Annotated in this window: 65 protein-coding genes; 14 read left to right on the forward strand and 51 right to left on the reverse strand. The window is 42.5% G+C overall.

Features of this window, described 5'->3' with window-relative positions; genetic code table 11:
* The first annotated feature begins 35 nt into the window (after window positions 1-35).
* The 3 genes from OH460_RS24200 to OH460_RS24210 all read left to right on the forward strand — a co-directional run bounded on the left by OH460_RS24200 (window position 36) and on the right by OH460_RS24210 (window position 2,419).
* Window positions 36-251 carry a hypothetical protein gene (locus OH460_RS24200; RefSeq protein ID WP_081231368.1) on the forward strand — a complete coding sequence of 72 codons (216 nt, stop codon included), beginning with the start codon at window positions 36-38 and terminating at the stop codon, window positions 249-251.
* A gap of 520 nt (window positions 252-771) precedes the next feature.
* Window positions 772-1,689, forward strand: a complete 918-nt coding sequence (locus OH460_RS24205) for a hypothetical protein (RefSeq protein WP_269999812.1) — start codon at window positions 772-774, stop codon at window positions 1,687-1,689.
* Between the two features lie 493 nt (window positions 1,690-2,182).
* The gene (locus tag OH460_RS24210; protein WP_102423505.1) at window positions 2,183-2,419 is read left to right on the forward strand and encodes a hypothetical protein; all 237 of its coding nucleotides are present in this window, start codon (window positions 2,183-2,185) and stop codon (window positions 2,417-2,419) included.
* Window positions 2,420-2,492: 73 nt separating this feature from the next.
* On the opposite strand, the gene OH460_RS24215 is transcribed toward OH460_RS24210, so the two are convergent.
* From OH460_RS24215 to OH460_RS24230, 4 genes are all read right to left on the reverse strand, one after another.
* Window positions 2,493-2,666 (reverse strand): hypothetical protein, encoded by a 174-nt coding sequence (locus OH460_RS24215; RefSeq protein WP_269999813.1) that lies wholly within the window; start codon window positions 2,664-2,666, stop codon window positions 2,493-2,495.
* 204 nt (window positions 2,667-2,870) lie between these two features.
* Window positions 2,871-3,896, reverse strand: a complete 1,026-nt coding sequence (locus tag OH460_RS24220) for an EAL domain-containing protein (protein ID WP_269999814.1) — start codon at window positions 3,894-3,896, stop codon at window positions 2,871-2,873.
* Window positions 3,897-4,315: 419 nt separating this feature from the next.
* Window positions 4,316-4,660: a hypothetical protein gene (locus OH460_RS24225; RefSeq protein WP_102423503.1), complete on the reverse strand. Its 345-nt coding sequence runs from the start codon at window positions 4,658-4,660 to the stop codon at window positions 4,316-4,318.
* 76 nt (window positions 4,661-4,736) lie between these two features.
* A complete protein-coding gene (locus OH460_RS24230; protein WP_269999815.1) occupies window positions 4,737-5,948 on the reverse strand; it encodes a hypothetical protein in 1,212 nt (403 codons plus the stop codon).
* 252 nt (window positions 5,949-6,200) lie between these two features.
* Here OH460_RS24230 and OH460_RS24235 point away from each other — a divergent pair, with 252 nt between their 5' ends.
* Window positions 6,201-7,325, forward strand: a complete 1,125-nt coding sequence (locus OH460_RS24235; RefSeq protein WP_102561098.1) for a tyrosine-type recombinase/integrase — start codon at window positions 6,201-6,203, stop codon at window positions 7,323-7,325.
* A 131-nt stretch (window positions 7,326-7,456) separates the two neighbouring features.
* Here OH460_RS24235 and OH460_RS24240 read toward each other — a convergent pair whose 3' ends face one another.
* The 11 genes from OH460_RS24240 to OH460_RS24290 all read right to left on the reverse strand — a co-directional run bounded on the left by OH460_RS24240 (window position 7,457) and on the right by OH460_RS24290 (window position 12,724).
* Window positions 7,457-7,750 (reverse strand): hypothetical protein, encoded by a 294-nt coding sequence (locus OH460_RS24240; RefSeq protein WP_269999816.1) that lies wholly within the window; start codon window positions 7,748-7,750, stop codon window positions 7,457-7,459.
* A 98-nt stretch (window positions 7,751-7,848) separates the two neighbouring features.
* The gene (locus OH460_RS24245; protein WP_269999817.1) at window positions 7,849-8,076 is read right to left on the reverse strand and encodes a hypothetical protein; all 228 of its coding nucleotides are present in this window, start codon (window positions 8,074-8,076) and stop codon (window positions 7,849-7,851) included.
* Between the two features lie 68 nt (window positions 8,077-8,144).
* Window positions 8,145-8,312, reverse strand: a complete 168-nt coding sequence (locus OH460_RS24250) for a hypothetical protein (RefSeq protein ID WP_269999818.1) — start codon at window positions 8,310-8,312, stop codon at window positions 8,145-8,147.
* A 107-nt stretch (window positions 8,313-8,419) separates the two neighbouring features.
* Window positions 8,420-8,635 carry a hypothetical protein gene (locus OH460_RS24255; protein ID WP_102305829.1) on the reverse strand — a complete coding sequence of 72 codons (216 nt, stop codon included), beginning with the start codon at window positions 8,633-8,635 and terminating at the stop codon, window positions 8,420-8,422.
* Window positions 8,613-9,032, reverse strand: coding sequence for a hypothetical protein (locus OH460_RS24260; RefSeq protein ID WP_269999819.1), 420 nt, complete (start codon window positions 9,030-9,032; stop codon window positions 8,613-8,615). The genes OH460_RS24255 and OH460_RS24260 overlap by 23 nt, the downstream gene beginning before the upstream one ends.
* Window positions 9,033-9,042: 10 nt before the next feature.
* A complete protein-coding gene (locus OH460_RS24265) occupies window positions 9,043-9,234 on the reverse strand; it encodes a hypothetical protein (protein WP_269999820.1) in 192 nt (63 codons plus the stop codon).
* A 122-nt stretch (window positions 9,235-9,356) separates the two neighbouring features.
* Window positions 9,357-10,616 (reverse strand): Y-family DNA polymerase, encoded by a 1,260-nt coding sequence (locus OH460_RS24270; protein WP_269999821.1) that lies wholly within the window; start codon window positions 10,614-10,616, stop codon window positions 9,357-9,359.
* Between the two features lie 2 nt (window positions 10,617-10,618).
* Entirely contained in the window at window positions 10,619-11,023 is a 405-nt protein-coding gene (locus OH460_RS24275) for a LexA family protein (RefSeq protein ID WP_086715489.1), read from the reverse strand.
* Window positions 11,024-11,442: 419 nt separating this feature from the next.
* Window positions 11,443-12,186, reverse strand: coding sequence for an excalibur calcium-binding domain-containing protein (locus OH460_RS24280; protein WP_269999822.1), 744 nt, complete (start codon window positions 12,184-12,186; stop codon window positions 11,443-11,445).
* Between the two features lie 32 nt (window positions 12,187-12,218).
* Window positions 12,219-12,500, reverse strand: coding sequence for a hypothetical protein (locus tag OH460_RS24285; RefSeq protein WP_133152255.1), 282 nt, complete (start codon window positions 12,498-12,500; stop codon window positions 12,219-12,221).
* Between the two features lie 5 nt (window positions 12,501-12,505).
* On the reverse strand, window positions 12,506-12,724 hold the full coding sequence (locus OH460_RS24290) for a hypothetical protein (RefSeq protein ID WP_136987130.1): 219 nt from the start codon (window positions 12,722-12,724) through the stop codon (window positions 12,506-12,508).
* A gap of 174 nt (window positions 12,725-12,898) precedes the next feature.
* On the opposite strand from OH460_RS24290, the gene OH460_RS24295 reads away from it, so the two are divergent.
* Window positions 12,899-13,264, forward strand: coding sequence for a hypothetical protein (locus tag OH460_RS24295; protein ID WP_081231404.1), 366 nt, complete (start codon window positions 12,899-12,901; stop codon window positions 13,262-13,264).
* A gap of 31 nt (window positions 13,265-13,295) precedes the next feature.
* Here the strand turns inward: OH460_RS24295 and OH460_RS24300 are convergent, their stop codons facing one another.
* Window positions 13,296-14,231, reverse strand: a complete 936-nt coding sequence (locus OH460_RS24300; protein WP_269999823.1) for a hypothetical protein — start codon at window positions 14,229-14,231, stop codon at window positions 13,296-13,298.
* A 144-nt stretch (window positions 14,232-14,375) separates the two neighbouring features.
* On the opposite strand from OH460_RS24300, the gene OH460_RS24305 reads away from it, so the two are divergent.
* On the forward strand, window positions 14,376-14,612 hold the full coding sequence (locus tag OH460_RS24305) for a hypothetical protein (RefSeq protein WP_081231402.1): 237 nt from the start codon (window positions 14,376-14,378) through the stop codon (window positions 14,610-14,612).
* A 186-nt stretch (window positions 14,613-14,798) separates the two neighbouring features.
* Here OH460_RS24305 and OH460_RS24310 read toward each other — a convergent pair whose 3' ends face one another.
* Together OH460_RS24310 and OH460_RS24315 are read right to left on the reverse strand one after the other, a co-directional pair.
* Window positions 14,799-14,993, reverse strand: a complete 195-nt coding sequence (locus OH460_RS24310) for a hypothetical protein (protein ID WP_081231401.1) — start codon at window positions 14,991-14,993, stop codon at window positions 14,799-14,801.
* A 14-nt stretch (window positions 14,994-15,007) separates the two neighbouring features.
* Window positions 15,008-15,184, reverse strand: a complete 177-nt coding sequence (locus OH460_RS24315) for a hypothetical protein (RefSeq protein ID WP_157936600.1) — start codon at window positions 15,182-15,184, stop codon at window positions 15,008-15,010.
* Window positions 15,185-15,255: 71 nt separating this feature from the next.
* Here OH460_RS24315 and OH460_RS24320 point away from each other — a divergent pair, with 71 nt between their 5' ends.
* The gene (locus tag OH460_RS24320) at window positions 15,256-16,038 is read left to right on the forward strand and encodes a hypothetical protein (protein WP_269999826.1); all 783 of its coding nucleotides are present in this window, start codon (window positions 15,256-15,258) and stop codon (window positions 16,036-16,038) included.
* A gap of 30 nt (window positions 16,039-16,068) precedes the next feature.
* Here OH460_RS24320 and OH460_RS24325 read toward each other — a convergent pair whose 3' ends face one another.
* Window positions 16,069-16,359: a hypothetical protein gene (locus OH460_RS24325; RefSeq protein WP_086715503.1), complete on the reverse strand. Its 291-nt coding sequence runs from the start codon at window positions 16,357-16,359 to the stop codon at window positions 16,069-16,071.
* A 354-nt stretch (window positions 16,360-16,713) separates the two neighbouring features.
* Here OH460_RS24325 and OH460_RS24330 point away from each other — a divergent pair, with 354 nt between their 5' ends.
* The gene (locus OH460_RS24330) at window positions 16,714-16,965 is read left to right on the forward strand and encodes a hypothetical protein (protein WP_081231398.1); all 252 of its coding nucleotides are present in this window, start codon (window positions 16,714-16,716) and stop codon (window positions 16,963-16,965) included.
* A 15-nt stretch (window positions 16,966-16,980) separates the two neighbouring features.
* Window positions 16,981-18,942, forward strand: a complete 1,962-nt coding sequence (locus OH460_RS24335; RefSeq protein WP_269999829.1) for an Ig-like domain-containing protein — start codon at window positions 16,981-16,983, stop codon at window positions 18,940-18,942.
* A gap of 51 nt (window positions 18,943-18,993) precedes the next feature.
* On the opposite strand, the gene OH460_RS24340 is transcribed toward OH460_RS24335, so the two are convergent.
* The 24 genes from OH460_RS24340 to OH460_RS24455 form a co-directional block, all read right to left on the reverse strand.
* Window positions 18,994-19,653: a hypothetical protein gene (locus tag OH460_RS24340; RefSeq protein ID WP_269999830.1), complete on the reverse strand. Its 660-nt coding sequence runs from the start codon at window positions 19,651-19,653 to the stop codon at window positions 18,994-18,996.
* Window positions 19,643-20,080 (reverse strand): hypothetical protein, encoded by a 438-nt coding sequence (locus tag OH460_RS24345; RefSeq protein ID WP_269999831.1) that lies wholly within the window; start codon window positions 20,078-20,080, stop codon window positions 19,643-19,645. Before OH460_RS24345 ends, OH460_RS24340 begins: the two co-directional genes overlap by 11 nt.
* A 56-nt stretch (window positions 20,081-20,136) precedes the next feature.
* Complete coding sequence (locus OH460_RS24350; protein ID WP_102423482.1) at window positions 20,137-20,319, reverse strand: hypothetical protein; 183 nt, start codon at window positions 20,317-20,319, stop codon at window positions 20,137-20,139.
* Between the two features lie 2 nt (window positions 20,320-20,321).
* Window positions 20,322-20,504 (reverse strand): hypothetical protein, encoded by a 183-nt coding sequence (locus OH460_RS24355; protein ID WP_081231393.1) that lies wholly within the window; start codon window positions 20,502-20,504, stop codon window positions 20,322-20,324.
* A gap of 147 nt (window positions 20,505-20,651) precedes the next feature.
* Window positions 20,652-20,891 (reverse strand): hypothetical protein, encoded by a 240-nt coding sequence (locus tag OH460_RS24360; protein ID WP_081231392.1) that lies wholly within the window; start codon window positions 20,889-20,891, stop codon window positions 20,652-20,654.
* A gap of 45 nt (window positions 20,892-20,936) precedes the next feature.
* Complete coding sequence (locus OH460_RS24365) at window positions 20,937-21,254, reverse strand: hypothetical protein (RefSeq protein WP_081231391.1); 318 nt, start codon at window positions 21,252-21,254, stop codon at window positions 20,937-20,939.
* Between the two features lie 479 nt (window positions 21,255-21,733).
* A complete protein-coding gene (locus OH460_RS24370; RefSeq protein ID WP_154723916.1) occupies window positions 21,734-22,417 on the reverse strand; it encodes a hypothetical protein in 684 nt (227 codons plus the stop codon).
* Window positions 22,418-22,612: 195 nt separating this feature from the next.
* Window positions 22,613-23,026, reverse strand: a complete 414-nt coding sequence (locus OH460_RS24375) for a hypothetical protein (protein ID WP_081231386.1) — start codon at window positions 23,024-23,026, stop codon at window positions 22,613-22,615.
* Window positions 23,027-23,110: 84 nt separating this feature from the next.
* Entirely contained in the window at window positions 23,111-23,659 is a 549-nt protein-coding gene (locus OH460_RS24380) for a hypothetical protein (protein ID WP_154724110.1), read from the reverse strand.
* A gap of 101 nt (window positions 23,660-23,760) precedes the next feature.
* A complete protein-coding gene (locus OH460_RS24385) occupies window positions 23,761-24,207 on the reverse strand; it encodes a hypothetical protein (RefSeq protein WP_269999832.1) in 447 nt (148 codons plus the stop codon).
* Between the two features lie 55 nt (window positions 24,208-24,262).
* Window positions 24,263-24,751 carry a hypothetical protein gene (locus OH460_RS24390; protein WP_081231383.1) on the reverse strand — a complete coding sequence of 163 codons (489 nt, stop codon included), beginning with the start codon at window positions 24,749-24,751 and terminating at the stop codon, window positions 24,263-24,265.
* Entirely contained in the window at window positions 24,751-25,275 is a 525-nt protein-coding gene (locus OH460_RS24395; RefSeq protein WP_269999833.1) for a hypothetical protein, read from the reverse strand. The genes OH460_RS24390 and OH460_RS24395 overlap by 1 nt, the downstream gene beginning before the upstream one ends.
* Window positions 25,276-25,361: 86 nt before the next feature.
* On the reverse strand, window positions 25,362-26,054 hold the full coding sequence (locus OH460_RS24400; protein ID WP_136987179.1) for a hypothetical protein: 693 nt from the start codon (window positions 26,052-26,054) through the stop codon (window positions 25,362-25,364).
* Between the two features lie 78 nt (window positions 26,055-26,132).
* The gene (locus OH460_RS24405) at window positions 26,133-26,366 is read right to left on the reverse strand and encodes a 2Fe-2S iron-sulfur cluster-binding protein (RefSeq protein ID WP_081231380.1); all 234 of its coding nucleotides are present in this window, start codon (window positions 26,364-26,366) and stop codon (window positions 26,133-26,135) included.
* Window positions 26,356-26,826 carry a DUF4314 domain-containing protein gene (locus OH460_RS24410; RefSeq protein ID WP_269999834.1) on the reverse strand — a complete coding sequence of 157 codons (471 nt, stop codon included), beginning with the start codon at window positions 26,824-26,826 and terminating at the stop codon, window positions 26,356-26,358. Before OH460_RS24410 ends, OH460_RS24405 begins: the two co-directional genes overlap by 11 nt.
* A gap of 283 nt (window positions 26,827-27,109) precedes the next feature.
* Entirely contained in the window at window positions 27,110-27,343 is a 234-nt protein-coding gene (locus tag OH460_RS24415) for a hypothetical protein (RefSeq protein ID WP_081231379.1), read from the reverse strand.
* A gap of 132 nt (window positions 27,344-27,475) precedes the next feature.
* Window positions 27,476-28,666 (reverse strand): DUF7146 domain-containing protein, encoded by a 1,191-nt coding sequence (locus OH460_RS24420; RefSeq protein WP_269999835.1) that lies wholly within the window; start codon window positions 28,664-28,666, stop codon window positions 27,476-27,478.
* 45 nt (window positions 28,667-28,711) lie between these two features.
* Window positions 28,712-30,775, reverse strand: a complete 2,064-nt coding sequence (locus tag OH460_RS24425) for a hypothetical protein (RefSeq protein WP_269999837.1) — start codon at window positions 30,773-30,775, stop codon at window positions 28,712-28,714.
* A gap of 66 nt (window positions 30,776-30,841) precedes the next feature.
* Window positions 30,842-31,876, reverse strand: coding sequence for a DUF3150 domain-containing protein (locus tag OH460_RS24430; protein WP_269999838.1), 1,035 nt, complete (start codon window positions 31,874-31,876; stop codon window positions 30,842-30,844).
* Between the two features lie 78 nt (window positions 31,877-31,954).
* Complete coding sequence (locus OH460_RS24435) at window positions 31,955-32,248, reverse strand: hypothetical protein (protein WP_269999840.1); 294 nt, start codon at window positions 32,246-32,248, stop codon at window positions 31,955-31,957.
* A gap of 32 nt (window positions 32,249-32,280) precedes the next feature.
* Window positions 32,281-33,366, reverse strand: coding sequence for an AAA family ATPase (locus tag OH460_RS24440; RefSeq protein WP_081230315.1), 1,086 nt, complete (start codon window positions 33,364-33,366; stop codon window positions 32,281-32,283).
* A 60-nt stretch (window positions 33,367-33,426) separates the two neighbouring features.
* Entirely contained in the window at window positions 33,427-33,585 is a 159-nt protein-coding gene (locus OH460_RS24445; RefSeq protein ID WP_154723760.1) for a hypothetical protein, read from the reverse strand.
* A 16-nt stretch (window positions 33,586-33,601) separates the two neighbouring features.
* Complete coding sequence (locus tag OH460_RS24450) at window positions 33,602-34,549, reverse strand: single-stranded DNA-binding protein (RefSeq protein WP_081230314.1); 948 nt, start codon at window positions 34,547-34,549, stop codon at window positions 33,602-33,604.
* Window positions 34,550-34,832: 283 nt separating this feature from the next.
* Window positions 34,833-36,680 (reverse strand): ATP-dependent helicase, encoded by a 1,848-nt coding sequence (locus OH460_RS24455; protein ID WP_269999841.1) that lies wholly within the window; start codon window positions 36,678-36,680, stop codon window positions 34,833-34,835.
* A gap of 265 nt (window positions 36,681-36,945) precedes the next feature.
* Here OH460_RS24455 and OH460_RS24460 point away from each other — a divergent pair, with 265 nt between their 5' ends.
* Entirely contained in the window at window positions 36,946-37,950 is a 1,005-nt protein-coding gene (locus OH460_RS24460; protein ID WP_269999842.1) for a hypothetical protein, read from the forward strand.
* Window positions 37,951-37,961: 11 nt separating this feature from the next.
* Window positions 37,962-38,129: a hypothetical protein gene (locus tag OH460_RS24465; RefSeq protein WP_154723762.1), complete on the forward strand. Its 168-nt coding sequence runs from the start codon at window positions 37,962-37,964 to the stop codon at window positions 38,127-38,129.
* A 60-nt stretch (window positions 38,130-38,189) separates the two neighbouring features.
* Here the strand turns inward: OH460_RS24465 and OH460_RS24470 are convergent, their stop codons facing one another.
* The 6 genes from OH460_RS24470 to OH460_RS24495 all read right to left on the reverse strand — a co-directional run bounded on the left by OH460_RS24470 (window position 38,190) and on the right by OH460_RS24495 (window position 44,997).
* Window positions 38,190-38,459 (reverse strand): hypothetical protein, encoded by a 270-nt coding sequence (locus OH460_RS24470; protein ID WP_086714931.1) that lies wholly within the window; start codon window positions 38,457-38,459, stop codon window positions 38,190-38,192.
* A gap of 24 nt (window positions 38,460-38,483) precedes the next feature.
* On the reverse strand, window positions 38,484-41,465 hold the full coding sequence (gene traN, locus OH460_RS24475) for a conjugal transfer protein TraN (protein WP_269999843.1): 2,982 nt from the start codon (window positions 41,463-41,465) through the stop codon (window positions 38,484-38,486).
* Between the two features lie 131 nt (window positions 41,466-41,596).
* Window positions 41,597-42,664 carry a TraU family protein gene (locus tag OH460_RS24480; RefSeq protein WP_081230309.1) on the reverse strand — a complete coding sequence of 356 codons (1,068 nt, stop codon included), beginning with the start codon at window positions 42,662-42,664 and terminating at the stop codon, window positions 41,597-41,599.
* Between the two features lie 12 nt (window positions 42,665-42,676).
* The gene (locus tag OH460_RS24485; protein ID WP_269999845.1) at window positions 42,677-42,904 is read right to left on the reverse strand and encodes a hypothetical protein; all 228 of its coding nucleotides are present in this window, start codon (window positions 42,902-42,904) and stop codon (window positions 42,677-42,679) included.
* A 16-nt stretch (window positions 42,905-42,920) separates the two neighbouring features.
* Window positions 42,921-44,501, reverse strand: coding sequence for a TrbC family F-type conjugative pilus assembly protein (locus OH460_RS24490; RefSeq protein WP_269999846.1), 1,581 nt, complete (start codon window positions 44,499-44,501; stop codon window positions 42,921-42,923).
* The gene (locus OH460_RS24495) at window positions 44,488-44,997 is read right to left on the reverse strand and encodes a S26 family signal peptidase (RefSeq protein ID WP_086714935.1); all 510 of its coding nucleotides are present in this window, start codon (window positions 44,995-44,997) and stop codon (window positions 44,488-44,490) included. Before OH460_RS24495 ends, OH460_RS24490 begins: the two co-directional genes overlap by 14 nt.
* Before the next feature lie 198 nt (window positions 44,998-45,195).
* Here OH460_RS24495 and OH460_RS24500 point away from each other — a divergent pair, with 198 nt between their 5' ends.
* Both OH460_RS24500 and OH460_RS24505 read left to right on the forward strand, forming a co-directional pair.
* Window positions 45,196-45,546 carry a hypothetical protein gene (locus OH460_RS24500; protein ID WP_269999847.1) on the forward strand — a complete coding sequence of 117 codons (351 nt, stop codon included), beginning with the start codon at window positions 45,196-45,198 and terminating at the stop codon, window positions 45,544-45,546.
* 49 nt (window positions 45,547-45,595) lie between these two features.
* Window positions 45,596-46,384, forward strand: a complete 789-nt coding sequence (locus OH460_RS24505) for a hypothetical protein (protein ID WP_269999848.1) — start codon at window positions 45,596-45,598, stop codon at window positions 46,382-46,384.
* 77 nt (window positions 46,385-46,461) lie between these two features.
* Here the strand turns inward: OH460_RS24505 and OH460_RS24510 are convergent, their stop codons facing one another.
* Complete coding sequence (locus OH460_RS24510) at window positions 46,462-47,268, reverse strand: hypothetical protein (protein WP_269999849.1); 807 nt, start codon at window positions 47,266-47,268, stop codon at window positions 46,462-46,464.
* 422 nt (window positions 47,269-47,690) lie between these two features.
* Between OH460_RS24510 and OH460_RS24515 the strand changes: the two genes are divergently transcribed.
* Window positions 47,691-50,177 carry an Ig-like domain-containing protein gene (locus OH460_RS24515; RefSeq protein WP_269999850.1) on the forward strand — a complete coding sequence of 829 codons (2,487 nt, stop codon included), beginning with the start codon at window positions 47,691-47,693 and terminating at the stop codon, window positions 50,175-50,177.
* 64 nt (window positions 50,178-50,241) lie between these two features.
* On the opposite strand, the gene OH460_RS24520 is transcribed toward OH460_RS24515, so the two are convergent.
* Window positions 50,242-51,060, reverse strand: coding sequence for a PP2C family protein-serine/threonine phosphatase (locus tag OH460_RS24520; RefSeq protein ID WP_269999851.1), 819 nt, complete (start codon window positions 51,058-51,060; stop codon window positions 50,242-50,244).
* Window positions 51,061-51,104 lie beyond the last annotated feature (44 nt).

Genomic DNA, 51,104 nt, shown 5'->3' on the forward strand with positions numbered 1-51,104 from the left:
TATAACTAAAATATGGAACAAAAGGAGATTACATTATGTCACGTAGAACTGAGCAACAAAGTCACGATGATTTTTGCAATAGAATGCAGAACAACCGACGCAAAAATTCTGGAGTAAGGAGACGAGGCGTATCTCATCGTCATTCATCCCCTGAAAGAGAAGAAGACAAACTGTTTGGAGGTCTTCCATATGTTCATTGGCTTTCTAATGAAATGGATCGAGACAAAGCCTTTGAAGGTGACGATGATTAATGACTGCTGCGCTACCTAATTATCTTACTAGTCTACAACAAGGGAAAGTACAATGAAAAAAACGATGGTAGATGAGTCACACAGAGTTCCAAGTCGTCTGCAATATACGGTGTCTTTTGATTGTGGCTGTTCTTATACAAACGCATCTTGGGCAGGCAAGGAGCAATGTATTGCTATATGTCCAGAACACGATCAGTCCAAAGGTATCGTTCACATTCATTTGACAAGTGGCGTTCGACCTGAACATGCAGAGACATTGAAATCGAATGTCAAAGTTAACTAGAGCGCACTTAAAAATCCGCTATCAGAGTAAGCAAGCGCTATAGTAACTGATGAATTTGAAAGGTAAGGAATCGATTCTTTACGGTCCACTACGACATATCATCCCTTCTCTACAGCTATACTAATTTTACACACCTCCTAAACACTCAAATCTCTTTCATTAATTAACCAATTTAACGCGGTATTGCTCCATTCTTCCTTTATACCTTCGGTGTAAATGAATGAAACGGAGATGCGTATGAATTCCGATCTAGTCAATGGATATTTGAAAGAGCATCTATTTCCAAAGATGACCAAAGAAACAATCGATCAAGCGTTTGGTCACCTGGTCCCAAGATTAGGTGCTGGTGAAATGGTCGAGTTGTTATGCCCTTCCTGTGGAAACAAGGGGACCCACTTTTTAGGCACTGGTAGTTTCAACTGTGAGTCTTGTGGACCTACTTCGATTATCGACGCCTATTCAAACGACCACTCAGTAACAGCACATCGCGCCATTATAGAATTATGTCGCCTAGCCGGTTTGAATATACCTGCTGACATTTACCGTGAACTCACACCTGAAGATATCAAATTCACGGATATCGTTATGGACATCGCGAGAATGAGAGTCTTGCCAAAAGAAGTGGAAGAGTGGGGGCTTTCAGTGGATGAACGCAATGTGCCTGACCATCTATCCTGTATTCCAGACGCTGAACAATTTATCGAATATGTGAACGCTGTTAACGGTTGGATTCCCAATGCCGTTATTGATGCCATCACTGAGTTTCAAGGCGAACCCATCTTATTGTTCGTTAACAAAGGTCGCTTAGTGTTCATTAAACTCAATGGATACAGCTCCGCGAGATCACCATTCATCCGGTCTTACACAAAAGGCACTAATAAAACCAAGCGAGTGTTTGTCTCAGATGATCCACTGTTTATAGATATGTGTTGGTCTAAGGGCCTATCTGCATATTTTATCAATCCAAATTTTATGACCCCGAGAGCGATTGAGTTTCTGAGTGATGAATTCAAATCGAAATCGGTGGTTGCCGTGTGGACCAAAACCAAAAGCCAAGATTACGTATTTAGCCGAGATCAAAAAGTACATCGTTACGATTGGTTTAGTCGTAAGGTTCCAGGTTCTTATCAACGTATTGCGGAGTTAATTCAATGACTATTTTTAATGCAAAATATCAAGCGACGGTGCCTGTGTTAAATTTCGTAAGAGGCTGGGTCATTGTCCTTATTGGGTTTATGTTTTACACCTCACTGGTCAGCTCATCCCATAGCTACCACCCACCGGTGCAAGAAGTGATATCTCTTTGCCTACTTGCCGTCTGCCTGTCTTGGACTGAATTTGTAGAAATCAAAGAGGACACAGTTGAAACTTACTATCGCCATTCGCTACTCACCTTCATAAAAACACCAAGGTTCGTATATGAGATCCAAAGCGATTGGTCTTTAGAAGCTAGACCCAGTTCATTTGGGTATACAATATGGACAGCCAAGAGCGATAACGCTTTAATTCAGATATTTCATACTGGCCATGTGTCTAACTGCTATAGCAAGAACTAAACTGTTCGTAAATTGTTGTATATAGCAAGTATGTTTGACCATTAGAGATTAAATGTATGAATTCGAAATTTGCTTTTTTTTTGGTAGTCTCAATGTCTTTCACTGTCTCTGTGTCAGTTGTCGCGTCTGAATCAGTGCAAGAAGGCGAGGGCAGTTTGAACCAACAATCCCTAAGCCAATTGGTAGAACAGCACGGGGACAAGACTATCGGTGGTTATGAACGGATGAATGAAGATGGCAACATTGAACAGTCTATTTATTCGGTGTCTGTACTCTTGGTCGATGGGGCGGTGAAGGCTGATCTTCATGATAGTGAGCCGGTTAACTAAACGTTTGTAAAAGCACCCACCAGCTCGGCCATAGTTACTTTTGGCATTTCTTGCCTTAGTGGTGGGTTGCAGTTTAGTCAGTGTACCAAAGTCGTAGGCAAGTAAATCTACTGTCGCCAGTGTTAATTTTAGTCTCATAAATAGATTCAATATTGACAATTGAAACTGCGTGTTCAACTAACCAGTTATTTAATCGCTCATGTGCGACATCAATAAGAAGTTCGTTAGCTGTCGTTCTCGTGTTCATACCACATCCTAGAACATTAAATTCGATACGCTTTATCATCATTTTCCCTCTACGTTAGCTGTACCAAGACGCGTTGGTAATCAAGGTAGTCATTTGTTCTACTTCATTAGCGGATAGCGTTAATCTTGCGTCACCATAAGCCAATACAAAAAGACCACTGACATTGACCAATCCACCTTTGGAACTTCCATTAGGCATCGTGTGTTAATGGTTGAAATTAATATAATGTTGCTCGAAGTCATTGGAAGACAAGGGCTTTGAAAATAAAAAGCCCTGAAAACTCTCTATACCTGACGAGGAGTACAAGTGACGTGCTTCCTCCGTTTCTATCCCTTCTAGAGTGGTGTTCAACCCCAACTTTTTAGATAAGCCGACAAAACTTTCCAACACTTTGATGCTTACTTCTTGTGAACGGACATCATGGGACTTAAAGGTGATGAGGCTTCTATCGAATTTGATGGTGTCAAATTTTATGGTCGTCAACATAGTCATGCTATTGTGACCTGCTGTGAAATCGTCAAGCGCCAAAGCTGCTCCTGATTCTTTCAGAATCTCAATGTGTCTGAGCATCAATTGGTTAGTGTCTACCTTGCTTTGTTCAGTAATCTCTATTTCAACCGCAACTTTATGACTCACTACACTGCTTAAAGCATTTGCTATCTTCTCTATTGAATCTGGACACTGTAGGGTGTCGGCGGCAACATTAAACGAAAGCGTAAAGTTGTCTTCAATAGTATGCTCATGCACCCACACTTCCAATTGGTGTATGGCTTGGACTGCAATTTCGGTGTCTATGCTTGAAATTAAACCTTCTTCTATAGAGAAAGGGATGAACTCTGCAGGTGGTATCACGCCATGTTGAGATTCCCACCTGGCCAAAGCTTCACAGCCATTAATTTTACCGCTTTTTTCAGATACCCTACTTTGGAAATAGGGTTTGATCTCGCCGTTTAACAGTGCTTTTCGTATCCTAACGGCGCGTTGACTGCGTTCTCGGATCGCGATGACTTTTTCCATTTGTGTCAACACAAGTCGGTTGCCAAAAATGATACCAATGATAAAACCGCTGCACGCCAAAATCACACTGACTTCGTGAAAGATTGATAGCTCAACTTTACCCTTACCAATCAATATTCCTGCAAGGCAAGCTGCGGCCACCAAAGGTACAAACAGAGATATCGCGAGCACGTTTCTCTCTTTCTGATATTCATTTTGTATTGCGTCCGTCATAGTCACATCTCTTTGCTAAATCCATTACAGTCCGTTCAATTGAACAGCAATCTTAATGACAAGTGTGCAAATAGAGGGCTCAATTTCATGCATAGATTGTACAAATATCGGTTTGAAGCCTCTGAGCTCAATAGGGTGGTGAGATATCCACAAAATTTGTTAGTGGCTGGTGGATAAATACACAAAGTTGATTTGAGTGAATGGTTTAAAGCCTGCAGGGTTCAAGTATCGGATGTATAGAGTCTTTTGAACGACTCAATAGAGTAGAGCAACTTACTGTAGAAATGAAAAAGTCGCGGTTAGGCGACTTTCACTCTGCCATATTTGCATATGGATTCGTCAATACGTTGTCATGGCGCATTATATTGCCACAAACCCATCTTAGGTTGGGCGAGCTATTGTGTTGTCAATTAAACACTCTATTTTCGATGCTTAGGCGATCCTTGACCATAAACATCTGATCCTAATTGCTTATACAATGCCGGATTGACGGTTAGTTTCAGATCATTCGCAGACAAATCAACGGACTCAGCCCATTTTAGAATTTGTATTCTGTCAAATTTCAATCTCGTGAGTAGCATGCTATTTGGCGTTTCAATGGCAATGCAACCTCCACTGATGTTCGCCACACGCAGCTGATTGCCGTAGTGTGGAAACTCTTCATGAAACAGTTTATTGATTTCCGCAAGATCCTTGAGTTTATCTTTGACCGCTGAAAATTTCGTGTCCTGGAACACATCACACAAGCTTGTTGTCGCTCTCATAATTTTCTCCAGTTAGATGAGTACACATAAGGTTGTACACCATTTAATGGAAAACTGAGTGTCTAATAACTTGGGCTTACTTATTGTCTAACTGAGTGTTTTTGGCCTCAAGTTCTTTGATGATCGCCTGTTTCGTCGATAGTTCCTTTTCCTGTGTTTCGTTTTGCTCAGTAAGACGCTTAATATCTTGTTCTAGGCGAGTGTTGAAGGCACCTTGTCTTTCAATGGTGCTTAGGTTCTGACTGTTAGACATTCGTAGCTCAGTCAACTGGTCTGAGAGTGAGGTAAGTCGTTCGGATGCATTACCAAACCTAATCATGGCTTGTTCCAACTCACTGCTTAGGCGAGCATTCTCAGATTTCGATGTGATATATTCGGTTTCAAGTTCCGATAGGTCGGTACTGAATTTGTTTCGACTCTCGCGTAATTCCTGAAGGAGTTGAGCGTCACCTTGAGCCTGTGTTTCAAATCTGATGATCTCACCGGACTTTTGCGTCACAGTGTCACTTAGTTCGGAAATTTGCTTGCGGCAATCTGTAAGCTGATTTTCTAGATTCTTAATCACAGTGACTTGGTTTTCTAGCTTCACCTCGGCTTTAGCTAGTAAACTTTGATGCTTGTCCAATTCGACCTTTAGATTATTCGCATTGTCCTGTAACACACTAATCTCATCACTTAGGCGCGTTTCAATACCTTCACAGTTCTTCTGGCTTTGCTCAAGCTCGGTTTTTAGTTTAGTTATTTCTTTGTCTTTCAATGAAATGGTAGTGTTCGCTTCTTGCAACTGAACACCAGCTAACTCAAGGTCACCCTCAGTTTTCAAAAGGAGTTCGTTGGCCAGATCTGCTTCATCTTTATACATGAGTACTTCGGCATTGTGCTCTGCGTCTTTGGCCGCACTTAACCGAGTAATTTCAGTAGAGAACAATTCAACGAACTCATCACTAAAACCACGCTCGCGGAATAAGTCCATTCGTTTGTTCTTAGCTTGAGTATTCCATTCACGGACATCCACATTGATTGTGCTGGTAGATTTTACATCTGGCATCATCGATAGCACATTTCGCACACTGGTTTTTTCGCCTTTAACGAAGAGCGAATCACAAATCTCGAAAACACGTTGGCGTCGTTGTAACTGTTCTGCGGTAAGGTCTTTCTGTGTGCTGATGTCGCTCATTGGATGGTACTCAAGTTCAGATTTGGATTTCATACATTTTAATCGAACATACACCGAACGTCCACAACGAACGAACACCTGTTCGATGTTCGATTGTGCTATGTGAGACATTGCACCTGATAGGAATCTTATTTTATCTGGTTGCGCACCAACTACGACATTACAACTGCCCTACTCTGTCTAATTAAGTGACACTGTAATGCTTTTAACTAATAACTATGCAGCGGTGATTGTTCATGAGATTGAAAGCTCAAATTTCTCAATTTTCTAGATCTCAGATAATTACAATTATATGTGATCTAGAAAAAATGCGTGGAATTGGTTAGACTGTAACGAACTACGAAAGCATAAGTTGGAAATGATATGGTCGGCACTGAAATCTCACTTCATACGGATTTTTCCCGTTTAAGGCCAGAACATGTTCACCAAGCGATCATGCTCGCACGAAAGCACGGTACATCGAACGAACAGTACCAAAAAATTCAAGATGCTATTCACCATCTTTTGCGAGAGTTCAATAAACGTGAAGAGCGTTATGCTAAGAACTCACTTTCTCAGCTTTATAGCAACTGGTCACGATTTGAGAAATGGTGTCACGAGCATGAACATCACCCATTGCCAGCAGCCGCAGAAACTATCGAATTATTCTTTGAAGATAAGGTCGACGACTTACACCGTAACTCAAATCGATCTTATGCGTGGGCCATTTCAAAAATTCATCGTATCTCGGGTTGTCCGGATCCATTTCTTGATGAAATCGTGCGTGACAAGATGGCCGGTATCTTTCGAAGAAAAGTTGAGGCGGGTGAACGTATTGTACAGGCTTCAGCGTTTCGAGAGAAACACTTAGATAAGATAACCGAATTATGGCGTCATTCCCCTAGCCTACGGTATCGTCGTGATCTGGCTTTGCTGACTGTTGCTTATGAAACCCTACTTCGTGCGTCGGAAATCGCAAACATCCGTTTTGGTCACTTAGAGTACCCAGGTGACGGAACGGCTTTGCTGACTATCCCTATCACGAAATCTAATCATAGTGGCGAACCAGATACAGTGGTGTTTAGTCCAGAAGCTGTTGATATTATTCATGAATACGTAGAATTGGCAGGGCTTGATGACACTGATGAACAAGCTTTCTTGTTCGTCGGTGTGAGCCGACACAACACGCCATATAGACCAAAGTTAATCGACCCAGCCCACCCTGAAAGCGGCAAAAAACATAAGAAAATGACGTCATGGACTATCGAGCAGATCTTCAATAAAGCATGGGAAGCGCTTAATTTGGGCAAGGTTGGTATTGCCACTTTTACTGGCCACAGTGCAAGAGTTGGCGCGTGTCAGGATTTATTGACAGATGGATACACCATCTTGCAAGTACAGCAAGCTGGACGTTGGTCCACACCGGCTATGGTGATGAGGTACGGTCGCGGAATATTGGCAAAAGATGGTGCAATGGCACAGAAACGCGCATCTAGAGGACGAAAATAACCAGTCAGTTGAAGCTCTATTGCTGACAGCTGCAGGGGGGTTATTACCAGCCAAAGCATCTTGCACTTCAATGTCTTAGGTTTTATTTAGCTCAGGATGGAAGCTATTGAAAATCACCTACGTCCGTTTAGTTACCGTTCGGGTATTGTTGAAATTTTACTTAACTCTTCTCCTTGCCACATTAACTCGCATTGTTGTGTTGTTAGATGAATCACAGCTGGATTGGCGAGTACCTTTTTGTTGGCTAGGAGATCGATACGGCAAGCAATACTAATGAGCGGAATGACCAGAACCATAGCTACTAAGCTTTTTAGGTTGTCATACAGCTCTGGTTGGTCAGTCATGAAATGCAGGTAATGTATCTCCAGAAATAAGAAAATACATACTATAGACATCGCATCATTTATCGTTCTTTTTTTTAGCATCCTGCTTTCTCCATTGATCTGACAATCGATATCCATCGGTGGGGATAAATTACACCGAGGTGTTCTATAGTGGTGAGGAACAGGTTCCTAACTGATTTCTAAGACTCATGCTCATAAGTGTATGAATACTCGATGGCAATCAGTTTGGCTGGTGACGTTAACCAAACAAATGCTGAAGTTAAATAAGGTATAACGATCAGCCAAGCCTGTTCGACAATCAATAAAGAGTCGTTGAAACTAAGGAATACAGTCCAAGCTATCAGTGACACGATACAAACTGTTTTCAACCAATTGATTTCAATCTCTCTGTGTACATTTCTTTTCATATACTCGTTTCCTTACAAGATTTAAATGTTATTGATATGGAGTATTGGACTGCGGTCATCACCGCTGATTATCTATGTTCGATATCGGCTTCAGAGTGGACTTTGTATGGCTTATGGCAATCGTCACATTCAAATTCACCACCTGCTGGGTTGACACAAAAACCACCTTGTTCTTCTCCGCAGTGAGGGCAATATAGAGCCACATTCATCGTGTGTAATTCTGTCACTGTCTTCATATTCTCTCCCTGAGATTAACTGTGAGTTTGTTATACATCCTAAGTCTCCCAATTTAACTTCGTATCGGGTTTCAATATTTAGACGATGCTATGGAAGAAGGAAGAACTCAAAGTTGCTCTGCTCGCAGCTTTCTTTTCTGTTTGTAGGCAATGGTTGCCACTACCAAAACGAAGCAACAGGTAATCAGTGTTTCAACGAAACCGAAGAGTTCGCCATTGAAGCTAGTCACTAACATGACATGCGACCCGATACTTAGGATGCTTAACCTGAGTAACGCTTTATCAACAGGCCCCATATAGTCAGTGAGATCGAGTTTGAGCATTATTAGCCACCCTCCTTAACTGTTCTCGGATATAGCCTTCTTGCCACTCGATATGGCATTCAGGGTCAAACTTCTCCCCTTTTCTGCTCGCAATAACTCCTGCTTTGAATTCGGTCGTATAATTCGAGTTAACGGTAAGTGTTGGTTCGCACATCTCACATGCTACTGCCGACAACAAATGAGTAAACATACCTGAGTCATGTCGCTTCTCAGTGATCTCTAAGATTCTGACCAGGGCATGTAACTCGTTACAATTGAATTTGGCCATCGTTAATCGTATGACAGGGGACCATTTCTCATATTTTTCAATGAACCCCTGCTCTCCTGAAAGAAATATTTGTTGTTCACGACATTGGTAAAGCCGTTGAGCTGTAGAAACGATTTTTATTGAAGTCATATCTTTGCCTTTAACGGGAAGGTTTGAACTGCAATTCTGTTTCGTTTGACTGGTGCTTAGGTACTGTGACCTTAGATTGGAAATACTTGCCTCGCGGCAGCTGATTACCCACAGGAACGTGCGCAATCCAGTCATCGAATGCTGGTTTAGAATTCGAGGGGAGTCGTTGCCTTATAAACGGGTCTTTTAGCGTGTCTGCCATTCTTGCTCTCTACTTTGTTAAGTACTACTGAGTTCAGTATCCAACAACCCGATACAGGTATGTTCAAATAAAGAGCTTGAATTGGAGAATAGATTGCGTATGGCAAACGCGGTGGGTAGAAATTAGCAGGCGATTCTAGGTAAGTCGCTCCATTTAGTGGTGTATTGCGGAGACAGCATTTCGCGGCGCATACCCCAAGACTGTCTTGTAGGTGTTCCTTGCGCAGCCAGAAAGATAGTGTCCATTCCATACTTTGCGTTTATTTGATCAAACGAAGCCATTAACTTTGCATTATTTGGTTGTGGGTTAAATAGGTCAGCTTGCTCATGTCTTCCGTCAACGAGGTCAATCAGCCCAACACCGACTTTGTAGTACTGAACACCTTCTTTGTAGAGTGTTTTGGCCAGAGCACAGGCCGCACTGGTTAAGGTATCCACATCAGCTGTCGCGTACTCAAATTTGCGAATCGCTTTGAAACTAACCGGCTTTTCGTCAAAAGGTGAATTTCCTGCAAAGCAAACCAAGACTTTACAAAGTGACTGTTGAGCACGGATCTTTCGCGAGGCAATGCCCACATGCAGACTGATAGCTTGTCTAAGCTCATCGAATTCCGTTATGCGCTTACCCAGACTGCGGGTAGAAAAAACTTGTTGTTTGTCTGCTCTTGCTATGTCGAATGGAATACACTTTTCACCATTGAGCTCCCGTATCGTGCGCTCAACACCGACATCGAATTCTTTTCTCGCTTTTGAAGGTGAAAAATTTGCTAGTTGCGCTGCGGTAGTGATCCCCATAAATTGCAATGCTTTCGTTCGCTTGCGACCAATCCCCCAAACTGAACCCACATCAATAGCCTGGAGAACACGTTGGGTTTCTTTCACTGAATCTAAAACACATACCCCCTGATAACCAGGGAGTTTTTTCGCTGCGTGGTTGGCTAATTTTGAGAGGGTGAGCGTCGGGCCGGTTCCCACACAGACCGGGATCCGACACTCTTTCCATATTGCTTTTCGAATTGCGGCCCCATGCTCTCGTAAACAAGGAATGTTTATGCACTTGTCCAGATTTAGGAAGCTTTCATCGATTGAATAGATCAGTTGTTCAGGTCCAAAACGTGCAATCACTTGCATCATCCGCAAGCTCAAACTGGAGTACAGTTCATAGTTAGATGAGAAGACTGTAACGCCATGTTGCTCACATAATGCCTTGATTTTAAAGTAAGGTTCGAACTTTGGAATGTTCAACGCCTTCGCTTGATTGTTTACCGCAACGGCACAACCATCATTGTTACTGACGGTGATAACCGGCTTTCCACGTAAATCAGGTCTGAAGACTTGATGACACGAATTGTAGAATGAATTGCCATCTATTAATGAATACATGCTTAACCCGAAAACATAGTTGATACACGGTGGAGTCTGATGGAACTCGCTAATACCCCTTCTATTGCGAAGGAGTCTTGTTCATCAATTCTTACCGGCTTCATTGATTCATTCGCACTCAGCAAGCGACGTCCTTTGATATCTAGAATTTTACAAACCAGTTCACCGTTTAGATTGGCAATGATAATATCGTGGTCTTTCGCAGTAAGGGCTCGATCTACAATCAATACATCACCTGAAAAAATCCCAACTCCTTGCATGCTATCTCCCTGTGCCAGCGCTAAAAAAGTTGATGAAGGGTGTTCCACCAGCAATTCATCAAGGCTCAATTCCAGTTGTTTATATTCTGCAGCTGGGGACTCAAAACCCACCACGCCTGCACTCACTGGATAAGTTAATATATTCATAATTTATACTGGTTATTTATACAGTGTGATTCTAGCCCCGAATCTAGATAAAAGGCAAGAGAATGTCTCAGTAGGTAACTAGCGCTATAGAATTTAAGGTGAGATAGAGGTTGAGAGGGCGACATAATGAACAAGAGCCCTGTATACGATAACATAATATGATATCGTGTATATTTAGGTTTCACCTAAACGATGTTAAGTTGTTTAAATCAAAGGGAAAGGCAAGAGGTCACTATGCCATTAGTAAGGTTTGCAATATTAGTTGTTGTACTATTTTTCGCTTGGTTAGCTTTAGTCCACATTTTTAATGACTATGGTACTGGCGTCGGTCTAGTCTGTTTGGGTTTGTTTGTTTTTGTGGGTCATAAGTTATCAAAGAGAACGCTGGCAAAACTTCAGTCTCGCCAGCAATAATTCGTTTACTCGCACACAACACCATCACCGTCTCTGTCAGACATGAATTCGTATGCCGGGTCATGAGCCATTACTGGTGCAATCCCATGATTTCGAGCTTCGGCACAAGTGATACGTCCGTTGTTGTTGTCGTCATACAAGGACAACGCATGCCCCATAGATTGGGTGACGTATTTAGTTGGAGCGCTTCCCGCAGGTGCATAGAATACCATTTCAAAAGACTGACAATTATTGATAACACTCTCCAACGTGTTCGCTTCGACTGGATTTACACTAAGGCCATACTTAGTTTTTATCTCAATGACACGGAACGCGAACCAACATTGGTTTCTTGGCGGTAACCACTCGCCAGCGTCCAAGCCGCATTTTCCAGTAGAACTACAACGGTTCACAGCTGGGGATGCTAGGGTCAAGTTCAATAGATCTGTTGCAAATGCTTTTCTTGTTTCAGGGCTTGCCGCACAGAGCCCACTGTCATGCCCTTCACTGGCTGCAATGATGTGTTCGATGTCTGTCTCTGAAGTTGATTGGTAGTAGGTGCCAGTATAAGGGCCATAAATCTGACCTCCCATACTATCGACTATCGCTGACTCTACTGAAGCGGGATATGGGTATTGGCTTTTCTTATCGTATGGTGAACATCGATGCTCTTCCTTAACTACCAACCCACGCCACATGTCATTTCCCAGTGATGAAAACGAAGCAAGTAAAACAACCAAATACATCGTACTGCGAATAATCCCCATCATAACGTTCTCCATTTATTTGCGTTACATTGTCACTAAGACCAGCAGCCCGATAGAATCTGGGACCACAAACGCTGCCCCTTTTTAAGTCCACGTATATCCACGACTTTTACGGTGACTGGCTTACCTACTAAATCAGTCTCATACTTTTTCCCGGTTATTATGTTATATAAGTTTCCAGATGCATTGGCTAGAGGTATACCCAACTCTTTTGATAGACTTGCAGCAGTGTAATGCACTCCCGACTCCAACATATATGCGGCCATCTCTTGAGTGCTCATCTTGTTGTGAACCTTACTTGGTGTTGTTGTATTCATGGCCATTACACCTCTGTATAGTTACCGGAATCATACTCACGCATAATGGCAGTCTCGGTGAATTCGAGCACTTGTACTTCGCCATCTATCCCACGCGTTTTATCGGAAAATCGCACACGAAGTGTTACTTCAGTATCATCGATAATAGTCGCATGAATTCTTTGTCCATCCGGTGCATAACCTCTACCAGTATTAAATGTCAGTTCGCCTTGCTTCGTTTGCATATCTCAGTTCCTTCAATTGTCTTTGGATTAGATATACAACATCGATGTGTTCTATTAAGCACACTGTCATCACAAGGTTGTGGTTCAACCGGTATTGTGTGTTGCTGTTAGTGGCGTAATATTAGATATTACTAAAGCTATCTATTGTTATATCGAATTTCAGGAAGTTAACAGATGTCTAAGCAGCTCAAACCTGGTGGTCTTCAATACGTGTCTCGTGTCCTAGCAAACAAATATGATGTTTCCCTGTCCACATTCGTACTGATTGATGCCACTCGAAATGGCAATATTATGACAGAGATAGCAGAGCTCTACGGGGTCAATAGAGATGGTAAGGATTCGTATCAATTTCTCAGTGACTTGGTTAAACATGCCAACAAGAAATCCTCTCTTCCAATTTTCAACGTCACGAATATGACGAGATATGACTTAATAGCAATGGGAATTGATCCCGTTTCAGGAAGACGTCCTCGTTGGCTGTCATTGACCAGCTACGGTATGACGATTCTCAAAGACTTCGACAAATTGATGTATGAATGAGGCTCTAACAATCAGAGCCTTTTAATACACGCTATTTAATCAGGACCGACTCTCGCTTTATCGGCTTTTCAATGAAGCGAATTTTTACGATGTGGTTATTCTCAAACCTCTGCTTACCTATAAGTTCACGATACTGTTGATAGGATTTTCCCTTCAGGCCACACTGATTGACGTAGATAGCTACCTTATACACGGTGAAGTCGAGCCAATTTTTACGTTTCTTGTTCACATCGATGACTGCATCACTTAACGTTATCTTTAGTAGTTCCCATAACTTCCCACTAATTACGTGTGTGTTGACGCTGAGTGAGTAAAATCCACTACCATTCAATGCGCTAGTAAACATCTTCATTTCTCTGATCAGTTGGTCTTTTTTGCCTTTTATTGGTTTGTAAGGGTCTGCCAAATGGAGGGTTATATCTGATGCATGTTTCCAACGATTAGTGATCGGATACCACTCCAGCATCAATATCTCGGTGCTACCGAATACTAATTTTATCGGTGTCATTATCACCCAAGTCATGAACGCTACCAATAGGACAAGAGCATAGTTCCAGCCCGATAATAAGCAAGGCCATAGATTCTCTAAGGCCAGGTTCTCGCTATAATTTTTATTGATAAAGGTGTCGTTCCAATTGAATGAATCAAGTGCAAACAAGAGTAGATAAAAAACAGAGAACTTCGTCATAAGTTTGGCCGTCTTACAGAACCGGTGCCAATATTCGGAATGAAACATAGAGAGGTTCATGTGCGTCGGAGCATCGAGCACTATCTTTTCATAGGCGATGTTTCTAATGGCTTTTGCCTGTACGAGTGAGACGCCCATTGCGACTATGAACACATAATCACCAAAATAACAGCTGAGTAAGATACACAGAGTCGGAATGATGTATTTCAGGGTTTGAATAACTACCGTGATGACGTTCATTACGTAATCAGTTAAGAGTGTGAAAGTTGGTTTTAACATAAGAATGTATTCCTTTTGATTTAAACCTACTTAATTTTTCCGAGATTCCAAAATTTTTTTTCATATCCTTCAAAACTACCGTGTACCCACTTTGGATGATGCTATTGTTTGAACTTCAATGCACTTAGCGCACAGGAGAGAGATATGATTTCATGGAGAAATTTGGATGACGGCACTCACGAACTTAAAATTAGTGACGCGTTTAATATCGTGCTCTACCCATCAGCTGGCTATGCCATCGCAACGGGTATCGATAGAAAGATCAGTTTATTTAGCTCTACTCTTGAAGAGCAAAAGCAAGATGTTCAAAGAACGGTAGTCGCTATACTTTTAGACATCGCGGAAAAAGTGTCACCGGATGATGTTAGGTACGGTCGCTAACTAACTTTCTCTGTATCCACATAGAGAGCACACATATCGTGCATAGAATGAGTGAAATATCGGCTAGAGATTTGGTATCGACGCTTAACAATGAAGAAACAGGTTCGATATACATCATGACGACCAAGAGAGTAAAGGCGACTGTCAGCCTCTTATAACCTCTTCCAATAGACATACGCATAATCTTTACTCCATGTTCCAATTTTTGATGGAAAGCAACCCAATTGGCCCTTCTGCTAAACTGAAGGTGACGGCCCAGAGCTTCCACGAAGTGCTTTCGTGTGGGTTCTTAATCCATACGAGAATTGCGGGAGCGGTGCCGCATCCAACCCAAAACCCAAATGTGATATAGAAGATCACCAATAACCATAGTTCTTGCATAAAGTTGAGCTCCTTTAAGTGTCTAGCGCCTTTTCCTCGACGCATTCTTGATGCGCTACTGACAATTGCTTGGTTTCGAGATGCTTCACAACAACCGCATTTTCAATGACCTTTGTATTGCAATAAGGGCATCGAGAAAAGCAATCAACACCTATGTTCTCAACCACTTTCACTGGCAATTTATTCGTCATACAAGGCTCATTTTGTTTTTAACCAATAATTTTATACAATAACATAATACGTTATTTGAGAGTCTTCCAGAATGACAAACCGCAACGCTGATTGGGTGCGATTCTTCAAATTAGAAGAACAGTTCTTCGACGATGTGATCTCTTCTTCAAGTGAAGTGGAGTCATTTGGTTCGCATTGCTACCCAAAATACAGTGAAGAATTTACTGAATCGGGCCATCTTCGTCTGACCAAACCTCAACATATTCGCTGGATAGGTCACGTTAATGGCGATCAAAGCCTGTTCAATAAACTTCAGAAACAAGCCAAAGAAATTTACGACCTTCATCAATCTTTGACACTTTCGGAAAAAAGATGCTCTCGTGAACCTATTTTTTTAGTTGATGCTACGCGTATCGGTGTTTACAAAAACGTTGCGCACTCTTCGAATCTAATCACGAGCTCTGACGAAGTAAGCTTAGTACGAGGTAAATATAGCGATACACCGGAACGCGACATTCAAAACTATAACGACATGCGAAAGGATTTAATTGACCTTGGGTTCAGTACCGCTACCGTTTCGTTAGCTCCAGTAACACTCTCTTTAAAAGTAAGCACGCAAGAGTTAGTGAACTACTTTGGTCGCGAAGATATAGTGTATAGGAGACAAACAGGTCACCAATATCGCAGCCGAGTATATTGGGATCGACAATCTAGACCGATGAAACTTGGTTTCTTTATTAGCTTATCTCCAATTACTTACCATTGCGTTGTCTCTCCAAGAGAATCACGCGAAGACTCGTACCTAAACAGTGGCGAAGCCATTCCTTTCGTCGGTCCTTGCGATGGTGAGTTTTGGATCAGCAAGACCTCATAATGCGGTTTATGAGGTCCCTAACCACTTAACTTATGCTTGCTCTTCGACGTCAGACGATTCGGCAGTCTTTTTCTCAGCGATCATCTTTTTCGTACCACCGATAGCTAACAATAAGCCACCGACAGTTGGAAGTAATTGAAGCATCGCGAGATTTTTAACATCTTGCGGAAGATTGTTTCGTAAAGCTACTTCGGCAATGAATTCAAATAGTGGGTAGCCATTTACTGCGGCTTGGAAAAAAAATGACAGACCGCAACACAGCATTAGTATCAACCCAATGCACGTAATTCTAAAGTTAAAGTTCTTCATGTTGTTGTTCATAATGTACCTTATTTATGCTGACTGATTGGTTCAGTTCATTTATACACGCCCCATTCTCTCCTTTTAGAAATTAGCGAAGCCAATATCGCACCTTAATTGACAAAGCATCGCTTCAGTGACCGACAGCTCGCTAAACGTCACACCAATCTCTTAGTCGTATCAATTTAATCGCTGATATAGCCCTGCTTATTTGAATTTCTTGGTTCGACACTGAGATATCCTCAGCTTACGTAGCCAATCTAAACCCGTGATTTTGGGTTGGCGTTGAAATTTTCTGCGGTTTAGTGCTAGTGCACAGCCCCCAATACGCACGTTTCCCACAGCGTTCGCAGCAAAAGAAAACTGGAGTAAATGATGACTACAAATACGACTTCGACCAACACAGAAACCAATAGTACTGTCCGGTTAGTGGCGGCATTAAAGGTTTTAGGTGTCACCGATGATACGCCCCTGCATTTGCGCCAATTGCTCATAAGCAGCATTTTATCGGTCGCGAAATTTAATGATGATGCAGATTTAATTGATATTTGTGAGTTTTCTCTGGCTCGTTTGCAAACCGAACTTGAGGATGATGTCAGCGAAAGCGCGGGTTCACCGATTCATTAATAAGAGGAACAAGCCATGAAATTCAATCCAAGGAACATCCTTTCTGGCATGGTCATACACTTACTGATGACTGTGGGTGTTGCACACGCGGAATCTGACCGAGTAAATCTCCACACTTGGAAGCAATACGGCGCAGCGGCTTCGGGAAACTGGGCGGTAAGTCAAGATGGCCAAAGCGTGTATCAAAGCATTAATGGTGCGCCTACCGCGTTTATGAGTGCCAACAAGTATGAGTATCGAACCTTCAAAGGGATCATACAGGTTGATGCAGGAGCCGGTGATGATGACTATATCGGTTTCATTTACGGCGATCCTACTGCTGGTGGCTTTTACCTGTTCTCTTGGAAAAAGCTACCGACCTCTGCAGACAGTGGTTTCAGTTTGATTTATTTCGATGGCACCCTAGATCAGATGAGCGATTATGGGTGGACGGTTCATGATGTCGAACAAGGCAAAAATACTATCTTAGGCAAAAAGCGAAACGTAGAGTGGATGCACGGCCAGCCCTATCAATTTGAAATGCAGCTGTTTCCCAATAGGATTGTGACCAAGTTAGATGGCGCGACAATATTTGATGTCAATAACCTGACCGTAGCTCCGGGATACTTCGGCTTTTTTAACTGGTCACAAGGGAAGGTGCGTTACAATTCCATTCAGCAACTATATCCACCTATAGCTGAACACAAAACAGGGGATATCTCTCAAGGTGTGCCTTTTACGGTAACTGGCACATGGACGGATAGGAACACAACGGATAGCCACAGCTGCATGGTAAGCCAACAGCCTTATTATGGTACTGTGACGATGACTCCCCCGTGTACCTTTACTTATACCCCATCACCTGACCATGATGGCATTCAGACATTTAAATACAGAGTGACTGACGAATCGAACTTGTTTACTGACGGCAATGTCGATGTAAATGTACGATCAAGCGGCACTTCCTTCACCTTGCCTCCACACCTTGTGTCTGGTCAAATAAAGAATGTCTTCACCCAAATTAAATCAACAAGGACTGACGGGAAACCGGTCGTCAATATAATCAATAAGCCTAACTTCATGCGATTAAATGAGTTGGGTGTCATTGAGATGAATCCAACTGACGATGATCTTGGCATGCATCACGACATCACCTTCGAAACAAGTGATGGACTCAAGACGTACAATGCAGGGACATTCGATATTCAGGTTATCCCCTCGACAAACAATGACTACTTGAACCAAAATTTTGAGATTATCACTTCCGATGTGCAGCTGCTTGACTTAGACAATACACCACACACCCTCGTGACCATTCCAGCACTTGAAAGTGGTGAGGGTAATTTAGTAGAAGGCCCACATGAGGCTCTAATCACCGCTGATGTTAATAACACTCATGACATGATGGTCGGTGATAAGGTTGCCGCACCAGGTGATTCGGTGTCGATAACCGTTAACCTTGATAAAGCAGGGTCAGCTCTACCCATATTCTATTTTACTCCGGATGCGGAAGTTGCGAATTTCAGCATTGAATTCCCTTGGATAGACTCACCTCACGATTGGCGTTACGTCGTACAAAGAACATGCTCAGATGCCGACTCTAATCGATGTGATCGAACATTGGAGATGGACAGATTGAAAGCCCCAACAGGCAACCTTCAAGTCTTTCTAAGAAAGAGTGCAAATGCTGAGTATCATAGTTATGGATTTGCCGACGTTTCCACTTGGCGTAATTCTGACTTGGATGAAAACCTTGCGACACTCAGTGACGGTGACTTGGTGGCCATTAACATCAACCAGAAGACAGCTGCTCTAAATGACTTCATCAATCAGGTCATTACACAGTTTGGTGATGGGGATTTGAGCACCAAGCTATCGAACATAGAAGATCAAGCGATCTTGCTGTATCGAATCGGAAGTGGGGTAAAAGAATATAAAACCCAAAAGAATAACCGCTGGGGGACTTCTTCGGTTACATGGATAAGCCTAACTGAATGAAGGAAATGGAATGAAATTGAAGATAAATGCTCCCATGATGGGAGCATTTTTTTAGTTTATTTGTTCAGGAATACGAACGCCATGGCTACGTAACACACGAATGATGTGTGATTGAACGTAAGCCAGCGTGCATTCGCACCCTTCAAAGTAACCTTTGTCTATATCTAAGCTCGTATTTCTACGTTGCTTTTTGAGTTTTTCATCTTCACGAAAGTCGCATAAGAGTTCTCGCAAATCATCTTCTAAACTGCTCGATGGTTTGGTGGATTGCTCTTGGTTCACAGACGTGGATGCTTGAAGTTTTAACCATGACCAAATAAAGCTCTTATTGGAATTCACCGCTTCAGCAAACCGTTCGACGGAGCGAATGGAGTGATATTCGGCGTATTGTTCCCATAATGGTTTGGCAACTGAATCGGTTAAACACGCTACAAACTTAAACGACAATGTTTCTTGGATGTCATTCTTCCCTGCTCGAAGTGGAACCACTATCGTGTCACCGAAGTCGATAAAAGAATGGGTAGCAGCCATTAGAAACTCAATTGAGTAATTGCGCGTGGGTGTAAGTAATCCGTGCTTTTTCGTATCAAAATCATGATGATTATCATGACGTCGTAAGCACAAGTATTCATGAAATGCAGTACTGAACTTACACGGTGTTAAAGATTGATCAATCATGACCCAATCGGAATCAATAACTCTATTGTACATGGGATGTCTCCTCATCATTTAGGGACAAGCCCATTACAGTTGGTAAAAATTCTCGTTGAAACTCTCCAGCCACCAGCACATCACCAATATAAACAAATTGGGAACCTGGATGTTCTGCTGTCTCTGGTGAGAATTCAGGGTTCATGGCAAATTGACGAGTACACTCAACGGTTACGACCGTCCAATCGCTGGACATGGCCATTTGCATACTCTTCTCTTTCGTGTGACCTTGTTTGAGATAATATTCATAACTTTGCTCAACTAAGCGTTCATCACGGATTGTGAGTTGTTCACCTAAAGGGATTGTCTCTGCACCAAACTTACAATCTGCAAGTACAGTGGAAGAAGACAAGCCGATGATAGTAGTGAGTGCAAATTTGCTCATGAAGTTACATTTCAAATTTGCGCATTTTGTTGTGAAAGACATGGTAGTTCCTCGGTATAGTTCGTGCGTAGGCACATGGGGTTTAGTAAGTGCAGGTGTCATTTTTTAGAATGAATATCGATTTCTGAGCTGCATGATTTAAGTACCACCTCAAGATTCTCTTCAGGAATCTCGTTAACTAGGCGACCTAAAAAATATTCCACAACGACGGCTACATCAGCACCTTCTAGATGCATCGCGACCGGTTCTGCCATGGCTTTTTCTGTCATTTCAATATTCATAATCACACCTGTTGCTGTGAGGGTAGTTGTCTAATTTTCCAAGCTATTCCTTGTGGGAATGACCTAGCGTAGCGATACACATTTTCTGCCTCTGTATCTTCAAACTTTTTCTGCTTCACCTTGCCGTTGATCTTGTAGAACAAAATAAAGTCAGCAAACTTACTTATTGGAATGTTTCGTGGCATGAGTTAGCTCCTCCAAGAACTGGAATTTGAGACGTACTAGGCCACCGCACGGGTAAGCTAATAGGTCCCGTGTTGGGTTAAGGTTATGGGGGTTAAGAGCGGATCTTTGTTTCTATGTTTGTTGGGAAACAAACTTCGAATGGGGGGTTACTTCTTTAGAAGTGCTTGTATCTCATCGTCCTGTAGAAGATGGTCAATTCGAGCAATAATGCAGTCGCCTGCGTAACTATCTAATTTGACACTTTGAGCTTTCAACTCATTGAATGAGCGATAAGTCTCTAAGAGCAAATTTGACGGTGGTCTTTTGAGCAATTTAATGCGTCTGACAGTTTTAATAAGACTGATTTCGATATCCACTAAAGCTGACATTTGTTCGAAAGTAGTCATATGAGATCTCCATTTATTCAATGGCAAACAGGGGTATAAAAATCACTAAATCAAGACTTCGACAATAGGTACATTAACGTAGCCGGTTTTGTATGATCTTCCTGTTAGCTTAATGATTCCGGCCTCAACAAGAACATGTTCAATTCCAGTATTTTCACTGAAATTCTTGATGCATGTTTCATTCTCTAAAAGAGAGTCAGTTGGAACACAGGTTGTTGCAACACAAATGCGTTCACCGGGAAAGGTGTCGTTGTTAATGTTGTTATCGGTTTCAGCAGCAATCAGCTCAAGCGCAATTACACCGTTAGCGTAGTGACGTTTAACAATGCGGCAATCAAAACCAAGGAAGTTAAGTGCATTCATATCTGGACTCCAGTTATTCATGGGACTAGTTGGGGTATAAACAAGAGTTGTATTTGAAGGTTGGTAACTCTGAGGAGTTAATAGGGGCAGTCAAAGGACTGATTACATTTCAGATGGCGTAATAACCAGGTGAGCTAGAGGGTGATCCTCGCTGTCCAAGTGGACAGTGTGTTACTCAATTTGCCCTTTTACTATGGCAAAGTAATGAGTCTCAGTTTCCAATTAGTCAGCTTATTTTGCTTGTTTTGAGTACGCGTGCTTTCTAACCATTGCAGATAGCGCACACGTACATCGTGTATCAATTATCACCCGTGCAAATCAATATCAATCTCATGAAGGCTGATAGCAGCGCCGATACTGAACGCTGCGAATCCAATATTGGTAACGCGTTTGTACCACTTGGACAAAAAGAGCAGTGCGAGCAATATTAATGCATTACCAGTAATCATAAAAATCATACTGGCTATCATAAATGCCCCCTAGTGTATCGTCGGTTGAGTGTTAGGCAGCGAGTTTAAGTTGTGTTCAATTTGTTCAGCATCCGACATCTTACTGGCGATGTAGTGTTGGGTCCCCTCTTGTCGTGTTATCGGATCGATATTGATGATTTTGAGGTTGCCTGGAATGATGGCAGAACCAAATTTGGTAGATAGGTATTCGAGCTTATGAAAGATTTGAATCACTGCGGCTGCACAGTTGAGAGGCTTAACCTCTTCGAGATAATAAGTGTAATGATCGAGAGGATTGCTACGTTCTGTATGCTTTTCACAATATGCCTGCATTAGCTCCATAGTTAACGCACCAGTACCGCAAAATGGTTCATAGACCTCGTTATCATTGAGCCCCATCATTTGCTCTAAAAAATCGTCATCTTGATGATTGTTCATTCGTTTCGTCTTTGTATTCACACCTAACTCAATCAGAATGTCCCCGATTGGATCACTGTACCCATTAAGCATTGCATTGCTTAACAACTGTGCAAGCTCTACCACCCCATCTTGTACTGATTCTTTAGAATCTAACCTTGTAGTCACTTTGTGCTGATTAGTATGCGCAAAGGCCCAATAGAAGACAAAATCAGAGAAGGATTTGGAATGGCTGTCATCAAGGTTCCAACTGGTGATGATATTCAGTGCTTGGTTGATCGTGTCCTGTTTATTCATGTGCGCTAACCCATTTAAGTTCTTGATAGTCGGTTAAAACGGTTATGCAACATACGAATGCGGATTTAGGAAGTATTTCAAAGAAATTGAAATTTTGGGTGAAGCGAGATGGCTGGATGTTTCAAAGCGGATGGAAATGGTGGATGAAAAGCCACCCGATCGGGTGACTTTTCATCTTAACTACAAGGTATGCAGCTACTTATTCAGGTAACGTGTCGAGAAACACATTTTACCTCCTAAGTCTTTTAAGCGGCCATCGAGTTCTTGACGACGCTTTTTTTCAGCTTCACAACTTTTGCAGGTTCCCATCTCACGCTGGCCATGTTTAGTGGTGCGCTTGACGTGCCAAAATTCTTTAGTGAGCGGAAAAAAGTGATTGCATAAGGTACATCGTTTTTCAATACCAATGGCAGTCAATTTCATTTTTCCTAGCTGAGAGTTTTTACGCAAAATGTTGTCAGTAATTGCAAAATGGCAGGTGTCTAGTGACATCGCGATATTGGCAATTGGTACTTCAAACTTTTTGGCAATTTCATTTATCGGCATATCTTCTTTGGATAACGCTTTAATTAAGATATGGTCGGTATCATCTAAATAGGTTGATTCCACGATAGATTCCTCCAATTTTGAGGGATCTATCCCTATGAGGGAAGATCCCTCACGGGTAGTGGTGGGTTGTATCAAGGTTTGGGGTTAAATGAAGTAACCTTGATATGGACAGCTCTCAGAAGCAGGGTAATCACTGTATTGCTTACCTTTTCTGAAACTGAATTTTAATGGGTATTTAACTGGTGCTAATTGCAGGTCAGTTCTCAAATGCGATGGGAGATCGTTTGGTCTAATTTCCTCGCCGTTCACGATAATGAAATCGGAAAAAGCTTGGAATTGGGTAAACTCGCGTTCAAGCAATGCAGGGTTCACCTGTCTTAGCACATCCAACTCATTCTCTTTAATGAATAGATGGTTATCGTATTCAAAAGAGTCCAAGCCAAATGCCAATTTTATCCCCAGAGTTCGGAGCTCATCGTCGTCGTATGAGTTCGTGACTGTCGTTGGCAAATTATGTTTCGCTAACCATGTATAAGCATCAACACCTCCGAAAACACCATAACCTTCATAAGCCGGTTCATATATTGGGTCTTCGTTGTTTGGTTGGAGCATGTACACTGGACGACACTTCTCAGTACACGTATTAAAGATTGACTGTTTTGTGTCAGCGGTTTTGAAAGAAAAAAAGCCCATAATGTGTTCCTCTGCATAAGCTGGTTAACCTATGAGGCAAACAACTCCCCTACGGGACGTATGCCCCAAAGGGAGTAAAAGGAAGATTCCTTTAAGATTGGTTACTTCGTTAGGAAGTCAGCAATAATGCTCATGGCATCTTGCGTATTTTTGATGACTGCTGCGGCGCTAGTGTCTCCGTGGTACGAAGCGTCATACCAAATATCAGCAACAGCGCCATCTTGAAGAGCTTCAACCTCAGTTTTAGGCACAGTGCCGAGAAATGATTTCAAGATGTATAACGCTGAACTGTGCAATGTATCTGCACGGTCAGAAATCATCTTTTCAACCAACTCTGCGCTGATGTCTTCAACGGCTTCACACTTATTGTCTTCAATGAATTCGAGCAACTTGGCTTTATCATCGAGCAATTCAGAATCAATAACTTCACTAAGGTACGCGCCAGCGGCCTCAAGATAGAAGTATTTCGATGCTGTTAAGTTGTCTAGAAACTCCAAAACGGATCGAGGGGCTTCAACATCTTGCGATGTAGGTGTTAGTTCATTCATGGTATACCTCTTGAAATGAGGGGACCGCCCTAATGGGTATCGGACCCACAGGGGGTTAAGCTATAAATAGCTTCGCAATTAAGTCAGCTAAACTGATTATCCCTAAAAGAAATCCAATCAAACCTAAACGAAAGGAAAGCTTTACATTGAGATCTGGGAACGTCCAAAACCATCTTGTAATGTCCCACCAGTCAGCTGTATTCACAGACAAACGAACGTCTTTATTAAAGGTCACACCAAGTTCATTTACACCATCGTAATCGATAGCAATATATTCCTTGTTCAGCCCTTTAATCTTGCCGCCATTACCCATGCAATATCGGATTATCCATTGACCGTTCTCTTTGTTGGTGATTCGAATTGCCGTTCGTCTTTTTAGCTTTAAGCTTCCAAAACCAACACGACTGTTTTCGAATCGAACAATTGAATGAGACAGGCCAGAGTCTTCATCAGGCAAACGCAGAACACGTTGAGCAATCATAAAGCTGTGACCATCGTGTATTCGGCGACATGGACGTTGAATATCTAAAGTTTTGCGATTCATCAGTTTGCCTCCGTCAGTTCAATCGAACGCTGTATACAAAGAGACATAAACGCAGCCATGACTGGATGATTTAGATCTTCGAACCAACGTTGCCATGACTTCCAGCTAGAGTTTTCATCTAAGCTACATTCCGCAAGAGCAGAAGAATGCACGCAAGCATGGCTCAGTAATTGAGTGACTTTGCGTACCAGTGTTTCTTGATATCGAATACCCGTCACATCGAAAGGAAGTTTGCACGAAAGCTGTTCGGCTTCTTCGGTTTCAATCGGAAAGATATCGTCATTTTTTATCAAGAACGCTTGATGACTTGCTTCAAAACAAAATGTCACGAAGTGTGGATTCACGCCTTTTCCAATTGGAAACAAGACACTGCCACAAGGCTTTACAACCCAGAGAAATTGGGTGGTTGGGTTATCACGGCGAGTACGATTCAAGCTACGCGCATCAGCTTCAATATCATCAATCGCAACGATTGGTAATCCGAAGGGTTTTGCTGCAGTTAAAAGCATATCTGGAGTGATCATATTCAGTTCCTCCAAGAACTATTAAGGTTTTGAAGGGACAACTTCCCACAGGGAAGAAAGTCCCTGCTAATGGGTAAGGGGTTGAGCTATATAGCTCTTTGCTTGACTAGACCTAGACTCGGGCTAGTCGTGCTGAATGCACGTTTGCCAAAAAAACGAATCGATAGTTCTTGAAACAGGTACATTTCAAACATCGACTCAGGGCTAAATGAGCAATATAACTTGCGAGTGCCAAACCAACTTCTTTCCATGATGTCAGCACCAAAGCTGGATACAATCGATTCAAACTGCTTGAGTTTGTACTGATCTTCCCAGGTTGTAGGTTTGACTATCCAAAAAGACATGGAATGACAATAAGGCATAGCCTCATAACTCACTGCTTGCTTGAATGCCAATCGTAATGATTTAAGCCAGCCTTCAGGGGTTGCCCATCGACCATTAGGCTTTAAATCGCCACTTTCAACACTTCGGCACCATTCACATCCGTATTTTTGGAATAGTGAATACTCAGTGTCGACACCGCAATACATCCAATCTCGGGTGCGCTTTCCTGACTCTGTATCAACACAATTGGACGGACCAATTAAGAGTTGAAGCATGTACAAGTTATCCGTTGAGATGATCTTGAACCGTCTGAAAAGTTCGGCATCGATATCGTAATCGCTCATAGTTGAACAATTGATATTGAAATGTTTGAGTAGGAAATCTTTCTTTTGTTGACTTACTACATCTGCAGGACAGAACGTAGCAAATTTCTCATAGATGATTTCATATGACATAAGGGTTTCCTCCATAGGAATTGGGGATACAAGCTCAATGTCTTTGATTGACGTTGAGTTTGTTGGGGTTATGGGTAATTAAGGTAGTTCGATGTCAATGTCTGATTGCGAATCAACGCAACAAACAAGTATTTCACCGTCTTGCTTATATCCAATAGGGTCATTTAAGTAAGTAGGAGTGCCAGTAGCTTTGAGACGACAAGCGCCACAGTAACCATTTCGGCATTCAGAATTTACTTTGTATCCAGCTCTTTCTAGTGCGACAAGCGCCGTACAAGAATCAGTTGGAATGGGTGTGTTGTTAACTCGCATAATAAACCTCGAATAAATCTCCAGCAGGCATGCAAATACCAAGAGAACGACCATTGTCCCATTGCATATGCAATGTTCCCATGTCGTCGATACGCTTGATTTGACCAAGTTCTCCTGCATCAATTGGGTCAATATCGTTCATGTGAATCATCTTGATGACGTCACCAGGTTTAAGCGATTGCTTGATTGTTTCAGTAGTCGGGAGAAATAAATTCTCAGCCAAAAACCAGCAATCTGTAGCGAAGTTATCGTGGAATTTAGAATCTAAAAGAAATGGCACATCTAATAATCCATTTGATGTAGTTCGGAAATGTTCACGGCCTGTACGCTCAAGAGAGGCGTTAATCCAACGAACAGCGCATTGCGCGATTTGTAGGTCCAACGGGTTATCGTTGCAGATATAGCGGGTCATAGAAGACGTATAAGTTGCTAAAGCTGCATCAATGGTAGAGTTGCGCATGGTAATTCCTCCAAGGAATAAAGGAACAAGCGCAACCTATGGTAATAGGGTACGATCTGTTCCCTATGGGTAGGTTTTTGTGACTTGGGTATTAAAGTCAATGGGGACATGTCATAAGACAAGAGGATATTGCAACAGCATCCTAACTGGATGAGGAATAATCACTTTAATAAAGTGATAAATTTCTCGGGTAAATCAATTACAGTTAACATGAATTTCATCGTACTTTTGGCAATTACTGGCGGTATTTTCCGTGTTTACGAAGTACTTGTGTTCTCGTGACCTAATGGCTGAGTAGTAACCTTAAGGTTGATTTTCGTTTTACTGTGCCATCCTTAATTGGCACAACGGCTTTCACTTGCAATAAGCTCCACCCCAACCGCTCTGACTCTTCAAGGACGATGCATTCATAGGAAGCCTCAACTTCACTCAGTGCATTGGCCATATCAGAGAACTTTAGCTCGGACAGCCCTTCAATGTTTTTACCATCAACCGTGTACCAAGACCCAGTGACCATAAGGTTCTCCTTCAGTGATTTCATTTATATCGTTATACAGCAACCGTGCATTGTCTTGAGCTTTTTGCGTTTAGACCAATCCTTGAGCGACCTAAAAGCAAAAAGCCTCCCCGAAGGAAGGCTAATGCGTATTTAAGCAACATCGTTAAATTCTCTATCGAGAAAACCAACCGGTGTCAGCTTGTTTTTGGCTAAGTATCCGATGAAATTCTGATATCCAGAATCACACCATTCATCAAGCCAATCTTGTGATTTTGCCAATTCCTTGATGGGACTCGGTGGAGATGCAATGGTCACTTTGCAGTGATTCATATTTTTCTCTACACGTTCCTTCAAAGAGATGGCAGCTCTGTCGCCTTCCGGCATGTCTTTTCCTTGTGTAAGGCGATCTTTGTCTTTAAAAATAACCAAGTCGGTTACTTCGAAAGGAATATCGATCAGCTCCATCAAGGTAGAAGAGATACCTGACCAAACAGGAATACTCTCAGCATGCTGGCAAGCCAAACAGGTTTCAGGACCTTCTCCAACGCCTAACACAATTCGTGTATTGTCCATTTCATCTTTACAGATTAAAGGCATACCAAACTGTATTGATGCACCGCGAGGATCCTCTATTGGTGACATTTGCATCTTAGGGTTATCAAGCAACGGTGATTTATCTGAGCCATCGTCATTCAAAAAAATTCGATGAAAAGCAATTGCCTCACCTTTCAAATTTTGAATGTATAAAACAATGCCTGGTAAATACACTTCGTTGCTTTGTGAGTCCCACATTTTAAGTTGTGAGTGAAACCCAACGTTACAAGGTATTTGAATGTCACCTAATCCGCGTGATACTAGATAGTTCATACCTATTTCAGATTCAGTGACAGCAAAAGCCTCATGTTCAACCTTTTGCAAAATCCATAGGCGTTTGCTTATAGCTGCAGGACTAAGAACAGCTTTCTCTTCTTTTTGAGCGGCTACGGCTTTCACTTCTCGCTGAGAAATGTTGTCTGTAGACTCCCCCAAAATATCTAAGATAATGTCCATTGCCTTCGATTTATTACAATTTTCAAGCCAAGCGACCATATCAATACCATCACCAATACGACCCTTACCATTGTAATAACCGCCACCAGACTCGTTCCAATCTTTGTACAAGCGAAAGACAGTTTTGCCTTTGCCAGTGAATGGATCTGGTACAGCTTTAGAAACACCATTTGAAGACTTTCGCATCGCCTCAGTTAGTTCACCGTAACATTTGAACACTGAGGACCAGCCACCATGACGCATCACTAACGCATGTACATCTTGGATTTTTGATCTTCTGTAATTGCTCATTTTAACCTCCTAAAAGGGACGCTCCGAAGAGCGTCACTGTTACGTTTAACTAATTTCAATCGATGACAACAAGTTCTGTTGAATCATGTCATCCAACACAGCGGGAAGGTCATCAGCATCACGTATCACTTGATAATTTGGAATGCCTCCGTACCTTGATTCGCAAATATTGATTGACGCAACATCAATCCCTTCGGCTTTACATTGCTCTACCTGACTTTCGACAGCATGTGTATCAGCTGGACACCCATCGGTAACAACAAGTAATTGCTTTCTGCTTGCCATATCGAGCTTTGTAAACTCTTGACGAGCAGCTAAGACAGCTTTATTAGTTTCAGTACCATTACCAGATTCAATACCTATTCGCGGATAGCATTGCATCAAAGGTTCATTGAATGACTTTCCAATATAAGCCATCGTATTGAAATACAAGACTGATACTGGTACATCCAACTCTTCAAGTGCAGCTGCAACCGATAAGGCGGCTTTCTGGGCAATGTCCAATCGACAGTAGCCAGTTCGATCTCCAGACTCATTTGTAACAGGCACACCCATTGAGCCAGAAATATCAATCGCAATAACGAATGAAGATTTATGAGTCTCAACGATATCCTCTGTATAGAAGATTCGACTGTTACCAGCAGTTACACCCGCAAGTAAATCACAGTCAAAATCACTACCAGATTCATCGTACATGATGGGTACAGCCTCTTTAGCCCACATCTGCGATTCGATAATACGTTTAATCGCACGAGCACCAGAGTTGATACTGCTTTGGATTGGCATTGATAACATTCGCCCATTTAGCTCTGGCGTGACGTTATAGTTACAAATGTCCTCATAGGATGCCGGATTCACTGAAGCATGTTTATTGATCGCTTGATCGATAAGCTCATGAAGATCGGCCAATGCTTCACCCAAGCGCTGAAAATCTTCATCACTGAGTGGGTTACGGGTTGAAGAGCCTTGAGAAGCGCCCTGACCAGCTGAACCGGAGTCCTGACCATCTGAATCATCATCTGAATCCGAACCGGAGTCCTGACCATCTGAATCATCATCTGAATTCGAACCGGAGCCCTGACCATCTGAATCATCATCTGAATCTGAACCGGAGCCCTGACCATCTGAGTCATCATCTGAATCTGAACCGGAGCCCTGACCATCTGAGTCATCATCTGAATCTGAACCGGAGCCCTGACCATCTGAGTCATCATCTGAATCTGAACCGGAGCCCTGACCATCTGAATCATCGTCTGCATCTGAACCGGAGCCCTGACCATCTGAATCATCGTCTGCATCTGAACCGGAGCCCTGACCATCTGAATCATCGTCTGCATCTGAACCGGAGCCCTGACCATCTGAATTTTCGTCTGAATCTGAACCGGAGCCCTGACCATCTGAATCATCGTCTGAATCTGAATTCTGATTAGCTGATTGTTGTTGCTGTGGTGGTTGCGGTTGCTCTTTAGAAAGACGCTTTAATAAAAGCATAACCTCGATGGTTTCATCTATAGCAGCCACTGTTGAAGGTAATTTACCCCAATTAATCATCCGCTTTTCAATTTCATCAAAAATTGGAGAATTTGGAGTGCCTAATGACATCAGTAGATGTCGAGCATCATCACCAAGTTTCTTTAGGTGAGATTGCCCCTCAATTGCAATACCACGACCAGAATACAATAACCAAGCAAATAACAACCCAGCGGGGCCGTCACTTATTATTGGTTCCTGAAAATAACCCTCTTCGAGCAAGTCATAAGTCATTTTCTGAAATACCCAGTAGGCACCAGAAAACTCCTTCATACAAGCAGTCTCTACGCGACAATCTTCAATGATATTGTTGATTGATAAGAACGTGCTTGATTTACCCTTGAGGTGTTTCTCGAAGACTGAGAAGTCACTGAATCGTAGATGACCACCAGCTTCATGAGTAATTTTTGCTTCAACGAGTCGTGACCAAACTTCATCAGAGGGGTCACCAGCGTTGATATAAATATCTCTGCCATTCGTGTAGCAAGTTCGACGGTCAAAATAGATATTTACGTCAAATCGTGCATGAATATCTGTAATAACTCGCATTGTGTTTTGAACTTCTTGAATTGAAGCCATAAGGTGTTCCTCCAAAAAAATAGGATAGAGCTCCCAAAGGGAGCTCATTAGGTTAGGTAGGTGGGGTTAGCCGAACCAGAAGCCGGTTGTTGACGTTTCGCCAGTGACTTCTTCATAGGTAGGAGTACTATTGCCGCTGTCAGTATCAGTAGAAACTACTGAGTCCTTAATCGCGTCAATAATTCTCGGTTCAGATTCATCTGCGACTTCCATCACTGGCACAATGCCATTTAAGATGGAGCCACGTTCTGTAAGGTTATGTACCAATTTAACCGCGTAGGTCATATCAGAGCCTTCGATGTTCCCAGTTTTGGGTAAGGTATCGAACGCTTCATCAAGTTCATCAACCAATCGGTCAAACACAGTGTGTTGGAATGACATTGAGTACACGTAATCACGAATAGCTCTTATTGGCTTGAAAGTTCGCTGAATCATTGAACTTTTACCAATAATTTTTTCATAAACAACAACAGCTTGCTCCGCGACGTTATCCAAAATCCCTTCCACGATGTAATCAACAGCTTCCTGTTGGTCATCATTGAAATAAGGTTTGAAGGCCATCGGCGGCAATACGTTGAATTGAAAACGTCTAAAGAAATCATCTTTAGGGGTCTTCAATGACTCAATAATTTCAGCCATATCAGGGTTAGCTTTCTTGTGTTCTTCAACTATGGTGTCATAGCGATTATCACGGTCAGCGACTTCTGAATAAAACTCAGCTTGAATTGCCTTGAGTTCAACGAGTAGAGAGTCAAGTTCATCAACTGGAATCGCGGTAACGCGTCCATATCGGACACCTCGGGCTGCAATAGCGCGGCGTGCCTTAGTCTCCAATGTGTTCTTAAACTGCAACTCAGAACGAGGAAACCACTCAATACGGGCTTTACGAGCAATCTTTGAATTCACTTCCTTTTCGTCTAAGAGAGTTTTAGCATTCGCTAACGTTTTCTCTCCATCACGGCCAGAAGTAGTTACATCGATATTCACAAGCCCATTTTCGAGTCGATTAGCAAATTCGCCATCTTGTTGAGCCACTTGGTCAAGTTGATTTTGAGCTACTGTATCGATATCGAGAGTTTGGGTATCGTTGATGTCTTTCATAATTCCTCCAAGGAATAAAAATTGGAGGGACTGATCCCGGTCAGGGAATCTAGTCCCTGAAGGGGTTAGGTAGGTTTGTTAAGGAGTAGCGAACCTAAGTTCGTTTTTGCTGAAACATTTAATCTGTGTAAACTGATATTGCTTCTTCATTTTCTCTTTAACTTTTTTTTCGCTGTAGTTACGCGCTAGTAACTCAGACTGATGGGTTTTACGATAGAAGTTAAGCTTTTGGCCTTTGGCTCCGTAAACAACCAGTGTGTCGGCACCAAGGCACGTATATCCCCAAAGCTTATTACTTCCATTGTCATTGCAATGATACAGTTTGAACTTGATTGTACTGATATCTAGACCGTCTAAATCCGATCTTGGCAAATCAGCATCTTCACACTCTGAATCATTGCTTGTTACTTTTTTGATTGCTCTTTCAACCAGGTATACGGTTGATCGAGAATATGACCATTCTTATCTTTGAACACTTGATCAATAATCTTTTCGATATCAGCTTTGTCACGAGTGTCGCAGCCATTCCAAAATACATTATTAAACGAAGCACGCAGTGGAGCTCTATCACCATTAATTTGAATGTAGTAGCACCAAGATAAAACCACACGAGTTGAAAAAGCCGTTCCAATACCAGATTTGGTTGTTCGATCTCGATTAGGACCTAACATTGCATCACGCATAGCATTAGCAAACTGGATTAACTTCTTCAGTAACTTCTTGTGGTCGCGTAAAAACGGAAATTTACCAATTACCACTTTCTCTTCTACTTCCGTGCGTAAATACGGAAAAGGCACAACGAATGAACGATTTCGAAAAGCCGTATCCCAACGTCGAGACGATGGATACAAACCAGAAATGTCCCCTTCTCCAGAAGTATTACCTAACGTTACAAAACGATAGTTCTGGTGTGGATAAATGATTTCTCCTGTGTCTTCAATAGACCAAGGTTTCGTCATCTCAGAAGGAAGGTGAAGTTTGGCAATAAAATCTAAAGACCCTTTATCACATTCATCAAGCAAAACACATTTTCCGTGTTTCATTGCGTCAGCGATAGGTCCATAAACATATTCCGTTTGACCGTTTGACAACACCCAGCGGCCTTGCATCTTCTCAGGGCGTAATGTCGGGTTAACAGACACCAGCACAGTTGGCCAATTAAGGCGAGCACAAAGCCAAAGCATGAAATCAGTTTTACCAGACCCCGTAGGACCAACCATATGCATGAAGTTAGGTCGTTGAGGTGAGCAAAACCAAGATATAACTTGGGAAAGTTGTTTTTCATCTGGAATATAACCTGCGATTTCGCGAGGTACATCTGGATGACGGTGTTTAGGGATCTGAATAACTGCCGTTACTGCTGCTGGGACAAACGGTTTGAACACGTCGGCCATACGAACAGTAATCATCTCTGAGTAATCAATTTCTTCAACAGTAGAAGTTGGTTGGTTATTCGTGTCTACAGTAGTCACAGGGTTAGCATTAGACATAGTTAATTCCTCCAGGAATGAAGTGTGGGGTTAAATTAATATGGGTAGTTAATTAAGGGGTTAAGCTGTCTTGAGAAAGAAAGCTTTATTAGCATCTTCAAGTAGCATTTCTGCTTTATGAAGAAGTTTGGGGTTATTCAGTACCTGAGCCTTTCGAAGAAGGCGCAGAGCGCGCCTTTTTCGTGCTGCAGATACATTTTTCTGGTGAGAAAAATTCATATCCGCGTACCTCGAATTATTGCTGATTATAAGCACGCTGACGGAAATTTCCGTTGCCTGCTTGTGGGCGGAATTGACGCTGTGTAGAGTCAGGTTGTTGTGCATTATTGGCATTCTGCTGTGGAGCATTCTGCTGTGGTGCATTATACGCTGGACCATTCTGTGGAGCGTTATTGTACGCAGGAGCATTTTGCTGCGGTGCGTTGTTATACGCAGGAGCATTTTGCTGTGGTGCGTTTTGCTGTGGTGCGTTGTTGTACGCAGATCCATTGTTTTGTGGGGCTTGATTCGCAGCTTTTAAGCTTTGAAGTTCGAACTTCTTAACCATACCAAGAACACGACTAACGCGGAATTCATGTCCAGTGACATTATTGCCGTTTTTGTCGGTGTAATCGTTAGTAGAGAGTTCAGTTTCGACCATTAAAGAATCACCTTTGTCTAAACCTTGTTTGAAGTTCTGATCAAAAGTTTTTTGTGAAATTGACAGGCGAGCCCAGTGGGTTTCATCTTGCCAATTTTGTTGCTCATCTTTAAATGAACGAGTTAATGCAATTGAAACATTGTACCAAGTACTGCCATTTGCATTTTTCTGTTCAATCGAACCAACATTGCCGCCAAGCGTAAAGTTACACAATGAAGGTAGTCCAAATTGATTAACAGAATTGCCATCAATTTCGCCTAACACATTATGAAGTTCATAATAAGTATGCGTAAGTTCGCTGTTATTGTTACCAGTGAATTTACACGTCTTAAGAGATACTTTACACACATAACCAACACCGACTGGAAACTCTAATTGCCCATGGGCAAAAAGTTGAATCTGGTTAGTACGTGACTGCATTTGGTTTTGACCGTCTACCCAAGAGGTAACTTGATCGGCCCAGATGGTCGTGTTGCCATTCTCAATTTGAGAACCAGTAACTACGAATGCGATAAGGCCATTGTTTGAACGGAAAGGTTTCATAATTAATTCCTCATTAATAAAATAACGTGGAACTATAGATAGAGTAATCCCCTAGTGGGATATCTATAGCCCACTTTAGGGTCAGGTTTATGACTTAAAAAAGTCACTGGGGACATAGAATAAATCTATGGGAGAATTGCTATTAGCTCTCCAACTAAGGGAGAAAAGTATCACTTTAAAAAAGTGAAAAAATTTCCCGGGTAAATCACCTATAGTAAACCCCAAGAACGGGAGACTTTTGTAAATTAAGCGCAGCTTTTTTAGTGTTTAACTTTTCCGTAAGCTAAGAAGCGTTCAAAAACTCATTTTTTAGCTGTTGCAGTTTTTCTGCCTGAGCTGCCGAATCTGGCTCTTCATTTCGCTGTTGTACGGCCAACTCAATTCGATCTGGAACCGCCTCTCTCAAAAATGACAACTGCTCTTTGAAGAAACACAGTCGCAAGTACTTCTCAGCTCTCGTTATCCCCACATACAACAAGCGACGCTCTTCCTCCCAATGCTTTTCGCCTAAACCATCTTTATCTGGTTGCGGAATTCTTTCATCTTGACAGCTCAATATCGCGACTTTCGGAAACTCTAGTCCTTTAGAGCCATGCAACGTAGCGATCACTACCTCATCTGTACCAATCTTTTCAGCCTTTTTAGCGTTTATTTTGGTTATCCGGTCATGAAACTGATCTGCGGCCTTAGCCAAACTGCCAAGTGACGCAGCTGTTTTGGTTAGGATATCAGCCATCGCTCCAAGAGCCGCAGGAGAGTTCATATTTCGTTGCGCCATCACCATTGAAATGATCTTTCGTTGATACTCGGCGTTGACCGTTTTGCTTGGCTCTTTTGGGACACCTTCATGCATGAACATTTCAAAAATTGATTGGGTGTGGATTAGCAATGATTGGCTTTGGGTTAAGGTGGTTACCGTCCCAATAAAGTCGATTCCATTTGATTTAGCACTTTTCGCCATATCAATCATCACCTCATCTTCATGCATGTAAGCCAAGAAATCTTGTAGATACCGACTGTTACGGTGTGTCAGCATCCACATCAACTTGATATAACAAATCACATCGGCTGACTCAAAGAAGCTCTTACCGCCGAGGCGCTTAACTTTAACTTTATGTTTGGACAACTCCAGCTCAACTGTATCGATTTCTTTATTGGTTCTAGCCAGTACCGCCCACCCGCCTTGATCGGCAAGGATACCTTCAACAACACTTTCAACTTGATGGTCTTCATCCTTAAAGCCATGACAATCGACAACACCGCCCTCCTCTACGTGTGACCTTAATTCTTTTGGAATGCGTTCTACATTGTGTTGAATCAGGTTGTTGGCCACATTCAGTATTGCTGGTGGACATCGATAACAAATTTTTAAGCTGTAGGCTTTCGCGTTCAGATCAGCTTGCATGTTACGGAAGTTATCGACCCCTCTTGCATTTCGAAAGGCATAGATTGATTGGTCATCGTCTCCAACAACCATGATGCAACAACCTCGTTTAGCGTGCTCGTAAAGAAACATATATTGGAGATCGTCGGAATCCTGAAACTCATCAGCACATATGTGAGTAACGCCTAAAGTTTCTGACAGTGGTCGAATTGTTCCATCTCGCAGACCATGGATAACGTCGCGAGATATCTGATTTAGGTCGACTTTGCCCTCTTTTCGCATGATGCTTTCATAAGCTGCAAAAAGTTTCAGTTTGATAGATGAGAATTCTGAGCGAGGTATAGTTAAATACTGTCCGATCGTACTTATCGTTTTCTCTGCTTCCTCATAACTCATCGCCACATGACAAGCACGCATCGCTCGCTCAATATAGATGTTTAAGTGTCCACCCATAACAATCGTTTTATATGAGTTCGTCTGACGCCAAAGCTGCACAGCCATAGAATGAAAAGTACTTGGAAATACACGAAGAGTCTGACTTCTTGGCATTGTCGACTTAAGCCTACGTTTTAAGTTGGTTGCCGCTGCATCTGTGAACGTCAGCATGGCAATTGCGTGTTGCTCACAATCGGTAAGCACCCGTTCAGCATAACGCACTGACACTTCAGTTTTACCTGAACCGGGCAATGCAACAACCATGATATGGCCTTCCGCATTAACGCAAAGATGTTGATCTTGATTTAACATATACGTGACTCGTACTGCTTCATGGATTTGAATATGTACATCAGAGTAGGAGATTATTTAGCTACAAAGTTCAATTAACGAAGGAAATTCACTTTGTTACATCGTTTCGACATCCGTCACTAATTTTGAAAATAATCCGAAGCTTCCCCCCATTTCCCCCCGTTTTCATTGGCTGGTTTTGTGTATTTTTCGGCTCATGATGTATAAATGTAAGTAGATTTAATAAATACTCATACAGTTTCACTTGGCTAAGGAAGACAGAATTATGGACCTATTCAAAACAGCATCAGTCATTACCGCCGCTTTACTCTTGAATGCATGTGCGTCCAATAGTGCAAAATACGAAGTACCGGAATTAGGCACATCAAGTATCGCGCTCCAAGTTACCCGTTCAGCAGGAAGTGGAACGATCATCGAAGACCAAACCTTACCTAAAGGTGCAATTTCGGATGTGGGAATCGGTGGCTATGTGGGGTCTACGTTATTAGGGCTACCATTGGGCTCTATGGCAACGGGTTTCGGATTGGCCATCCTAGCGGATCAAAAGTACGGTTGGGATCGAAGAAACCTAGTTATGTACTTGGATGCTGATACTTATAGTGGCTTAGACGAGTATGAAATGTGTAAGGTGATTATGTCTAAAATGGATGAGGTAATGGTTCCTTCATTCGACACACTTCAATCCTTTACCAAAAAACCATTGTCGCCAGATTCGAAGTTTTACGATGAAAGATACAATGGTGGTGAAAGCCTTTGTGTTGAAGGGTATCCACTTGATTCAAACGTGGACTCCCACGCAGCGATATATTTCAGAGGAGTGGACACTGCCTTCTTAGGGACGAGAGTCGGTGTACGGTCTATTTCGGAACCTTTCAGTACAGACGTGTTCGATGCTGACCTTAAAAAGCAGATCCCAGATACAAATGTCATCGCGGTCAGATTTACTTATTACAGTAGCCTGATAGCACACATGCAATACAGCGACGCTGAAACAACAGGCTTTGTAAATGCCAATGGCTTATCCACCAGCCCTTCTATTAAGCTCCCGACCGCTACTTTTATGAGTTTACCGATGAAGGAATATATCGCTGATTCTCAGTACATTCCTAACATCAATGCAGTACGTAACAATGACACGGTGTACTATTTCGTTAAGCCGGTTGATGGACAGCAATTCAGTCAAAGTTTGTCAGAATATCACTCGACGGTCACTGAGATTCTTGAGAGAGCTAAAGACAAAAACTCGCATACGAAAGTTTCTACGCAGTAAGGAGGCCCAATATGGAACAGTTCATGACAGTGGTTTTCAAGTTTCAAGAGGGGGCGTCCCTACCCAAAAAGTTGACACAAGCGTTCTGCGCGGATTCGAAGTATGAAGATGTCGAAATAACCGCTATCTCGTGCGACGACGAGATCAGTCGTGTTGAGCAATTAGAGTCAGACGGCTAAATACTCTATCGGAATTAAAAGGGCTTACATTGTAAGCCCTTTTTGATGTACTGAAGTAAGTTACGTGTCTGAGATATAAACCATATATTTCTCCAAGCGGCACTCATAGAATTTAAGGTCATCGACCCACAGAGAAATTAGCTGTTCTTTGCCTTTAAATGGTGCGACTGACCGCAGCTTATCCAGTAAACCTGATTGCTCATTCTTTGGCGCACGTAAGGTAACGTTGATTCCAACTCCCCTAGCGTTTGCCTCCACGATAACCTTTCCCCTCGTACAATGAGCTTGTAATATCGCTAACCCAGCTTGTAGTTCAGTCAGTTGATTCATTCCATTTATCCTTGTTAAATAACTCTAATCGTCCAAAATCGATAATGGTGAGTCACACACTGGTGGTCTAGGGTATACCGAGCAATCCAAGTTACCAGGTGTTGCTGCATCATGTGTCTCTTTCAAGTTTGCGTCGGCGTCAGTTGACTCGAAACGTGCTTGGTTAAGGTCGACAGGGTTCATTGCATCATCATTATTTGGCATCCAAGCTTGGCTCGACAGGGTATCGATATTTAAATCGTCATGTTCTACTGCAAGTCCAGAAGCCATAATCAGATTTTCCCATTCGGTTAAATCTATGGTGTCCCAATCCAACTCGCTGACTTGTTCAAGCGTCATGCCTGAACATTGTCCATTTCTCGGATCGAGGCTGATATTCAGTTGAGGCGCCGCTTGTTCCATGATGATACGCCCCAATGGACTCGGGTAGCAGCAATAGTGCTTACGCTTTATGAGACAGCCAAATGGAGTGTCTTTGTAGCAACTGGTTGAGGCATATATGCATTGTTGTTGGTCGAGCTTCATACCCATGCCCATTTCAAGGTCGTCACATTCCGAAATCATCATTGCACCCAACTTAATCAGTTGATAGGCAGCATAAACGGCCATAATAGTTGCAAATGCGCCAGAGACAGCTGGGTTGAGTGACACTGTAGTAGTAGCAGTCGAACCGGTTCCCTCCGTCACAGTATCAAAGATCGCATCTCGGATTGCATCAGGCAGCAGGTCTGCGACCTTTTTCATCAATTCACCTTTAATTTCATCGAGCAAACTCTCTGTTGCGGCCTCAGCTGCGGCCTCCCCGACTTCACCCGTGATGTTACGTACAGCAAAATCCCAACCAGCGCTCACAGCATCGGTCACATAAGTTACGGTATTGGTAACAGGAGTTGGGTAACTAGATGCCCAGGAACCGAATCCGGCACCAGAGCTTGCCAATCCAGCCAGTGATTGTTCCATCGCATAGTGATGATAGACGCCTTTGATGTAATCGAAGATATTGGTTTGTCCTGCGGATAGCGTGCAGCAGTTAAAACCAAGCCCTGTCTGCTCGATACCGCAATATGACACTTCACCATTGAAGACTTTACAGGTGGAGACATCATCTGGGTTTTCACATTCCATATTCGATTTAATGTCTTCCAGCATCTTGAACGTCGCCATTGCTTCCGCAAAGTCATCATTCATTTCAAGCTCTGAATAACGGCAATCTCCACCCACACACTGCATTTCACCCGTGCAAATGTCTTCCTCCATCGTGTACGAATAGTTTCCGTTTGTATAAGTGTTACATTCGTAGACTGACTCTTGGACGTATGCTCGCCCCGTTATAGGGTCAACAAAAGCTGGATTTTGTTCAATTAACGCACAGTCGGCATTATTTCTGTAAGGCTCACAGCGATCCGGAATATTAGCGTTAAACTCAGTGAAAGAAGTGCAAACCCTCTCATTGCTTTCTGGCCAGTATGGTTGACCACAAATCTGTTGGTCCGGTAAAGGATTACATTCGTAGTTGACAGCATTGGCCTTTAAACACGCTTTACCATCGCTCGTTTGCCCCGGACGAGGCACGTTAATAGGCAAACCAATTAAGAACTGATCATAATCATCGATATGCGCGGCTTCGGATTCCACACATTCCCATCCTCCGTAGCTACACATCATGCCTTGTTGTCCACCACTCTGATTCAGTGGATTACTACAGTCTGGGTTGATGTAGATCTGATCGCCTTCGCTACCAAACACATCACACGTCGAAGGGTCTTGAATCCAACCGAGTTCTGCAGCACAACCAACTGGAGATTGCTCAATGAATTCTTTAGGGTCAATTGGGTCCACAGTACGGACGAGAATGGTGGCTTTACCTTCACCTCCACCGCCGACACCCAAACGCATTTTGAATTTAACGATTCCGCGATTAGTAGCACGAGCAGCTTCAAATTGGCTTGTTATGTTGGTATTTGTAGTAAACACTCGGCTGGAGCTGAATTCACAGTTAGTGTGTTGGTATGGAAAGCCAGTCTCATCTACATATGGATGCACCCAATTGCCGTTTTCATCGTAATCAGGGTATGAAGTACAATCGCCATCACGACAACTGCCATTGTTAAACCAATACGATTTAGTGGGTACATATTGATAAACGATTTCTTCATTGAGAGTAAACTGAATGACATCATCCACCCACACTCGCTCGAACGTCACCGAACTGATACGAACATCTTCTTCTAGCTCAAATTCAACAAAGTTAATTTTGTGGTAACAACCCATCCCATGGTCATTAGTACCGTTGTTAGTAGGGTCACCTACCGTCAATCTAAAGGTATGAGAGTCGATAATTTCTACATCGCCACTACCAGAACGCTTTTTCAAAGGGTAGGTTGTGTGTCGTTTTAATTCACACTTCATTAGATTGGAACGGTCGGGTTCCATGCATTCATTTTTGACTTTCCCGACATACTCTCTGTTTACTGAGTACGTATTTGTTTCTGTCGTGCAAGCGCTATAAAAATCTGAATTGGCATCATCTAGGTTATTGGCCAACTCTTTAAAAATGTTGTCGGCATCGACCATGATAGAGTCATCGGACTCTAGTTTTTGGTAATTGTCGTTATAATTCAGCTTTAATGTGTTGTAAGCCTTAGCGTCATAGTCCGACTCACTACCAACGGTGTTATTCGAAAACCTATCTGAAACACCTTGTCCTGACTCTCTCAGTTTATTTTCATTTTGATAAGCTTGGTATGCGTCAAATTGCCCTTCTGATCCAACACGCTCAACATCCAATCCAAACAATTCTGAGTTGCCTAGCGAGTTACCACCTACAGTAGCATTACCACCGCTGTAAGTAGGTGTTTGAAAGTTTCCGTATATCTCATCAAGTGACATATTCTGTGCGTAGGTGACCGTTGAGGTAGATGCATACAGCACACCGATAAAAGAAACATGAAAGATCTGAACCAGAAACGCGAACAAGCTAAAGTGAGTCAGTATTCGATTAAACATAACGCCCTGCCTTTTTCTCAAAACAAGATCAGGTTAATCCCGTAACACTTAAAAAATTTCAAATAGCGAGGGCATTTTGAGTTTTTGTTAAACGAATACAAAAAACCGCCCGTTAGGGTGGCTCTCTAAAGTTACCTTAAGCAGCAATCATTCCAAGAATACAAAAGATAAACGAACGCTTCCCGACCAGGGACCAATCGGCCATTACCCCACTTAAGAACGCTGTCACCGAGTTTATGACAACAACCTGTTGATAGTGGAATTGAAGATCCTCCCCCACCTTTAGGTTGCGAGCTCGCCTCTCTTACTGGGTAAAGCATGGAAGAACGATATTGTGTTTTTGGCAACATTGGCGCGTAGTTCGGTTCACAACTGTCTTGAATCATATGATTACCCATTGTCAGCTGTGCTTGCCCACGTCGGTGTAGAGTGGCCATCAAACGCGTGGTTAACAACGAAGTGCCACGTACCGGATCGTCACTGTACTGATTATTGCCAGTCATTGGGTAAAGGTTCCCTGAACACCCAGCACAAAAATAGTTTTCAACTACCTCTCCACCAGCCAGTATTTGAGCGCAATCGGCTGTACAGATAGAGGTCGCTATTGGGTTCGAAAAGATAACGGTTTCCGGAAACATCACGAACGCCAACAAATCATCTTGATACAACGGGTCGGCTTCGGAAAAGTACGCCAAATCCAATGTTGTCGCCCCATCATAGGTACAATCCGCGTTGGCAAACATTTCAATCATTTGCATTACTGGGTAAACCCAATATTTATAGTGAAAGAAAGAAGTTTCTGTATCGTCAATCGCTGTTTCTGTTCGGCCTTGTCCAGCACGGGTATTATCGTCTGCCAAACGAACACCGAATGAAGGCATGCAGTATGGCGTTGGTGAAAAAGATACGATCCTTGATGGTTGGAAGAATCCGAGCGGTATACCCCATTCAGGGACACCTAGCTCATCAGCACACATGCAAAAAGGCTTGCTCGAAGCGGCTCCTTTAGGCGCGTCCCCACCAATACCGGCTAGTCGAATTGGAAGTAAACAGCTCCAACACATACCGTCGATGACCGTACTCAAGATGTTGGCATCGGGACATAAGTCGCCTGCCTTGTCGTTATCCGCAGCCACAGAATATAAGCTCGCCATGCTTATCATTGTGGACATCAAACCAATCAAAAAGAACCTAATCATATGTTCCTCCCTTTAGTTCTTGTTCACTTGCTCTATCACAACACCAGCAGCGTCAATACCTTGTTCTTTAATGTTGTTCACGGAATTCGAGAAGTTTGGGTTATCTTTCATTAGCTGATCTGCAGCATCAATGCTTGATTCAGTAATGTCCCTCACTGAGTTGGCTAGATTAGGTTGTGTATCAGCCAACCACACACCGAGAGCGACGCCGAAACCAATAAGTACGAGACTCTTAATCATGTTGTGTTTTCCTTAACTAGTTTGTTTTGGATTGATTGAGCGGCGTAGGTTGGCCACCGTCAGCCACTTGTAGGTTGACCTGAGTGACTGTTTGCGCCGAATACTCATTTATCTGGAACATACCCTCATCGGTACTAATTAACCGAGTCGGGGTCACTTCCAAATCAAATCGGTCGATGACTTCTTTAGTCAGGATGGTCACGTCATAGGTGAACTTCTTATTTAACTCAGATATATGGTCAAACCCCCTATCCTTATCGATACGTGTAGATATGAGTTTCACTTTCCCGCGAGATTCATTGAGAGACATGTACTTTACAAACTCCACTTCCTGTTCGTCGGTCGCATCAAAGACAAACATGGTTAAATGTGCAGGTACTATGTCGTGGTTTTTAAGCGGCTTGAGGGGATTTATTAACTCTCCTTTCTTGGCCAGAATAAGACCATTGACCGCTTTCACATCACCAGTGGCTATCACTGTTGGGTCAAAGTCGAACTCACGGTCTTTCACGGCTGGTGGAAGAGTATGAAAACTGCGGTTATGCCAATGGCGTGCTATTGCTTGTTTTTGTTCCGTTTCCCAATCCACGGCCCTCATTCTATTTTTTGACTCTTCAATGAAGCTTTTTTCTGCGATAGGAAATATGGACCCCATTTCACCAAGGAATACCTCGGAGCCGTCATAATCAGGGTTTGCTGCCGCGCTTTCCGTCTCGTTCTGTAAGTAGCTTGCGCTGATTAGACCTTTCACTTTCCCGACGAGTTTTGTGTTATCGGATAATTTGCGCTCATAAACCATCGTTGGAACTTGTTCAATGTTGAAACGCTCGAATGCCATTGGATCAATGTAAACAGCGGCTTTATTGATTCGTTTCAGTTTGTCTGGGTTCTCGGCATGCGTGCGTATGTCATCTTGAGCATTAGCCAGTTTGACCTTTAATTGCCACAAACCTTTAATCATATCTGGTACGCCCACGTCGCCAGGTCGTAAGCCGTTAAACACAACACGGCCTCCCCACTCTGCAGCGAGCTCTAGCACCTCTTTCATTTGGTGATCAGGCATTGAACTCGACACGAATATCCAAAAAACCGTGTTCGCTTCTTCATCGTCGTATTTGTTGTCTACTTTTTGACTTGGAGACGAAGGGTTCGGCTGCTCAATGCTTATCGAATCGAGATTATCAATTGTCAATGTGGAGGGATCGAATGCTAAGGGTTTTGGTTGTCCTTCATTGACAATGGAATTGGCTTGATACTGAGTTTGGTTATCATCGATAACATCTTGAAGGGCTCTGAAATTGATATCTGGCGTATCGTCCTTCCGATATTCGATAAGAGAGCCCGATTGGTCAGAAATGGTACTGTTCAACGACTTGGCGTGATCGGCCATTTCTTTCAATTCTTTCATCATTTTAGGGTTCAGGTTACTTGCATCTAAAACTGCTTGAGTACCTTGAACTTCATGGGCGTTGGATATGATGTCGTTACTGCGTTGTACATTATCCAGATCTTCTTGAGTGAGTTGTCCGTTAGCCAACGCGTAAGTCGCAATGAATAAAGTTAGTAACAAGACGTTGTGTGCCTTAGAGAAATGCATAGCCAACTCCGATAATTTGAGAGTGTTCAACTAAACCCCAGTATCTTGAATCAAAAGAGGTAGGTAGCGTGCCAAGAGCGAAATATTGCCCTTCAGGGACAACGAAAGTCTTATTGAGGGTATCGAAGTCGATTTGGGCATAATTAATCATTCGACGAGCATCAGCCGCATAACGAATGACTTCCCCATCTTTGGTGGTCACGGTGACTCCATCCAAGTCAAAGGTCACGGTATCTCCAGCAACACCAGCTGCTATTTTCAAGAAATTGGTGCCATGTGCGAAATAAGGTTGAGCGTTAAGCGACAGGAAGGACATGAGTTGCCCACGCTTGGGGAAATGATTCTTAGAGTCGATGACTGCGGCCTTGATAGGTAAACAACCCAATGCTGTTGGGACCAATGAAATCTGATACCGACCACTAAGTAGCAATACGGCCAACACTAATCCAACGAGCGTGCCGAATATTTTGATATATGTGTACTGTGTAATGTTCATACGCTTCCGTTACCGAGACATTGATAAACTGGATATACGTAATCTTCACACTTTATTTAGTCATAAAATCCAAATAGGCAGCCAAATATCGATGACTAATTGATCTATTTGCTGTGCGTTTAAAATTTATGGGAATGATAACTACAACACATATAGAAATGCTAATATATGAAATTGGATCCACCAAGACACGATGGTATGAAAAACACAGACCCTTTAACGTTGATTGACTCAGCCTCAACCCATCTGGCTCTGGTCAACTTAAAAGACGCATTAAACAAAGCACTGTTTCAATCTGAGTTAGCTTTACAGTCATCTTTAGAAGCTAATCAAACGCTGATCGATCCTTACCCTGTCATCCCGCTTCGCATTCTGACTGAAGGCATACGAGCTGCTAACTATCATCATACCGGATACACAGCAGATATGTTTTTAAGCCCTTATGCTGATGAGTCTCCCACCGTTTACTACCGCTTATGCGTCCATACAAAACAATTGGTATCGGATATCGAAAAATACATAGAACAAAGTTCACCAATAGCTAAATAGTCAGCTGTAAGTTGTATAACCCTGTTAAATATCATACGGGGACTACTTTATGAACACTCCAACATTTTCGCCTAGCAATCGACCAATTCAGAAACCGCAAAACAACAATGCGCCATCAAGTGCGAATCTACATTCGGTCCCTGTAAATCAACAAAGATCGGCGCACCCCGAGCAACCTCAAAACAACCAAGCGTTTTCACCAGCTACACCACCAGCGAATAACCCGCAAAATGCAGGACTAAAGCCGAACCCATTTAAAGCAAATAACCAAGAACCTGATCCTAATTCAATGCGCCAAATACGAGCTCATAGTTATAAGGTTCATGGCGGTAAAGCTGCTTTGGAAGTGAAGCCTGACGAAAAATTGAAGTCTAGCCAACAGGGTATTGTTGATGAAAATGGCGAACAAAATATTTTCTATACCATTCGTTTAGAAGCCGCCATTAGTAATAATTCAGGTGACCGCTCTTTCAATTGGAAAGATAAGGTCGCGATTCAACTCACAGACATCGAACTGCCATTGTTAATCGGGGTATGTTTCGGCTTTTACGAAAAGATTTATTTCGGTAATCATGGTGTGGGAGGTGAGAAATCATCGAAATTCTTTGGCGTAGAGCACCAAGGTTCAAAAGTCTTTTTTCAAGTAGGTCAGAAAGACAAACCGATCAGAGCCGTACCAGTCAACCTGCCACAAAGCATGCATATTGGATTAATGGCCCTAGAGATTTACTGCAAAAATTTTCCGGGAATAGATTCCAATACTGTTCTGAACTCAATTTCCAATATGTGTGGAATGTACATTTCACAAAACAGAAAGGAGATAAGGGATAAAGCATAATATCGACTGTCTAAACGCACAAAAGCTCCGATTCAGGATCTTCTGCGGAAGTAGTAATAACAATCAGTCACTTACCTTCACGAGTCTGAATGGGTGATCTTAAACGTTTTATCAAACACGCTGATCATCACCACGTTATCATGTTGATACACGTACATCGCGTTCCCAGGTAGTTCTTTCTTCCCCTTATATTCAAGCAACCTTGTGTACTTGTATGACCCTTTAGTTGTCAAATCAAATAGCACAACGCCTATTCGTTCACCTGAACTTGTCTTTGTTTTAGCAAAACCGAGAACGTAGGGTTTGTTATCAATGGAAATGGCCGTGTCGATATACAGTTCATCAAATTGATTTGTCACCCCATGTGGAAACGTTTGAGTTTTCCATTCGCGCCTTCCTTCATACCCTTCTTTGTAAATGGGAGCTTCGATGTAGTGAAATGAGTTAGGTTGTCCAGATGACGCAATGACTGTCACCTTTTCTCCACTCGTTACTACGGTTGCGTTGTCTTTATGCTCGGCTAAGAAGGCATAGTCATACCCACTTAACCTTGAGTAGTCCATCGCGGCGTGCCTGATGACATACAAGGACTCCTTCCCATGATTGAGGCTCATCAATACGTATCGACTGGATATACGCTTAGGGTCGGTCAAATGAACCTCACCATCGATGATAAGCGCTTCGTATGACTTGCGATTGAATTCATTCAATGACAGTGGTGTTGCTGCCTTGAAATATTCACTCTCATTTTCATGTCCATGCACGGCGTCATAATTAGTTTTCATTGGTGGACAATACGCAGCATTTTCCGGCTCGCTCGAACAACCTGCAATGATGAAGACACTCGCAATTAGACCATAGAGGGGGTAACGGGATTTATTCATTGTATCGTCCTTTTTGATAATACTCAGAGCATTGTATTTAGGAGGTCTTCGTCTTTTCTCAAATAGAGAGGCGATTTTTAATTATTAATTAAGTTTCTTTTGCTAAACAACCAATCTTTCTGGTGTATACTGTTTTTGAACGAAATGAATGACATTAGTTTATTCTTAGTTCCTCCATACAAATCCGACTGGAAGGGGTTCCAGAAGGTCAATCTTCGGATTGAAGTCTCGCAGGAGAGGTCTTGCGAGCACAAGTCTCTTGGAAGGGGTTTCAAGAGCGAGAATGGGCTCACTATGAGCCCTTTTCTTTTTCCAAAGCACCAACGTCAATCAAACACCCCGATTTCTTCCTTTATTTGAATTTCTCTTAAGCCGCTCTTGATAGCATCAATCTAATTCACTTTGATTTAAATAGGTCAATTATGAAATTGCGATTATGTTTTCTATCATTATGTCTCACCACATCTGGGTTCGCACATTCAGCAATTGAGGGGTTTGAGTTCACAGATACACTCGGTATATCGAAGCTTGTAAAAACGAATACTGCCGAATCCACGTTGATTAATAACGTCGGCCAATTAGGGGTTCATGTAAGCGCAGGGTTAGATCGCCGCATCCGAGTGAGTATTCTTCAGAATGGCGTAGCTGTTACCACCACCACGGGCAACGTGATCACCGTTAATGATGCTTACTCTCCATTTAGCAGTGAATATTTCGGCTCATTACTTAGCGTGTCTATTCCGTCGGAAGGTAGCTATACCGTTCAGGCTGAAACATTGTCGCTGGATGGAGTGGTAGTTAATTCTGAATCGACGAACATCATTAGGGATGTCACGCCACCAGCCTCCGATAATATGTCAGTAAAATACATGTATGGGGGTCACGTAAACTCTATGCTCCCTGCCGGTAGTTGGTATCTATCCGCTCAAATGGGGTCCTACACCTCAACCATTGTTGAAGTCAAAAACGTCAATGATGTTTCGGGTATTGATAGTATAGAGATGGAAACCTTCACCTTTGACGCCGAAGACAATCGTATCCCATATAAATCGAAAAGCCTTGCCTACACTGAGTCAAAGTTATCCGCTGAAATAAACCTTTCAGTGAACTCTAGTCTGTTCCCACTTGGTAATGCGATTGATCGATTCCAAACCCGAACAAAGATTTCGGACAAGGCCGGTAATGTCGCCTATACCGCCTATCAAGATGTGTATTGGGACTCTTTACGGACGGACACACTAGAAGCTGTTGGTGTATTGGTTCCTGGAAGTAGCAATGTGATCGGTGGATTAGCCGCATTCGAGCCCTATGTACGCGACATGGAGGTAGATACTAACCCCGTAACGGTCTTATACCGTGTTGCAGATTGGAACTTTCGCGATAATTCTGGGAACTTCAACAATGCGGGGGGGATCTGGGCCTCTGGAGCAAACGCCGTATACACCGACCGAGGTGACGGGTTTATATATTTTGTCGATACCTCACCAGCTGGGGCTATTGGTATCTCATGGCGAAACCAAGCGCATTACCGAAATGTTGTCGGGCCAAGCCTATATAGAGTGACACTCTCTGACAGCGCACCCAAAACCCCTGCCCCTAGATATGGCCAATATTATTATTCAGATACACAAGACTGGGGTTCTTGGAGTCGCCGTGTCTACAATCATGAATTGCCGGTACAAATAGAGCGAATTCGATTGTTTGTGAATGCCCGAACTTACCCTCAGACTGCATATCATGCTGGCCATTCGTGTACGGTGCCAACGGGCCAAGATGTTTGTGAAATTACATTGAGTTCACCATGGAAAATGACAGCTGGTGGTTCGGCTTATTACCACAGTAGCTTCACCGTTCGCAGTACAGACCAGACTTTATCAAGTAACCCTACATACCCTGTTGGGTCGTACAATGATAAATATTACCCATCGATAGAGAAGACTGCCTTTAACGAAGACACGAAGATATTGTCTGTGCAAGTCGAGTTACCATGCCATACGTGTTATCAAAACCGAATCTACATGGACAGATATGAACTGCAAGATGCCAATGGCAACAAACTCAATGTCGGGCGATTTAACTCAACGGTCAATAGCACAACGTTTGAAGGTCAATACGATTTAACGGAGTTACCAGAAGGTACTCATGAGGTGTATGTGTATGCCCGAGAGCGGCACGGTCCAGATGCGCGTAAACATGCCGTTACTTACGTGAGTGACAAGACCGCTCCATCAATCATCATGGGTTATGATGGAGGTGCCTTACCAGAACAAGTGACCGACTTGAGAAAGGTGACGTTCAACGTTTCTGACGTCTCAAACATCAATGACATTAGAGTCTCTTTACAAGGGTCACGTTATGACATTGATTATCAACTGGGTTACTCCCTTCTTGACGAGTCAGCTAACAGCCAAACCTATCAACTTGAGTTGCCTAAGCTGTTCCCTACGCTTGATGAAAATGAAATCTACTCGTTGTCCGTCAGTGCTTCCGACGAATTTAATAATTCAAACTCTAAAATCACGAGTTTCAGTTACAAACCTGAGAACCTAATAGTCATGAACACCATAGATTATTTGGCTTCGCAGTCGAACACACCCTTGTACTTATCAGATGGCACACCAATGGCGATCATCTTGACTGAACGAGCACTCACGCTCGAAAACAGTATGTTGGCCACGGGTGACCAGCAGGGCGAAATCACTAACAATGCCTCCTCGGACTTCCCTATTCGAATTCAAACTAAAAATGGTTGGATTGAAGTCGCTCCGGGAAAAACGAAGGAAATCGTTATCGACTTAGGTAATGGTGACCCCCTGTATGTTGAAGTCTATCCGGTTTCAGATAACAACAATGGACAAGCCGATTTTTTGTTTAATTTGCCGCAACTCAGTTCAGCGTATATCGATTGAGGTATTGGTGTATCCAGAGCGGTACGTTCGTAATAAAAAAGGAGCTTTACGCTCCTTTGATTATTTAACTAATAGCAAATGTACATGAAACGAGCGAATAATCGTCTTTTGCGCCTTTTCGTTCAATACGTCGTAGTAAGCTGTTAGATAATTTAGTGACATTTTTCATGGTGTTCGGGGAAAATCTAGGGTTTTGCTCCCAATACGCATGTGCGCCATCACTCATCAGATAAATAGTTAAATCCTGTAGGTCATCAACATAATCAGAAACTTTAAAGCTGAAAAACTCGGGCTTCATTGGTACAACTTGAGATATAGCTGTTGTGATTAGGTTTTTCCCTGACGCGTTTTTCAATTGGGCCTTTGTATATACCTTTTGATCAATCAGCATTTGATGCTGAGTATGATCTTTAGTTAGTTGGACCAACTTGTTTCCTTGCTTTACGTAAGCTCGACAATCGCCAATATGACCAATTATGATTTCATTTGAATTAACGTATGCATAGGTGAGTGTGGTTGAAGCCACTTCATATTCAGGGTCATAGTTAGACAGCTCTTTAACTTTACTTAAGACACCTTCAAATAAATCCGGTGAAAGTAAACGAGCCTTGGACAGATGAGATTTTTCTAAATACTCGACAGCAGCCATTGAAGCTAAATCAGAGCCTTTATAAGAACCAACACCATCAGCCACTGCAAAAAGAAAACCATCATCACATCTGGTGGGGGTAAGAATCGAATCTTGGTTTACTCTTTTATCAGATTTAGCATGAGTGAAACTACTACTGTCGGTGAACAACAAAGATTGAAACTTTTCTGTTACGCAGAGCTGATTGCTACGTGACGCTATAGCAAAGATTTGACAATAAAGATCAAAACTCAATTTCACTCAATAGGCCAACTTAAAGCAAGAAGTAACAATAAAGT

Source organism: Vibrio sp. Makdt (assembly GCF_027587015.1).
Taxonomy (GTDB): domain Bacteria; phylum Pseudomonadota; class Gammaproteobacteria; order Enterobacterales; family Vibrionaceae; genus Vibrio; species Vibrio chagasii_B.

What these genes read in the sequence shown, in the direction of transcription:
- OH460_RS24200 (WP_081231368.1), top strand. Translation starts at nt 36, where the DNA reads ATGTCACGTAGAACTGAGCAACAAAGTCACGATGATTTTTGCAATAGA.
- OH460_RS24205 (WP_269999812.1), top strand. Translation starts at nt 772, where the DNA reads ATGAATTCCGATCTAGTCAATGGATATTTGAAAGAGCATCTATTTCCA.
- OH460_RS24210 (WP_102423505.1), top strand. Translation starts at nt 2,183, where the DNA reads ATGTCTTTCACTGTCTCTGTGTCAGTTGTCGCGTCTGAATCAGTGCAA.
- OH460_RS24215 (WP_269999813.1), bottom strand. Translation starts at nt 2,666, where the DNA reads ATGAACACGAGAACGACAGCTAACGAACTTCTTATTGATGTCGCACAT.
- OH460_RS24220 (WP_269999814.1), bottom strand. Translation starts at nt 3,896, where the DNA reads ATGACGGACGCAATACAAAATGAATATCAGAAAGAGAGAAACGTGCTC.
- OH460_RS24225 (WP_102423503.1), bottom strand. Translation starts at nt 4,660, where the DNA reads ATGAGAGCGACAACAAGCTTGTGTGATGTGTTCCAGGACACGAAATTT.
- OH460_RS24230 (WP_269999815.1), bottom strand. Translation starts at nt 5,948, where the DNA reads ATGTCTCACATAGCACAATCGAACATCGAACAGGTGTTCGTTCGTTGT.
- OH460_RS24235 (WP_102561098.1), top strand. Translation starts at nt 6,201, where the DNA reads ATGGTCGGCACTGAAATCTCACTTCATACGGATTTTTCCCGTTTAAGG.
- OH460_RS24240 (WP_269999816.1), bottom strand. Translation starts at nt 7,750, where the DNA reads ATGCTAAAAAAAAGAACGATAAATGATGCGATGTCTATAGTATGTATT.
- OH460_RS24245 (WP_269999817.1), bottom strand. Translation starts at nt 8,076, where the DNA reads ATGAAAAGAAATGTACACAGAGAGATTGAAATCAATTGGTTGAAAACA.
- OH460_RS24250 (WP_269999818.1), bottom strand. Translation starts at nt 8,312, where the DNA reads ATGAAGACAGTGACAGAATTACACACGATGAATGTGGCTCTATATTGC.
- OH460_RS24255 (WP_102305829.1), bottom strand. Translation starts at nt 8,635, where the DNA reads ATGCTCAAACTCGATCTCACTGACTATATGGGGCCTGTTGATAAAGCG.
- OH460_RS24260 (WP_269999819.1), bottom strand. Translation starts at nt 9,032, where the DNA reads ATGACTTCAATAAAAATCGTTTCTACAGCTCAACGGCTTTACCAATGT.
- OH460_RS24265 (WP_269999820.1), bottom strand. Translation starts at nt 9,234, where the DNA reads ATGGCAGACACGCTAAAAGACCCGTTTATAAGGCAACGACTCCCCTCG.
- OH460_RS24270 (WP_269999821.1), bottom strand. Translation starts at nt 10,616, where the DNA reads ATGTATTCATTAATAGATGGCAATTCATTCTACAATTCGTGTCATCAA.
- OH460_RS24275 (WP_086715489.1), bottom strand. Translation starts at nt 11,023, where the DNA reads ATGAATATATTAACTTATCCAGTGAGTGCAGGCGTGGTGGGTTTTGAG.
- OH460_RS24280 (WP_269999822.1), bottom strand. Translation starts at nt 12,186, where the DNA reads ATGATGGGGATTATTCGCAGTACGATGTATTTGGTTGTTTTACTTGCT.
- OH460_RS24285 (WP_133152255.1), bottom strand. Translation starts at nt 12,500, where the DNA reads ATGAATACAACAACACCAAGTAAGGTTCACAACAAGATGAGCACTCAA.
- OH460_RS24290 (WP_136987130.1), bottom strand. Translation starts at nt 12,724, where the DNA reads ATGCAAACGAAGCAAGGCGAACTGACATTTAATACTGGTAGAGGTTAT.
- OH460_RS24295 (WP_081231404.1), top strand. Translation starts at nt 12,899, where the DNA reads ATGTCTAAGCAGCTCAAACCTGGTGGTCTTCAATACGTGTCTCGTGTC.
- OH460_RS24300 (WP_269999823.1), bottom strand. Translation starts at nt 14,231, where the DNA reads ATGTTAAAACCAACTTTCACACTCTTAACTGATTACGTAATGAACGTC.
- OH460_RS24305 (WP_081231402.1), top strand. Translation starts at nt 14,376, where the DNA reads ATGATTTCATGGAGAAATTTGGATGACGGCACTCACGAACTTAAAATT.
- OH460_RS24310 (WP_081231401.1), bottom strand. Translation starts at nt 14,993, where the DNA reads ATGCAAGAACTATGGTTATTGGTGATCTTCTATATCACATTTGGGTTT.
- OH460_RS24315 (WP_157936600.1), bottom strand. Translation starts at nt 15,184, where the DNA reads ATGACGAATAAATTGCCAGTGAAAGTGGTTGAGAACATAGGTGTTGAT.
- OH460_RS24320 (WP_269999826.1), top strand. Translation starts at nt 15,256, where the DNA reads ATGACAAACCGCAACGCTGATTGGGTGCGATTCTTCAAATTAGAAGAA.
- OH460_RS24325 (WP_086715503.1), bottom strand. Translation starts at nt 16,359, where the DNA reads ATGAACAACAACATGAAGAACTTTAACTTTAGAATTACGTGCATTGGG.
- OH460_RS24330 (WP_081231398.1), top strand. Translation starts at nt 16,714, where the DNA reads ATGACTACAAATACGACTTCGACCAACACAGAAACCAATAGTACTGTC.
- OH460_RS24335 (WP_269999829.1), top strand. Translation starts at nt 16,981, where the DNA reads ATGAAATTCAATCCAAGGAACATCCTTTCTGGCATGGTCATACACTTA.
- OH460_RS24340 (WP_269999830.1), bottom strand. Translation starts at nt 19,653, where the DNA reads ATGTACAATAGAGTTATTGATTCCGATTGGGTCATGATTGATCAATCT.
- OH460_RS24345 (WP_269999831.1), bottom strand. Translation starts at nt 20,080, where the DNA reads ATGTCTTTCACAACAAAATGCGCAAATTTGAAATGTAACTTCATGAGC.
- OH460_RS24350 (WP_102423482.1), bottom strand. Translation starts at nt 20,319, where the DNA reads ATGAATATTGAAATGACAGAAAAAGCCATGGCAGAACCGGTCGCGATG.
- OH460_RS24355 (WP_081231393.1), bottom strand. Translation starts at nt 20,504, where the DNA reads ATGCCACGAAACATTCCAATAAGTAAGTTTGCTGACTTTATTTTGTTC.
- OH460_RS24360 (WP_081231392.1), bottom strand. Translation starts at nt 20,891, where the DNA reads ATGACTACTTTCGAACAAATGTCAGCTTTAGTGGATATCGAAATCAGT.
- OH460_RS24365 (WP_081231391.1), bottom strand. Translation starts at nt 21,254, where the DNA reads ATGAATGCACTTAACTTCCTTGGTTTTGATTGCCGCATTGTTAAACGT.
- OH460_RS24370 (WP_154723916.1), bottom strand. Translation starts at nt 22,417, where the DNA reads ATGAATAAACAGGACACGATCAACCAAGCACTGAATATCATCACCAGT.
- OH460_RS24380 (WP_154724110.1), bottom strand. Translation starts at nt 23,659, where the DNA reads ATGGGCTTTTTTTCTTTCAAAACCGCTGACACAAAACAGTCAATCTTT.
- OH460_RS24385 (WP_269999832.1), bottom strand. Translation starts at nt 24,207, where the DNA reads ATGAATGAACTAACACCTACATCGCAAGATGTTGAAGCCCCTCGATCC.
- OH460_RS24390 (WP_081231383.1), bottom strand. Translation starts at nt 24,751, where the DNA reads ATGAATCGCAAAACTTTAGATATTCAACGTCCATGTCGCCGAATACAC.
- OH460_RS24395 (WP_269999833.1), bottom strand. Translation starts at nt 25,275, where the DNA reads ATGATCACTCCAGATATGCTTTTAACTGCAGCAAAACCCTTCGGATTA.
- OH460_RS24400 (WP_136987179.1), bottom strand. Translation starts at nt 26,054, where the DNA reads ATGTCATATGAAATCATCTATGAGAAATTTGCTACGTTCTGTCCTGCA.
- OH460_RS24405 (WP_081231380.1), bottom strand. Translation starts at nt 26,366, where the DNA reads ATGCGAGTTAACAACACACCCATTCCAACTGATTCTTGTACGGCGCTT.
- OH460_RS24410 (WP_269999834.1), bottom strand. Translation starts at nt 26,826, where the DNA reads ATGCGCAACTCTACCATTGATGCAGCTTTAGCAACTTATACGTCTTCT.
- OH460_RS24415 (WP_081231379.1), bottom strand. Translation starts at nt 27,343, where the DNA reads ATGGTCACTGGGTCTTGGTACACGGTTGATGGTAAAAACATTGAAGGG.
- OH460_RS24420 (WP_269999835.1), bottom strand. Translation starts at nt 28,666, where the DNA reads ATGAGCAATTACAGAAGATCAAAAATCCAAGATGTACATGCGTTAGTG.
- OH460_RS24425 (WP_269999837.1), bottom strand. Translation starts at nt 30,775, where the DNA reads ATGGCTTCAATTCAAGAAGTTCAAAACACAATGCGAGTTATTACAGAT.
- OH460_RS24430 (WP_269999838.1), bottom strand. Translation starts at nt 31,876, where the DNA reads ATGAAAGACATCAACGATACCCAAACTCTCGATATCGATACAGTAGCT.
- OH460_RS24440 (WP_081230315.1), bottom strand. Translation starts at nt 33,366, where the DNA reads ATGTCTAATGCTAACCCTGTGACTACTGTAGACACGAATAACCAACCA.
- OH460_RS24445 (WP_154723760.1), bottom strand. Translation starts at nt 33,585, where the DNA reads ATGAATTTTTCTCACCAGAAAAATGTATCTGCAGCACGAAAAAGGCGC.
- OH460_RS24450 (WP_081230314.1), bottom strand. Translation starts at nt 34,549, where the DNA reads ATGAAACCTTTCCGTTCAAACAATGGCCTTATCGCATTCGTAGTTACT.
- OH460_RS24455 (WP_269999841.1), bottom strand. Translation starts at nt 36,680, where the DNA reads ATGTTAAATCAAGATCAACATCTTTGCGTTAATGCGGAAGGCCATATC.
- OH460_RS24460 (WP_269999842.1), top strand. Translation starts at nt 36,946, where the DNA reads ATGGACCTATTCAAAACAGCATCAGTCATTACCGCCGCTTTACTCTTG.
- OH460_RS24465 (WP_154723762.1), top strand. Translation starts at nt 37,962, where the DNA reads ATGGAACAGTTCATGACAGTGGTTTTCAAGTTTCAAGAGGGGGCGTCC.
- OH460_RS24470 (WP_086714931.1), bottom strand. Translation starts at nt 38,459, where the DNA reads ATGAATCAACTGACTGAACTACAAGCTGGGTTAGCGATATTACAAGCT.
- traN (WP_269999843.1), bottom strand. Translation starts at nt 41,465, where the DNA reads ATGTTTAATCGAATACTGACTCACTTTAGCTTGTTCGCGTTTCTGGTT.
- OH460_RS24480 (WP_081230309.1), bottom strand. Translation starts at nt 42,664, where the DNA reads ATGATTAGGTTCTTTTTGATTGGTTTGATGTCCACAATGATAAGCATG.
- OH460_RS24485 (WP_269999845.1), bottom strand. Translation starts at nt 42,904, where the DNA reads ATGATTAAGAGTCTCGTACTTATTGGTTTCGGCGTCGCTCTCGGTGTG.
- OH460_RS24490 (WP_269999846.1), bottom strand. Translation starts at nt 44,501, where the DNA reads ATGCATTTCTCTAAGGCACACAACGTCTTGTTACTAACTTTATTCATT.
- OH460_RS24495 (WP_086714935.1), bottom strand. Translation starts at nt 44,997, where the DNA reads ATGAACATTACACAGTACACATATATCAAAATATTCGGCACGCTCGTT.
- OH460_RS24500 (WP_269999847.1), top strand. Translation starts at nt 45,196, where the DNA reads ATGAAAAACACAGACCCTTTAACGTTGATTGACTCAGCCTCAACCCAT.
- OH460_RS24505 (WP_269999848.1), top strand. Translation starts at nt 45,596, where the DNA reads ATGAACACTCCAACATTTTCGCCTAGCAATCGACCAATTCAGAAACCG.
- OH460_RS24510 (WP_269999849.1), bottom strand. Translation starts at nt 47,268, where the DNA reads ATGAATAAATCCCGTTACCCCCTCTATGGTCTAATTGCGAGTGTCTTC.
- OH460_RS24515 (WP_269999850.1), top strand. Translation starts at nt 47,691, where the DNA reads ATGAAATTGCGATTATGTTTTCTATCATTATGTCTCACCACATCTGGG.